Below are 57,671 nucleotides of genomic sequence, written 5' to 3' on the forward strand. Positions count from 1 at the left end.
CCATTTCTTGCCTATGAGGCCTCTGTGGACTTTTGGGATGAAGAGTGGCTGGAAGAGGTGAAACGCAAGGCGATCAAGCTGAGCTACACCATCCATCGTTTTAAAGGCACGGTACATGCGATTGAGACGGCTCTTTCAGTTATCTCGGTTGAAGCAAGTCTGGTGGAATGGTGGCAGCCAGGTGGCTCCGGTGTTCCTGGTACGTTTGAACTGACAGCCTATCCTGCCGGTAATGTTTACAGCTCCCATGACTACCTTTCAGCTCGGCTGCAGCGGCGGATCTGGGATGCGGTCAATCTTGCGAAGCCGTTGTCGCGCCACTTTACATTCCGGCTTGGGATCAGAGCTGCAACCAAGCTCACAGTTGGAATGGCTGTTTCTGATCTTAGCCGTACACGCATCGTGCCTGCCGCGCTGCGCCAGCTGAATAACAACATGAAAGTCGGCATTGGAGCTGCAATCTCGTCCGGCGAAAGAGTTCAGCTTCGGCCTCCACTGGTTCATGAACTTATCAGTTCAGGGCCTTACATGGCTGCAGTCATGATCCGGCCGGTACGTTCATCCATTCATATATATCCGAGGCAACAATGAGCGAACCTCTCTTTTACACGCGTCTGACCGATGAGGGATCTGCTGCTCTTAATGCGGCAATAACAGGTGGTCAGGGAATCACCCTGAGTGAGCTGGCTTTGGGCGATGCTGGCGGAGCCGTGTATGATCCGGACGGGTCCGAAACTGCTCTGAGAAACGAGATCTACAGGACGCCAATCACCTCCATCACGCAGGATCCGCAAAATCCGGCATGGCTTGTGATTGAAGCCATCGTGCCGCCCAATGCCGGTGGGTGGTGGGTGCGTGAAGCGGGTGTGTTTTCTGATGATGGGAAGCTGTTCGCCATTGCAAAGTATCCTGAAGCCTACAAAGCCAAGCTGGAAGATGGCTCCGCTGCCACGCTCACCATTCAGATTGTTTTGCAGATCACGAACACGGACGCCATCCAGCTCGTGGTCAATCCGCTTGATGGCTATGCCACCCAAGGCTGGGTGGTCTCGACCTATCCGTGGGCAACCAAAGCGGAAGCTGCTGATGAGACGGTTGAGCGCAAGGTGATCGACCCGAAACGGCTGCATGAAACACTGGCAGAGGTGATGCCGCCACGCGATCACACACATCAGATGGACCAGATCGTTGGGTTGATTGCGGCGTTGAACGCAAAATCTGGTGGGGACCATACTCACCGCTATGCCCAGTTGGAAGACAAGCCGACCACACTTGATGAGCTTGGTGTGCTTGATGTTTACACCAAGGCGCAGGTGGATCAGTTGATCGCTGATCTGATCAGCGCCGCTCCGGGGGCTTTGAATACGCTTGATGAGCTGGCCAACGCGTTGGGAGACAATCCCAACTTTGCAACGGATATCCTGAATGCTGTGGGCGCGAAACTCGATGCCAACAAGGTCAGTGCGTTCTCACTCACCGTGCTGGCCTTAACAAGCTCCAGCGCATGGCGAGAAAAGCTTGGTCTGGGGTCTTTGGCCACCAAATCGATTTCCTATGTGGAGGGGCTTGTCGGCTCTGCCGTGCCTCCCGGCACTGTCGCGCACTATGATGGCACGTCCGCGCCTAATGGGTGGCTCATCCGAAACGGTGCTGCGGTTTCCAGAGCAACTTACTCTGACCTTTTCAACGTCCTCGGCACGAGACACGGTAGCGGCAACGGCTCAACTACGTTCAACCTGCCGGATGATCGAGGCCGGGTAGATCGCGGGCTTGATCTTGGTAAAGGGCTGGACCCAGGGCGTGTGATCGGCAGCCAGCAAGGGGATGCGATCAGGAACATTACGGGTGAACTGTGGGGGTATCATATCGATAGCTATGTCGGACTAAACGCCTATGGCGGCGAAGGAATAGAAAATGGTGCTCTGACATTCACCAACAGAAGCACTTCCCGAATAGCTCAAAGTGCAAGCCACAACAACCAAAGTCGTGGAATCAAACTGGACGCCTCACGACAAGTCCCCACGGCGCATGAAAACCGCATGGTGAACACCGCCTATCTTCCGATCATCAAGTACTGAGGCGAATTATGAGCACGAAAGTTGTCTATCAGCTCGACGAAAGGGGCTATCTTGTTCGAGAAGCCCTGGCCCATGAAAGCCCATTGGAGGCTGGGGTATATCATCTGCCAGCGGGAACCGTGGAAACGCCGCCGCCCGCTCTTTCCTCCGGTCAGGCTGCTCGGTGGGATGGGGCTTCATGGCACATGGTGCCCGATCATCGCGGCGAAGCGTGGTTCGATGAAAGAGGCGAACCCGTTGAAATTCTGGATTATGGCGATCCGGAGGAATTGGGCTTAACACGCAGTTTTACACCGCCGCCGCCCACAACAGACCAGCTTCTGCAAGAACTGGGCACCATACGCAAGCTCGTGGAAGCGCAAGGGGTCCCAATTACGCTTGCATCAGGTGAACAGGATGAAGTGGACAGCGATGACAAGGCTCAGGCAAAGCTGCTCTCAATTCTGACACAGATCGACAAGGGGCTTCGTCCCGATCCCAGCACATTCAAGTTCAAGAGCAACGTTTCCCGGAAAATCACCAATGCCGACATGCTCAGGATCGTTCAAGCGGTTCTGGCACACGTTCAGGCCTGCTTTGAAGCGGAAGGTAGCCTGCAGGGCAAAATCCGTGCGGGAACCATAGACACAAAAGAAGCCTTAAAGCCCGCCTTTGACTTCGCGCTAAAGCAAGAGATGAAAGCGCTTTGAAAATGCCCCAGAGAACTGCTTCTTCCCAACCTGAGAGGACATCATGACAACTAACTATCATCACGGGGTTCGCGCCTTCGACAAGACAACGGCTGTTCCTGTCATCAGGGTTGGCGAGTCCGGGGAAATTGGCATTATCGGAACGGCGCCAGAGGCGGATAATGATAAATGGCCGCTCAACGTTCCCGTCGCGATTGTTGGTGACATAACGAAAGCGGAGAGCTTGGGCGGTGCGGGCACTTTGCCGATTGCGCTTAAGACAATCTGGAAACAGTACAGTCAGACATCCGGCAAAATCGTGGTGGTGCGTGTTGAGGAGATTGCCGATCCCGATCAGCAAAAAAGCGCAGTGATCGGTGATGTGACCCAGAAAACTGGCGTCCATGCATTCCGGTCCGCCAACACGTTGGTCGGCATTGAGCCTGATCTCTTGATTGCTCCAGGGTTTGCAAATGCGACTGCTGACGGGGTTGCCAATGCGGTGGTCAATGAACTGGTGAGCGTTGCAAATCGGCTGCGTTCATTCGTCTTCTTTGACGGACCGAATACCTCCGCTGCGGATGCTGTTCTCGCACGTGAGAACTATGGCTCGGATCGTGCCATGATGGTTGATAACTACATTTCCGAGTGGGATACCGCATCCGATGGAGAAGTGCAGCTTCCCGGATCAATTCTAGCTGCAGCCATGCAGTCGAAGATGGATCTGGAACGCGGTTTCTGGTGGCCTGCCTCTAACAAGCCAGCGCTTGTTAACGGGACAGCTCGTGTCGTGGACTTCCGCTCCAATGACAGTGGATGTGAAGCCAACTTCCTCAACTCACATGACATCACAACGATCATTCGGGACGATGGCTTCCGGCTGTGGGGTACCCACACGCTTGATAGCGAAAAGCTTCTTGGCGGTACCATTGTTGGTCGCCGGGTAGCCGACAAGACTTATGATGCTCTGGAACGTGGTCTGATGGCTTACATCGATGTGCCGACCAGCATTCAGGCGCTCAAGGATATCGCGGCGACCGCTGAAGAGTTCTTGAGATCCATGGTGCGTCAAGGTGCCTTGATCAGTTTTCAGTTCGAGCTTCCGCTGGAACTGAACTCCGCACGGCAAATGGCTGACGGGAAACTGGTGTATCGCCTCAAGTTTGTGGAAGCGGCCTCCATCCGGGAAATCCAGCTTTGGGGCTATCGCACGCCCGATCTTTACGAAGAGTTTCTTACCCGCGCTGCTGCTGTAAGCAGCTCTTCAGCGGTCGCGGCCTAACTGGGAGGGAAAAAACATGGAACAGGGACACAAGCTTGATGGCTTCACACTTTGGATGGGACCGGATGACTATGGCGGGATTGTCACAGGCATCACACGCCCGGAAGTCTCACGCAACATTCAGGAACGCAAGGCGGGAGGGAGACGGTTCCCAATCGGTACGGCCCATGGCTACGAAACCCTGAAGATGACAATCAAAACCAAGGGTCTGTCCATGAAGATGTTCCGGGCGTTGTTGCCCGGAACCATAGATGGGGTGAAACTTTTCGTTCGAGGCCATTTTGATGACGAGCTTGGCGGGACGCTTACTTCGGTTGAAGAGGTCGTTGGTCGTGTCAAATCTCCAAAAGTCATCGACGAAATGAAACAGGACGATGACGTGGAAGGCGAAATCGAGATCTGGCCCGTCTATTACAAATGGGAGATTGGCGGGAAAAAAGAGCTGGAGATCGATGTCCTGAACGACATCATCTATCCCGATGAAATCGATGGCTCTGAAGCGCGCCGCACCTCCCTAGGCCGCACGTAGACTGCCCTCTTTTTGACCGGCGGCCGTGGGCCGCCCGTCGCTCCTTTCTATCTCCTAAACTGAAAGAGTTTGAACATGACAAAGCAAGTTGTGACGCTGGCCAGCCCAATCACAATCAACGGCAACAAGGTGAGCGAAATCACATTGGTGCGCGAACCGGTGGGCCGTGAACTTGGTAACTTCACGCCATTTGACGTGGCCGAAGGCAACATTAAAGCCCTTGCATACGTGCTGCCCAAGATCTGTTCTCCGCACCTGCCCAGTTCGGTGATCAAGGATATGGCAACCGGAAACATCATGGCACTGACAGCGGGCTTCAACCGTTTTTTCGATGGACTGGAACCGGATGGACTGGTGAAGACGGTGGAGACGACATCGGACAAGACGACGAACTCTCCCGACCAGAGCGGCCAGAAAGCCTAGACCAGATTTTCTATGAGATCACAGCCGCCTTTCAGTGGGGGCTGCGAGATCTGGAAGATTTGTATTGGGCTGACCTATACAGGCACTGGATCAATGCCCGCGAGATTTTGAAAGAGCGAAAGGCGGCCATGGATGAGCAACAATCTTAAAGCCCAGATGACCATGACCTTGCGCGATAAGTTTTCGCGCAATGGTCGCCGCCTTCGCGACCAAATGAGAGGCATGCGAAAAGATAGTCGCGATTTGGGACAAGGCTTTAAAAGCGCAGCTCGTGAGGCTGCGGACATGGCTCGCAAGGACGTGCAGGCTGCGCGCTCAAAGCAGGAGCTCATCGAAAAATTCAAGAAAGGCCGAAATGCGGTCAAGCAATCCCGGCTTGAGTACGTATCTGCCAAGGCAAAGTTGCAGGCTTTCAGCAACGAACTCAAGGCTTCTGAGAAGCCTTCGAAGAAGCTTCAAACTGCTTTCAAAAAGGCGAAGTCTGATACAGAACGCCTTGGGAAAGCTTTCAAACAAACTACACGAACAGCCCAGAGGAATAAGCAGGCGCTAGAGGCGGCTGGTATTAAGGCTAACCGGTTGTCCATGGAAGAGAAGAAGCTGGTAACAACGGTTGACCGCGCAACAAAAGAACTGGATGAACAAACAAGAGCGCTTCGAAGACAGCAAGTCGAGTACCAGCGTTTGGAACGCCGAAAGCAAGCAATCCTCAGGTTGACTAACCGGGAGCGCCAGCGCCGGGACAGCCGCCTGATGCACGGCGCTGCAGTGGGGGCGGCCGGTGTCGGGGCTATGTTAGCGGGCAGACAAGTAGTTCGGCCCGTTGCGGGTTCCGTCATGCAGTTTGCCTCGTTTGAAGAGCAGATGGACGCGGTGGCCGCTGTGGCGCGGGTTCGCAAAGGGAGTAATGATTACCGCAGCTTGAATGAGCTGGCTCGGGAGTTGGGTGCTACAACCAGTTACAGTGCTTTGGAAGCCGGGCAAGGTATGGGCTTTCTTGCCATGGCTGGTATGGATGTCAATGCAATCAAAACGTCGATGTCTGATGTACTTGACCTGGCAAAGGCCACCAAGACCGACCTCGCTGGCACGGCAGATATCAGCTCCAATATCCTTTCTGGTTTTGGCCTGGAGCCGGAACAGATGACCCGCGTGGCTGATGTGCTGACAGCTACAACCACACGAGCAAACGTGGATTTGGTCATGCTTGGGGAAAGCATGAAGTATGCTGCGCCTGTCGCCAAACAGTTGGGTGTGTCTTTGGAAGAAACAGCTGCCATGGCTGGCTTGCTGGGGAACGTTGGTATTCAGGGCTCAATGGCTGGTACGTCGCTGCGTACCATTTACACCCGGTTGGCAGTACCCAATAAGCGGGCGGCAGATGCTCTGCGCACTCTGAAGGTTGAAACAAAAGATGCAGCGGGCAACCTGCGATCGGTACCTGATGTTCTTCTGGAAATTGCACGGGCAACTGAGCACATGGGCTCAGGACAAAGGGCAGAGATCTTCAAGAGTATTGCTGGAGCTGAGGCCGGATCGGCTTTTGCGGCTTTATTGGACAATAAGGGATACGCAGTTTTTGAAACGCTGTTGTCTGATCTTGAAAACGTGAATGGCGAAGCCAAGCGCGTTGCGACACAGATGGGCGACAACCTGATGGGTGACTGGCGTGGTTTCATGTCTTCTGTTTCAGAACTCGCTCTCATATTCGGCGGCTCTCTCAGCCCGTCAATAAGAGAAGCCGTTCAATCCATGACTGCATTCACCAGGTCCGTTGGGGTATGGCTTAAAGATCACCCTAATGTGACCAAGGCCATTGGCTTTACCATTGCGGCGTTGGCAGGATTGCTGATCGTTGGCGGAGGCCTACTGACCTTTATGGGCTCAGCGATGGCTCTGAGCGCCGGTCTTCGCTTTGGCTTGTTCATGATGGGAATGCGTGCCAGAACCAGTGCGCGGGGGATTGGACTGATGTCCCGTGCTTTGCGTCTGGTCAATCCAATCCGTTGGGCGCTGTTAATCCCCAAACTGAGCTGGAAACTGTTCGTTCCCGCTTTGAGATGGCTTTCCTTCGTGCCCAAAATTGGGTGGCAGAGCCTGGTTACAGGCTTCCGATGGCTGTCGTTCGTTCCCAAACTGTCCTGGCGGTTATTGATCCCTGCGTTGCGATGGGGCTCTCGCCTCATCCCAGGTATTGGATGGGCCGTTCTGGCAGGAGAATTGGCGTGGCATCTTCTCATAAAACCATTGGGGTGGGACAAGTATCTGCCCAGCATTGACTGGCAGCAGATTGTTGGCGCTGTGTCATGGGAAGGCTGGATCCCGCGCATCGACTGGAAGAAGGTTATTGGATCAATCTCTTGGCCGTCAGAACTGACATCCTTTGACTGGAGAAAGTTCATTTCTGAAGTCGATTGGAAGAACCTTGTGCTTCTTAGTGTGCCGGGCACAATCAACTCGGTCATCGAAGCCTTTACCGGGATCAACCTGTTTGAGGCAGGTGTGAACGCCATCAAGTCACTTTGGAACGGCATGAAGTCCATGGTTGGTCAAATGGCGGCTGATATCAAGGCGCGGATGGTAGGAATGCTGCCGGACTGGGCAACCAAATACCTTGGAATTGGTAGCGCTTCCGATGGCGCTGAAGGAAAGCTACAAGCTAGAGCGACGGGTGGCTCATATCGGTCCGGGCCTCTTCTGGTCGGAGAGCAAGGCCCAGAGCTGCGCTATGCAACTCAGGGCGGATATATCGCCCACAATGACAATTTGAAGCGCATGGTGCGGATGTCTGATCGTATTCGCCGAGCGGCTCGAATTGGAATGGTTGCCGGTGCGATGGCCGCGCCAGTTTCAGCAGTTGCTGCAGCACCTATTCTTCCCACTATGCCAGCTCAAACCGCTCCTGCTGCAACTGCCGGGCCGAAGTTTGAGATCTCAATTCAGATTGGCGATATCACGGCTACGGATGCGAACATTGGTAATGTTGTCGAAGAGGCGGTTGCAAACGCTCTGGAACGCGCCATGGCTGACGCGCAGAGGCGTTTGTCTGATTGAGGAGAACCATCATGTCCAGACCCCTGGCTGCTTTGGGGAGGTTTATATTCTCACCTGATGCTGGATCTTTTGAGGAGCTGGAACGGCGCTGGAAGTTCATCTGGGCAAAGCCAGATCCGATTGGCGGTGCTCCCAGAAAGCAATGGACTGGCCCGGGTGATCAAACATTGATGATCAAGGGCGGGATTTGGCCGGAGATCCAACCTGCGGGCGCGTGGAAGCTGGAAGCCATTGCTGCCCGTGCTGGCACGGGTCAGCCGGTTAGTCTCACTTTAGGTTCTGGCCGCGTTCTGGGGCGCTGGTGTGTGGAAGAGATCTCAAAGAAAGAAACTGAGTTTGTCCGGCCTGGACCCGGAACGGTAATGGAGTTTTCCATCCAACTCAGCCGGTATACTGGAGGAAGTTCACTATGGCCGTTCTAAAACGTGCTCAGAAGGGTGATACCGTTGAACTGATGATCATGAAGCACTATGGCCGCCAGAGCGATGAACTGCTGCGTTTGGTGATGACACATGAGCGCAACAAGCACCTTTGCGCCCCCGATGCGCCCTTCGTTCTGGACAGTTCAGTTCTGGTGTACTTCCCAGATGCACCAAATCAGGAAGCGCCTCGTTTTGTTACCCCTGCCATCAGTCTTTGGAGCTGATATGAATCTGTTTGTTTCTATTAACGGTATCGATGTTTCCGGTTTTGTTATTGGTCAGCTCTTGGGAAATGAATCAAACTCTAATCTGATCGATATCAGCGTGACAGATGAAGCTGGCAGCAAGTCCGACAAGGTTGAACTGACATTGGTGCGTGATGGAAATATTCCACCACCACCAAAAGGAGCCGAGATCCTCGTAATGCTTCCCAATGCTCAGGGCATGCTGATGCCAGTCGGGACGTTCTATTCCGACGCTCCAACGACGAGGGGAAACAAAAAGGACGGCCACCAGATGCGGATTAGTGGAACGTCCGCCAATATGGGTGGTTCTTTAAAGGAGAAGAGAACCCAAAGCTACAGCAACACAACTGTCAAAAAGGTAGTCGAGATCATTGCGGGCCGTCATTCTCTGGAACCGGTAGTAGGCGATAGCCTTGCCTCAATCGCGGTCCTACACAAGGATCAGACGAATGTGAGTGATATGCACTTCCTTACCGAGTGGGCAAAGGATCTGGGAGCCATATTCAAACCAACTCAAAGGAAGCTGCTTTTTGTTGAAAAGGGAACCACCAAATCAGCAACCGGAATTCCGCTTCCGGCTGTGATGCCACTAGCAACTCAGATAATTGACTATGAATGGGAAGGGAGCCAACGTGATGAGTACAAGATGATTAAGGCTGCCTATCACGATCAGGACGGGGCAACTCGCTTGTATGAGGTGGCTGGAGAGGGAGAGCCTTCCTACACTCTATCCAAGAGCTATCCTGGAAAGGACGAAGCCAAAAGAGCTGCAGACGCCGCATTGAAAGAAGGCGTGGCTGGTGCCGAGAAGGCGAAGATCACGATTATAGGGGACGCCAGTGCCCTGGCTGAAGGCGCAATTACCCTGCCGCCACTCCAACCTGAGTTGGCTGGTTCGTGGAGCATTCGAAAGGTGGTTCACAATGTTCGAAAGGCTGTCGGATACACTTCGAAGCTGGATCTGGAAAGGGTGCGAAGCTAGCTCTTGAAATGCGACAGTGAGAACATACCGCCTACTGAAAATTGCGCTTCACGCCCCAAAGGGGCGAAAACACCCCCCAAACCGAAGTGCTCCAAATCCAAGTGTCCCATACTCTAAATCCAAGTGTCCCGCTTCAATGCGTTAGTTCCCTTTTTGTTTACCTTCAATTTACCATGCCTTCCATTCTGAAAAATCAGGAGTTGCATAAAAAGAACAAATAAAGAACTATAGTGGAACAGAAAGGGTTCTGATGGAGTTTGACATGATGTATTTCATTCGTGATGTTGCTGCTTTCGCTTCTATGGTCGCTCTTGGTTCCAGTTTTTGGTTATGGGGGCAGGCATTGGCATCAGGCTTGTGATGGTGATTGGTGTGAATAGCTTCCCCATACAGTCGACATTCGCAGGCGGTTACCGCATTCTGCGCAGCCAACAGGGTTGGTAAACAAATAAAGAGGTGTGTGTGATGTCTGGACCGGGTTTTGTGCATTTGAGAACCCATTCGGCTTACTCACTTCTTGAGGGTGCCTTGCCATTGGCCAAGCTTCTTGATTTGGCCGCCAAGGACGACCAGCCCGCGCTTGCCATGACCGACACGGGCAATCTGTTCGGTGCGCTGGAGTTCTCAGAAAAAGCTTTTGGTGCTGGTATCCAGCCAATTGTCGGCTCCCAGGTTGCGATCAATTTCAAAGACACGGATGCCAAGGGGGATGAGGCGCTCACGGATATGGTTTTTCTGGCCGCGAGTGAGCAAGGCTACGAAAACCTCATGGACATTGTCTCCCGCGCTTTCTTGGATACGGAGCCTGGGTATCGGGCCAATATCGATCTCGAGCGGCTGAGGCTAAAGAATTCTGGCCTGATCGCTCTGACAGGTGCTCTTAATGGTCCAATCAACACCGCTCTCTTCAATGGCTTTCCAGAGCTCGCTTGTTCACGTTTGAAAACGCTCAAGGAGATTTTTGGTGATCGCCTCTACGTTGAGGTGCAACGGCATGGATTGCCGGCTGAGGATCAGGTGGAGCCGGAGCTTTTGGAGCTGGCGTATGCGGAAGATGTGCCGCTGGTAGCCACGAATGAGCCGTTTTTTCCATCTGCGGATGATTATGAAGCCCATGATGCGCTGCTGGCCATTTCTGAGGGGCGTGTCCTTATTGAAACAGACCGTCGTCAGTTGACGGAAGAGTTTAGGTTCAAGACTCGCGCCGAGATGCTGGAGGTTTTTTCGGACCTGCCGGAGGCGTTGGACAACACCGTCAAAATTGCACAGCGCTGCCACTATCGCCCTTTGAAGCGCGCGCCGATCCTGCCGCGGTTTGCAGGCGCGGATTCCGATCCGGAAGAGGCTGAAAAGGCGGAGGCAGACGAGCTTGCCCGTCAGTCAAGAGAGGGATTGCAGGCCCGCCTGGATGTGCATGGGCTTGCTCCCGGTCTTGAAGAAAAGGATTACTGGGAGCGGCTCGACTACGAGCTCGGCATCATTACTCGCATGAAGTTCCCAGGGTACTTCCTGATCGTTGCGGACTTCATCAAGTGGGCCAAGGAGCAAGACATCCCTGTTGGGCCTGGTCGTGGTTCTGGTGCGGGTTCATTGGTGGCGTGGTCCTTGACGATCACTGACCTTGATCCCATGCGGTTCTCTCTGCTTTTCGAGCGGTTCTTGAACCCGGAACGCGTTTCCATGCCTGACTTTGACATCGACTTTTGCCAGAACCGGCGAGAAGAAGTCATTCGGTATGTGCAGCGCAAATATGGCCGGGAACAGGTGGCTCAAATCATCACCTTTGGTACGCTACAAGCCAAGGCTGTGCTGCGTGACGTGGGGCGTGTGTTGCAGATGCCCTACGGCCAGGTGGACCGTCTTTCCAAGCTGGTTCCTGGGAACCCGGCAAACCCGGTCACGCTTGCACAGGCGATCGAAGAAGAGCCAAGGCTGCGTGAAGCTGCGCGGCAGGAGGAGGTCGTAGACCGCCTGTTGATCATGGCACAGAAGCTGGAAGGTCTTTATCGGCACGCGTCAACCCATGCCGCTGGCGTCGTGATCGGGGACCGACCGCTTGAACAGTTGGTTCCGCTTTACCGAGACCCGCGTTCCGATATGCCGGTTGCTCAGTTCAACATGAAGTGGGTGGAGCAGGCAGGGCTGGTCAAGTTTGACTTTCTTGGCCTTAAAACCCTGACGGTGATCGATACGGCGATCAGTTTGCTTCGGCGCAGGGGCGTTGAGGTGGATATTGCCTCAATCCCGATTGATGATCCGGCGACCTACAAGCTGCTGGCTGCTGGCGATACGGTTGGCGTGTTTCAGTTGGAAAGTCAGGGCATGCGCCGGGCGATCGCCGGGATGCGGCCTGACCGGTTTGAGGACATTGTTGCGCTTGTGGCGCTTTATCGCCCGGGTCCAATGGACAATATTCCGGTCTACAACGCAGTAAAGCACGGGGAGCAGGAACCGGATTATCTTCACCCGCTTCTGGAGCCGATCCTAAAGGAGACGAACGGCATTATCGTCTATCAGGAGCAGGTTATGCAGATCGCGCAGGTGCTCTCTGGGTACTCACTGGGTGAGGCGGACTTGTTGCGCCGCGCGATGGGTAAGAAAATTGCCGCTGAAATGGAGATCCAACGGGCCCGATTTACGGAAGGGGCCGTTGAGCGCGGGATCGACAAAAACCAGGCCGGAATGATCTACGATCTGGTGGCCAAGTTTGCAAATTACGGCTTCAACAAATCTCACGCGGCAGCTTATGCGCTGGTGGCTTATCAGACAGCATGGCTCAAGGCGAACTATCCGGTTGAGTTTCTTGCAGGCATCATGACGCTGGATCTTGGCAATACGGACAAGCTCAGCGATTTTCGCCAGGAAGCGGTTCGCATGGGCATTGAAGTGGTGCCGCCGTCGGTTAATCGCTCAGGGCCGCACTTCGATGTGGAAGACGGGAAAATTCTTTACGCGCTTGGTGCCATCAAGGGCGTCGGCGAACACGCCATCGAACACATTGTAGAGGTGCGCGGTGACAAACCTTTCAAGGATATGGCGGATTTCGCGCAGCGGGTGAGCACGCGCATCGTTAACAAACGCACACTGGAAAGCCTGATTGCAGCCGGTGCGTTTGATGAACTCAACAAGAACCGGGCACAGTTGCTTCAGGGACTGGACCGGATCGTTGCCACCTCTCACCGCGCCGAAGACAACGCCACGTCGGGTCAAAATGAGCTCTTCGGCGGCGCTGATGCGCCGGAGCCGCTGATCATGCCAGATGTGGACCCGTGGACGCCGTCAGAACGGTTGCAGCGTGAACACAGCGCTGTCGGCTTTTACATTTCCGCCCATCCGCTGGATGAGTATCAGGAGCTCTTCAAGAAACTGCGCGTGCAGCTCTGGAAGGATTTCGAACAGTCTGTGAAAGCAGGGGCGTCCGCAGGCCGCCTTGTGGGTACGATCACGTCTCGTCAGGAGCGCAAGACCCGCAAGGGCACGCAAATGGGCATCGTGCGGATTTCTGATCCCACCGGCCAATACGAAGCCATTCTGTTTTCGGAGGGGTTGAACCAGTTCCGCGATCTGTTGGAGCCGGGCAATTCGGTGGTGCTTCTGGTGCAGGCGGATATGCGCGAGGAAGAGGTCAGCGTGCGCATTACCCAAGTCGATCCGTTGGAGCGGATTGCTTCTCGCGTGCACAAAACCCTGCGCGTGTTTATGAACACGTCCCAGCCTGTGACAAGCCTTCAAAGGCAGCTGAAGCCGGGTGGGGACGGTGAAGTGAGTTGCATCATGCTGTTGGATCAGGGACAGCGGGAGGTAGAGGTCAAGCTTCCCGGCGGGTATCAGCTGTCGCCGCAATTGGCAGGTGCGCTCAAGTCCATGCCCGGCGTTTTGGATGTTCAGATGAACTAGTTGATCCATCGCAGGAACGGCCCATGCCGTGCCTTGTGGGCGGCTGAGTGGGGCTTGAACAGGGCGGGGGGAGCTCGTTCAGGCATCAAGGAGCCGAGTTGGCGTTAGAGGACAAGTTGGCGAGGGGCGTGCGCGCGGTCTTTGTTTTGACCGGTCCTGGTTTTGGCCGATCCGGCGCATGTGGCGCGGTTTCCAATGGTTGCCGGCTATACTTTGAGGCCCAAGGTTTGTTCGCTGGGCCAAAAACCGCCAAGTTTGCCATTAGGCTGTGGATCTTGGCTTGATCTTGGGCTTTAGGCTCTCTATAAGGCGCTCATCCCACACGCAGGGCTGTGGCTTGCCGTCTCGGCAAAGTCCATCCGGTGCACAACAGTTCCGACTGGCACCCTGCGGAGGAATAAACCGGAAAACAGGAGTTATAGGGCCATGGCATTGCCCGATTTTTCAATGCGCCAGCTTCTTGAAGCAGGTGTTCATTTTGGTCACCAGAAGCACCGTTGGAACCCAAAGATGGGTAACTACATCTTCGGCGTTCGCAACAACGTTCACATTCTGGACCTCGGCCAGACCGTTCCACTTCTTCACCAGGCACTCAAGGCTGTTTCTGACACAGTAGCAGCTGGTGGTCGTGTTCTTCTCGTTGGTACAAAGCGTCAGGCTCAAGAGCCAGTTGCTGAAGCCGCTCGTCGTTCCGCTCAGTATTACGTGAACGCACGCTGGCTCGGCGGTATGCTGACCAACTGGAAGACCATTTCCCAGTCCATCGCGCGTCTGCGTAAGGTTGAAGAACTGCTGGCAGGTGATGCGAACCGCATGACCAAGAAGGAACGTCTGTTCCTCGACCGTGAGCGTGAAAAGCTTGAGCGTAACCTTGGTGGTATCAAGGACATGGGCGGTATTCCGGACATGATCTTTGTAATCGACACCAACCGTGAAGCGATTGCAATTCAGGAAGCACGCCGCCTTGGTATTCCTGTTGCTGCTATCCTGGACTCCAACTGTGACCCAGACGGCATCAACTACCCAGTTCCGGGTAACGATGACGCTGGCCGTGCAATCACTCTGTACTGCGACCTGATCGCTCGTGCAGCGATTGATGGTATTGCACGTGCACAGGGTTCCATGGGCGTTGATCTCGGCGAAGCCGAAGAAGTTCTGGAAGAGCCAGCACTGGCAGAAGAAGGTTCTGAAGAAGCTGCTGCTGTTGAAGGCGGCGAAGCTGCTCAGGCCTAAGCCATTAAAGGTGCCGGCTTCGCCGGCATTCCTTTGATCTCTTTGGACGACCACCGCAAAAACTGCGGCGGTCGTCACATTGCAGACAAAACAAATCGGTTAGACCGCTAGGGAAGTCGGATTTCCGATTTTTTGGTTTTTAACTCCCGTCCAAGAGGCGATCTCATGAGCATTACCGCAGCAATGGTAAAAGAGCTCCGCGAAACAAGCGGCGCTGGTATGATGGACTGTAAAGCAGCCCTGAAAGAAACTGATGGTGACATGGAAGCCGCTATCGATTGGCTGCGCACCAAGGGCCTCTCCAAGGCTGCAAAGAAGGCTGGCCGTGTTGCTGCTGACGGTCTTGTGAGCGTTGCTGCCGCTGGTAAGAAGGCTGCTGTAGTCGAAGTCAACTCTGAAACTGACTTTGTGGCACGCAACGAAGGCTTCCAGAAGCTGGTTCGCGACATTGCTTCTGTAGCACTGGAAGTTGAAGGTGACGTTGAAGCGCTTGCTGCTGCTGGTTACCCAGGTTCCTCCAAGTCCGTTGACGAGGAAATCAAGGAAGCTGTTGCAACCATCGGCGAAAACATGACGCTCCGTCGTTTCGCTAAGCTGGAAGTTTCTGAAGGTGTTGTTTCTTCCTACGTGCACAACGCAACCGTTGAAGGCATGGGCAAGATCGGCGTTCTCGTTGCACTGGAATCTGCAGGCGACGCTGAAAAGCTGAACGCACTGGGCCGTCAGATTGCAATGCACGTTGCAGCAACCAACCCAATGTCCCTGAACGTTGAAGAGCTGGATCCTGCAGCTATTGAACGTGAGCGTGCAGTATTCGTTGAACAGGCTCGTGAATCCGGCAAGCCAGACAACATCATCGAAAAGATGGTTGAAGGCCGCCTGCGCAAGTTCTACGAAGAAGTAACGCTTGTTAAGCAGAGCTTCGTCATCAACCCAGACCTGACTGTTGAAGGTGCTGTTGAAGAAGCTGCCAAGGAAATCGGTTCTCCGATCAAGCTGGTTGGCTTTACTCGCTTCGCACTGGGTGAAGGCATCGAAAAAGAAGAAACCGACTTTGCTGCAGAAGTTGCAGCAGCAGCCGGTAACTAATAATTCTGGGGGCGTCGATTCCGATCGGCGCCCTTATTGTATCCAGACCTAGGTGAAGGGTTTCAATATGTCTGAGAAACTGCGTTGGAAACGAGTTCTTCTGAAGCTGTCCGGTGAAGCGCTGATGGGTGATCAGAACTTTGGTATTGACCCTGCCGTGGTTGAACGGGTGGCGCGGGAAATCGCCGAAGCGGTGGCGCTTGGCGCGCAGTTCGGCATTGTTGTTGGCGGTGGTAACATCTTCCGCGGTGTTGCTGTTGCAGCCAAGGGCGGCAATCGCGTAACCGGTGACCACATGGGTATGCTGGCAACCGTGATGAATTCGCTTTCGCTCGCAGATGCTCTGAACCGTCTTGGTGTTCAGGCCCGCGTGCTGTCGGCCGTACCGGTTCCTTCCATTTGCGAAACGTTTACGCAGCGCGGCGCCGAGCGTTATATGGAAGACGGCGACGTGATCGTTTTTGCTGGTGGTACTGGCAACCCGTTCTTCTCGACTGATTCTGGTGCCGCACTTCGCGCCGCCGAAATGCAGTGCAACGCGTTCCTGAAGGGTACGCAGGTAGATGGTGTTTACGATTCAGATCCCAAGTTGAACCCGGATGCGCAGCGCTACGAGACGCTCACGCCCGGCGAAGTTCTTGAAAAGGACCTGAAAGTCATGGATGCGACGGCAATTGCACTTGCCCGCGACAACTCTATTCCTGTAGTGGTGTTCTCCATCCACACTTCAGGCGCACTGGTGAATGTGCTGCGAGGGCAGGGCTTGTTTACAGTCGTAGCCGACTAACAAAGCGCAATCGCCAAGAGTCAGTGTAGCAGATGAACCTCCAGCGACCCGGACACTTGAGATCCGGGTTTTGCTGACTGAGTATTTTGAGAGAGGATAGTATGTCGGAGCTCGACTATAACGACCTACGTCGCCGAATGACTGGTGCCATCACAGCTTTGAAACATGAGTTTTCCGGGCTTCGGACCGGTCGTGCCTCCGCGAGCATGCTCGACACAATCACGGTTGAGGCGTACGGCTCTCCAATGCCAATCAACCAGGTGGCCACCGTCAGCATTCCAGAGCCGCGCATGATTTCCGTGCAGGTTTGGGATCGTTCCATGGTTGCCGCAACCGAAAAGGCAATCCGTGAGTCCAGCCTGGGTCTGAACCCTGTTGTTGACGGTCAGGTGCTGCGTCTGCCTATTCCAGAGCTCAACGAAGAGCGCCGTGTGGAACTGGCCAAGGTTGCGCACAAGTACGCCGAATCTGCCAAGGTTGCCGTTCGTCACGTTCGCCGCGATGGAATGGACATCATCAAGAAGGCTGAAAAGGCCGGCGAGATGGGCGAAGACGAGAGCCATGTGGCTCAGGAAAAGGTCCAGAAGATGACCGACGAGTTCATTGCTGAAGTTGATGATGTTCTTGCCAAGAAAGAGCAGGAAATCAAGCAGGTCTAATGGATCTCGAACGGGGTGGATATCGAATGACGGCTACGGTTGATGATGTGCCGGATGAACAGCTAGACGTGTCTGCTGATCGAGGCATGCCGCAACACGTAGCCATCATTATGGATGGAAATGGCCGGTGGGCCGCATCCCGTGGAATGCCGCGCACGGAAGGGCATCGCAACGGCGTTAAGACCGTGCGCGACATCGTGCGTCAGGCGGGTGAGCTCGGCATTGGCTATCTCACCCTTTTTGCCTTCTCATCCGAAAACTGGTCCCGTCCTCCGTCTGAGGTGAAGTTCCTCATGGGTTTGCTGCGCGCTTACGTGCGTTCAGACCTGAAGGAGCTGAAGAAGAACAATGTCCGCATTCGTGTCATTGGCTCTCGGGAAGACCTGGATCCGGGCGTGAGACGGCTTCTTGAAGATGCAGAGCACGCCACAGCAGAGTGCTCCGGGTTGGAGCTGGTGCTGGCGTTCAATTATGGCGCGCGCGATGAGTTGACACGCGCGGTGCGAAAGTTAAGTGCTCAGGTTGCTTCGGGGGGCAAACAACCTGATGCCATTACGGGTGAGGACATTGAGGCGTGTCTGGACACAGCCGGAATGCCCGACCCTGATCTCATCATCCGAACCAGTGGAGAGCAGCGGCTCTCAAACTTTCTTCTCTGGCAGGCGGCCTATGCGGAGTTCTACTTCGCGCCGATGCACTGGCCAGATTTTGACAGGAATGCGTTCGACCAGGCCCTGAGCTGTTATAAGAACCGGGAGCGCCGTTTTGGCGGCCTCGGGACAGCCGTCTCCACGTGACGGCTGAAGAGACGTTGGAAAGCACTGGGCCTTGTTTGAGAAACTGACGCAGAAAAATCCTGATTTGCTGGTGCGCTTACTGTCCGCATTGGCCCTTGGTCCGTTTGCGCTTTTTGTCTGCTGGTATGGCGGCATCTATTTCTCGATTTTCATGCTTGTTGCCACGGTTCTGGTGTTCTGGGAATGGAACCTGATCGTGAATGGTGGCAATCGAAGCCTGCCGTTCTTTTTTGGCGTGACGGCGCTGCTTCTTATCGCTGGTCTGGCAGAGTTTCACAGTGTTGGCGCGGCGCTGCTGATCGGCTGTGCCAGCGTTCCTGCGCTGTGGGCCTTTGAGGCCAAGGGGAATGGCGGCTGGCTGGCCAAGGGGTTTGCCTATTCCGCAGCTTCGCTGATTTCTTTGATTGCCATTCGCCACGGATCTGTCGGCTTTGAGTTGGTGCTCTATCTCTATTTTGTGGTTTGGGGCACGGATATTGCCGCTTACTTCTGCGGCCGCGCCATAGGTGGCCCAAAGCTCTGGAAGCGGGTTTCTCCGAACAAGACATGGAGCGGGGCAATTGGTGGTTTTCTGTTTGCGGCCCTCATGGGTGCAGCGATTGCCTACTTTACCGGGTTCATGAGTGTGATTGCAGCGGTGCTGCTTGCCGCCGTATTGTCAATTGCTTCTCAACTGGGTGACCTGTACGAGTCGGCGTTGAAGCGCCGGTTTGGTGTGAAGGATTCCAGCCAGCTCATTCCTGGGCATGGCGGCTTGATGGATCGCGTGGACGGCCTTGTGTTCGCAGCGATTGCCGCCTATGTGTTTGGCGTGCTGCTAAGCGGTCAGGTTGCAGACCCCGGTCTGGGCCTCCTTGCCCTGTAAGGCCACAATTGACAGTTCTAACAGTAGGTCAGTGATGAGCCGCCAAAAAATTGCTGTTCTTGGTGCAACAGGTTCCATTGGTCAGAGCACGCTTGATCTGATTTCGCGCAATCCTGAAAGCTATGAGGTTGGGCTGCTCGTTGCAAACAGCAATGCGCAGGCGTTGGCCGATGCAGCACTGGCGGTAAACGCGCAGCATGTTGTCATCAATGACGAGAGCAAGTTTGCCGAGCTGAAGGCGCGGCTTGATGGTTCAGGCATTGGCGTTGCGGCTGGACGGCAAGCGGTGTTGGACTGGTGCCGTGAACCTTTCGATATGCTGGTTTCTGCCATGGTTGGCGCTGCCGGTCTGGAACCCACTTACTCTGCCATAAATGCGGGCAGCAATGTGGCTCTTGCAAACAAGGAGTCTCTTGTGTGCGCGGGGCGGTTGGTGCGAGGCGCTGTACAGAAGGCGGGAACGGCGCTGCTGCCGGTGGACTCCGAGCACAATGCCATTTTTCAGGTTTTCGAACACGACAACGCGGATCAGATTGAGAAAATCATCGTTACCGCGTCAGGCGGGCCCTTTAGAACCGCATCCTTTGAAACCATGAAGAAGGCCGGTCCGGCGGAGGCATTGCGCCATCCCAATTGGGAGATGGGGTCGCGTATCACCATCGACAGCGCGACCATGATGAACAAAGCCTTCGAAGTGATTGAGAGCTTGCATCTCTTTCCGGTTGAAACCCGTCAAATAGAAGTACTGGTGCACCCTCAAAGTCTCGTCCACGGTATGGTACAATACTCGGACGGGTCATTGCTGGCACAGATGGGGCCAGCTGACATGCGGGTGCCTATTGCCCATTGTCTTGCTTATCCGAAGCGGATGCCTGTTGAGGGGCAGAGGCTGGATCTTGCAACAATCGGGCAGCTTACTTTTGAACGCCCTGATTCGGAGCGGTTCCCGTCCATGCGATTGGTATGGGATGTTATAGAACAGGGCGATGGTGCAGGCACAGCGTTTAATGGTGCGGATGAAGTGGCAGTGGCCGCGTTCTTGAAAGAAGAAATTGGCTTCCTTGATATTGTGGGTGTGGTTGAAGACACATTGGTCCGGCTGAACGGGCAGGGCTTGCTGGCGCAACCTTCCACACTTGCAGATGTTCTGCATATTGATGGCGAGGCCCGACGGGTCGCTAGAGAGTTTATTGAGGCACTTTGAGCGCAGGTTCGCATGGACGGACAGAACTTGCGCTGAATGCCGATTGGAAAGGGTGAAGAATGGAACTCTTGAGTTCAGTATTGGGAGGGTCGTTGGGATACATAATCCCTTTCCTGTTCGTGTTGACGATTGTGGTCTTCTTCCATGAACTCGGGCACTTTCTCGTTGCGCGGTGGTGCAGCGTAAAGGTTGAGGCGTTCTCAATCGGATTCGGTCCGGAGCTGTTCGGCAGAAACGACAAGAAGGGAACGCGCTGGAAACTGAGCGCTATTCCTCTTGGTGGCTATGTCCGCTTTTCCGGCGATGAGAATGAGGCAAGCGTTCCGGACCAGGATGCGCTTTCCAAGATGAGTGACGAGGACCGCAAAGGCGCGTTTCAAACGAAGCCGGTTTGGCAGCGCGCAGCCGTGGTGGCAGCGGGGCCTATTGCCAATTTCATTCTGGCGATTCTCATTTTTGCCGGTCTGTTCTTCTTTTATGGCAAGGCCGAAACACTCCCGCGGGTGGATGTGGTGCGCGAGGGAAGCGCTGCGGAAATTGCCGGTATTCAGCCCGGTGACATCGTGGTGTCGATCAATGGCAACGAGATTTCCAGCTTTACGGATCTACAAAGGGTTGTGTCGGCCAGCGCGGATTTGCCCGTGCAGATTGGACTTGATCGCAGTGGCGAACTTGTTGAAGTGACCGCTGTACCAGAACGTCAGGAAGTGACGGACCGATTTGGAAATAAACAGAAAATCGGCATTCTTGGCATTCAGCGCAACGCTACGCAGGATGATGTCACGGTTGTCCGTTATGGCCCAATAGAGGCGCTCGCCGAGGGCGTGAATGAGACCTGGTTCATTGTGGAGCGTACGGGTGGCTACATCGCAGGGTTGTTTGCAGGCCGTGAAGATCCTGATCAACTGGGCGGGCCAATTCGGGTGGCGCAGATCTCTGGGCAGGTGGCGAGCTTCGGCATTTTACCCCTAATTAACCTAACTGCAGTTTTGTCAGTGAGTATTGGTCTTTTGAACTTGCTGCCAGTGCCCATGCTCGATGGGGGGCATTTGATGTTTTATGCTGCCGAGGCGGCACGTGGAAAACCTTTGGCACCTAAGGTTCAGGAGTATGGCTTCCGGATTGGAATCACCTTGGTGCTGATGCTTATGGTTTTCGCAACATGGAACGACCTGCGTTTATTAATAAGTCCATAGCGTTAACCCTTGGCGGTTATTGGGTAAAATTACATGGAATACGCCGCGCAGCGGTTGCTTTAGGCTGAAAACCTTGTACAAAGTTCCGAGGTGTTTCAGATTCTATCCATTTCCTCAGGGAGCGGGGGGTACCGCGAGCTGGGGCAGACTATAAAGGCATAGCTTTCTATGCAGCGTTTAAAGAGCCTGTCACGAATTTCACTGCTGGCGTTGACCGTTACTGGGGCAGGGGTCGCGCTTCCAGCCGACGTTTCACCTTTTGGTGCAACTGTTGCTGAAGCCGCCGTTGTGAGCCGTATCGACGTTCAAGGTGCAACACGCATCGAGAGCGATACCGTGCGGAACTACCTGACGATCCGTCCAGGTCAGCCATTTACTGCGATCGACATTGATGAGAGTCTGACAACCCTTTTTGCTACGGGCCTGTTTGCTGACGTCTCCATTTCACAGCGGGGAAGTACCCTTGTTGTGGAAGTCGTCGAGAACCCAGTCATTGGCCGCGTTTCTTTTGAGGGGAACAAACGGATCAACAACGATGCCCTTAAGGGTGTGGTTCGCTCTACCGAGCGCTCCATGCTGACCAAGGCACGTGTTCAGTCCGATGTTCAGAACATTCTCGAAGCTTATCGTCGCTCAGGTCGCTTCCGCGCCTCTGTCGAGCCGAAGATCATTGAACGTGGTAACAACCGCGTGGATCTGGTGTTCGAGATTGACGAAGGCGACAAGACCGGTGTGTCTCGCATCAGCTTTATCGGTAACCAGGCATTCAGCGATGGACGTCTGCGCGATCAGATCCAGACCCGCGAGAGCGGTCTGCTGAGCTGGCTGCGTACAACCGATACTTATGATCCAGATCGTCTTGATGCCGACCAGGAGCTTCTGCGTCAGTTCTACTATCAGCAGGGTTATGCGGACTTCCGCATTGTTTCTGCGGTAGCTGATCTGGACCGTGAGCAGAACATCTTCTATGTCACGTTCACCGTTGATGAGGGTGACAAGTACACCTTCGGCGACGTTGAGATCGAAACCTCCCTGTCACAGGTTGATCCAGAAGCGCTTCGCAGCCATCTGCGCACGCGTCCAGGCAATACCTACAACTCTCTTGAAGTTGAAAAGACACTTGAAGATCTGACGATCGAAGTGTCCAAGGGTGGTTACGCTTTTGCTCAGGTTCGCCCACGTGGTGTCCGTGATTACGAAAACAAGACCATCTCTCTGACCTATCTCATCGAAGAAGGTCCTCGCGTTTATGTTGAGCGCATCAATGTTCGCGGCAATGACCGTACACGTGAGTACGTGATCCGCCGTGAGTTTGATATCGCTGAAGGCGATGCTTACAACCGCGTCCTACTCGACAAGGCAGAGCGTCGTCTGAACAATACACGCTACTTCAAGTCCGTTCGGATTTCCCGTCAGCAGGGCAGCGCTCCTGACAAGGTGATCATCAACGTGGATGTTGAAGAGCAGCCAACTGGTGAAGTTTCCTTCGGTGTGGGTTACTCCACTTCCGACGGCGTGATCGGCGATCTGTCCATCACGGAAAAGAACTTCCTCGGCCGTGGTCAGTTCGTACGTGCAGCCGTTGGTGGTGGTAGTGAAACTCAGAGCTACGAGTTCAAGTTCGTTGAGCCATTCTTCCTCGGTCGTCGTATCTCCGCAGGTGTTGACGTTTACCGCAAGGTTTTCGAAGAAAACGACACCCGTGCCTACGAAGAAAAGACCACTGGTGGCGGTTTCAACTTCGGTCTTCCGCTTCGCGAAGATGAGCTGACGCTGAACCTGTTCTACAAGATCTATGAGACCGATCTGACACGTGATGACAGCACCGGTATCAATGACTGTAACACGGCTGACGTTTCTCTCGCGGTGTGTGACTCCCTTGGTAACTACCTGACCTCTTTGGGTGGGTACTCTCTGGTTTGGAACAACCTCGACAACAACCTCAACCCACGTGACGGTGTTTACGCCAAGTTCCAGCAGGACTTTGCGGGTATCGGCGGTGACTCCCAGTACATCGAGACCACTGTTGAAGGTCGTGTGTTCAAGGAGCTGGTTCCGGCTTGGGGCCTCGTAGGTTTTGTTAAGGGGTCCGCGGGCCAGATTGAATCAATCGGTAACCGCCTGCGTGTTTCCGATCAGTTCCAGGGCAGCTCTGACCTGATCCGTGGTTTCGAAAGCAACGGTTACGGTCCGCGTGATGCCAATGGTGACGCGATCGGCGGTAAATACTACGTCGCTGCGACTGTTGAAGGTCAGATGCCGCTGCCATTCATTCCGGATGAGCTTGGTCTTTCCATGGCAGCCTTTGCGGATGCTGGCTCCCTTTGGGGCGTGGACAGCGAGCTGAAGGATGCAGTTGAGAACGGCGGTAGCCGGATCGACTCCGAAGACTTTGATCTTCGTGCTTCCGTCGGTGTGGGTGTCCTTTGGCAGTCTCCGTTTGGACCACTGCGTGCAGATTTTGCATGGCCAGTTGCCAAGGACGATGTGGACGAAACTCAGGTCTTCAAGCTGAGTGGCGGTACCCGCTTCTGATCTTGACGAAAGTGATTATAATTGGCCGCCGAAACACTCGGCGGCCTTTTTCGTTTGTAGGACACTATGACTGATCCAAAATTCTTCTCCGACAGCACCCCGGTCTCTCTGAAACAGATTGCTGAATGGGCTGATGCTGAACTCGTGCGTGGTGATCCTGAGGCAACTGTTTCTGGTGTTGCCCCACTGGATGAAGGTGGGGAGGGCATGTTGGTTTTTATCGATAACCCTAAGTATGCCCCTCAGTTGCAGGATGTTGTTGCCACCGCGTGTTTGACGCCGAAAAAGTATCTCGACCGGGTGCCGGAAGGCGTTGCAGCGCTTTTGTCCAAAGATCCTTATCGCAGCTTGGCGAAAGTTCTGGCCAAGATGTACCCCGAGGCGATGACCCCGCTACGGGTGTTGGGTGGCGCTGAAATTCATCCAAAGGCGGTTATCAGTGACAGTGCCGTTCTTGAAGGCGATGTGGTTGTTGAAGCCGGTGCCGTGATTGGGGATGGCGTTCATGTTGGCGCTGGCAGCGTAATTGGCCCCAATGTGGTAATTGGCGCGCAGTGTCAGGTTGGCCGCGAAACACGCATCTGTGCAAACGCGACCCTGCAACATGCGCTTATTGGTGACCGGGTGATCCTACATCCGGGTGTTGCTATTGGTCAGGATGGTTTCGGCTTTGCCATGGGGCCAGGTGGTCACTTGAAGGTGCCTCAGCTTGGACGCGTCATCATTCAAAACGATGTGGAAGTGGGTGCCAACACCACGATTGACCGCGGCGCGAACCGCGACACGGTGATCGGTGAGGGCACGAAAATCGACAATCAGGTTCAGATTGGCCACAACGTGAATGTGGGCCGGCACTGTGTGATCGTCTCTCAGGTTGGCATCTCCGGGAGTGCGACGCTGGAGGACTATGTGGCCATTGGCGGCCAGACCGGCGTTGCAGGCCACATTCGCATTGGCATGGCGGCGCAGGTTGCTGCGGTTTCTGTGGTTAATGATGACCTGCCGGGCGGTGGGCGTTATGGCGGTACGCCGGCTAAGCCAGTGCGGCAATGGTTCCGGGAAATGGCGGCCTTGAGCCGCCTTGCTGAAAAAGACGGTAAAAACTGACGGGTTTTTGGCATTTTTGGAGGTGGTTGTGGCTGTTTGGAGCTGGTGTTTCCACGTGGCCTTTGCTAACAACCCTCTCGAATAATCCCGAAAAATTGTCGATTTGAGTTCTGAGGCTTTTTGTATGAGCGACGCTGAGAATAAGACGCTGGATAGCGCAGATATCATGAAGGTGCTGGAGCTGCTGCCACACCGTTATCCGTTCCTGATGATTGACAAGATCATCGAAATTGATGGCGACAACTCCGGTATTGGCATCAAGAATGTGACAATCAACGAACCTCACTTCCAAGGTCACTTTCCAAAGCAGCCAGTCATGCCTGGTGTGCTCTTGATTGAGGCCATGGCGCAGACCGCGGGCGCAATGTGCATCAACGCACGTGAGAACACGGATGCTCCATCACTGGTCTATTTTATGACCATCGATAAGTGTAAGTTTCGCAAGCCTGTTGTTCCTGGGGACCAGGTACACTTCCATGTGAAGAAAATCCGCAACCGCGCCACAATCTGGAAGTTTGATTGTACAGCTATGGTGGATGGGCAGAAGGTCGCTGAAGCTGAAGTCAGCGCCATGCTTGTAGACTCCGAAGCTTGAGGTTTTGATGCAACAGATACATCCCACTGCGATCATTGAAGCTGGGGCTGTCCTTGGTGACAACGTAAAAATCGGCCCGTACTGCATGGTGGGACCCAATGTGACCCTTGGCGATGACGTGGAGCTGATTTCCCACGTGGTGGTTGCGGGTCACACATCTGTTGGTGCTCGCACGCGCATCTTTCCTTTCGCAAGCATTGGACACCAGCCGCAGGATCTGAAGTACGCCGGAGAGGAAACACGCCTCGAAATCGGAACGGACAATCAGATCCGCGAACACGCGACCATGAATCCCGGTACTGCTGGCGGTGGTGGCTTGACCAAGATCGGTGACCACTGTTTGTTCATGGCGAGCACGCATGTGGGGCATGATTGCATGGTGGGTAACAGTGTTATCCTTGCCAACAACGCGACACTCGCAGGGCACGTTGAAGTAGAAGATTTCGTGATTTTTGGCGGGCTCTCTGCGGTGCGGCAGTGGTGCCGCATTGGGTCCCACGCCATTGTGGGCGGTCTGACTGGTGTTGAATTCGACGTTATTCCTTTCGGCTCCGTGATTGGTGACCGTGCTCGTCTTCACGGGCTGAACCTGATTGGTCTGAAGCGCCGCAATTTCAGCCGGGATGAAATCCATGCGCTGCGTCATGCCTACAAGGAAGTCTTTGAAGGTAGTGAAGGCACGCTTCGAGAGCGGGCACAAAAGGCCCGTGATGCCTATGCGGACCGCGAAGGTGTCCAGCAAATGACCGAGTTCCTGTTGGTGGAAGGCGAACGCCGTTTCTGCACGCCGAGAAAGGGTGCTGAGGGGTAACTTGGTGCCATGACAGCACAAAGGCCTATTGCTGTTGTTGCAGGTGGCGGGCGTCTGCCTGAGCAGGTTATTCGCTCTGCAAAAAACAGCGGACGGGAAGTGGTTACAATTGCCATCAAAGGGGAGGCGGATGCCTCCCTTTCTGCGTTCCAACCGGTGGAGCTGGGGTGGGGGCAGATTGGCAAGCTGTTCGACACGATCAAACGCGCTGGTGCGGAAGAAGTGATTTTGATTGGATCAGTCACACGCCGGCCGGACTTTACTTCTATCATTGGTGATCTTGGAACCATGCGGCGGTTGCCGCGCATCCTTGCCGCTCTTGTGGGCGGTGATGACAGCCTTCTGGTGAAGGTGATGGGTATCTTTGAAGGGGAGGGTCTGAAAGTGGTTGGAGCCCATGAGTTGGCGCCTGAGCTGCTGGCAAAGCCCGGCCTCATGGCTGGCCCGACGCCGGACGACGGCGACCTTTCTTCCATATCTCTTTGTCTGGAAGCGGTAAACGCACTTGGCGGGTTGGATATCGGCCAGGGGGCCGTTGCCGTTGGCAGCCGGGTCGTGGCCCTTGAGGGGGCTGAGGGAACAGATGCCATGCTTTTCCGATGCGCAGAGCTTCGGGAAAATGGACGCGTGCGGGCCAAAGGCGCTGCGGGTGTACTGGTCAAGTGCTCCAAGCCGCAGCAGGATTTACGGGTCGACCTTCCAACCGTGGGACCACAGACAATTCGCGGCGCGCACAAGGCGCAGCTCAAGGGCGTGGCGGTGGAGGCCGAGCATGTGCTGATTGCCGACCTTGAGGAAACGCTGGCGCTTTGCAAGGAACTTGGCATCTTTCTTTTCGGTATTGACCGGGGCCGGGAGGCATCCAGATGAAGCAGGAAAAACCGCTCTCGCTTTATGTCGTGGTTGGTGAAGAGTCGGGCGATCAATTGGGCGCTGAGCTGGTGAAGGCACTTCGCGGGCTGTCAAGCGTTCCCGTCGTGCTACACGGTGTGGGCGGCGAACGGCTTGAGCGCGAAGGTTTGACCTCACTGTTTCCGCTTCACGAGATTGCCGTGATGGGTCTGTCGGCCGTTCTGGCTCGGCTTCCCAGCATCGTACGCCGGGTCTACCAGACGGTGGATGATGTGGTTGCCAAGAACCCGGACATTCTCCTGATCATCGACAGTCCGGACTTCACGCACAACGTTGCAAAGCGGGTGCGGAAAAAGGCGCCCCACATTCCGGTGGTGGACTATGTTTCTCCGTCTGTGTGGGCGTGGCGGCCTGGCCGGGCGAAGAAGATGGCAGCCTATGTGGACCACCTTCTTGCGCTGTTGCCATTTGAGCCTGATGCTCACAAACGCCTTGGTGGACCAGAGACCACCTATGTGGGGCATCCGTTGATTGAGCGCCTGGAGGATTTAAGGCCTTCTGAGGGCGAGCGAGCGCCACTGAGCGAGGACGCGCGTACCGTGCTGGTTCTGCCCGGAAGCCGCGGCAGCGAGGTCTCACGCCTGCTGGAGCCGTTTGGAGAGGCCGTTGAGCGGGTGGCGCTGGCCCATCCGGCAACCAAGTTCATTTTGCCTGCTGTGGCCCACCAACTTGACCGCATTACAGCAGGTGTTGAGGGGTGGAGCGTAAAGCCAGAAATCGTTGTGGGCGAGGCGGAAAAGTTTGCGGCCTTTCGAAAAGCTCATGTGGCTTTGGCAGCGAGCGGTACGGTCTCCCTTGAGCTGGCGATCTCCGGCGTTCCCATGGTGGTTGCCTACAAGCTGGATTGGTTCTTCCGCCGTTTGAAGGACATTCATCGGTTTGTTCCCATAGCCTCGGTAGACAGCATGGTGCTGCCGAATCTCGTGCTGGGGAGCAAAGTCGTTCCAGAATATCTCGATGACGAAGCCAACGGCGAGGCTTTGGCCCAGAAGGTGATTTCTCTGCTCGATGAGGGGGTTGCGAGAAACCTTCAAGTGGAGGCGTTCAGTCAGCTCGACCGCGTCATGCGTCTTCCGGGGGGAGAAAGTCAGGCAGGCATTGCGGCGGATATTGTCTTGAAAATCGCTGAGAAGCGACACGCGCGTTAAGGTGTCAGGTGCTTTACTCGGTATCGCCGCGCGGGGTCTTTATGGGCCCCGCGTTTTTGTTTGGCCCCGCGTTCTTGTTGAGCAAGACGAGGGCACTCCCCAATAAAAAAGAGGGCCGGAGCCCTCTTTTGATGCTGTTCGTGTACCAAGCGTTTAGCGGCGCTGGTCGATTGGCATGTAGTCGCGGGAGCTTGCGCCAGTGTAGAGCTGACGTGGGCGACCGATGCGCTGGGATGGATCCTCCACCATTTCCTTCCACTGAGCGATCCAGCCGACAGTACGGGCAAGAGCGAACAGCACAGTGAACATGGTGGTTGGGAAGCCAAGAGCACGAAGTGTGATGCCGGAGTAGAAATCGATGTTCGGGTAGAGCTTCTTCTCGATGAAGTACTCGTCGGACAGAGCGATCTTTTCCAGTTCCATTGCGACCTGCAGAAGCGGATCGTCCTGGTGCCCCAGTTCTGCCAGCACTTCATGTGTGGTCTTTTGCATGATGCGCGCGCGCGGATCGTAGTTCTTGTAGACGCGGTGACCAAAGCCCATCAGACGGAACGGATCGTCCTTGTCTTTTGCGCGGGCGATGAACTCTGGAATGCGGTCTACGGAACCGATCTCGGAAAGCATGTTGAGCGCAGCTTCGTTTGCGCCGCCGTGGGCAGGGCCCCAAAGACAGGCGATACCTGCCGCGATACAGGCAAATGGGTTTGCGCCGGAAGAGCCGGCGAGGCGAACCGTCGAAGTGGACGCGTTCTGCTCGTGGTCAGCATGCAGAATGAAGATGCGGTCCATCGCACGGGCCAGAACCGGGTTCACCTTGTAGTCTTCACAAGGCACGGCAAAGCACATGTGCAGGAAGTTGGAGGCGTAGTCCAGATCGTTGCGTGGATAAACGAATGGCTGACCAATGTGGTACTTGAACGCCATTGCGGCGATGGTCGGCATCTTCGCAACCATGCGCAGGGATGCAACCATGCGCTGATGCGGATCGGTGATGTCGGTTGAGTCATGGTAGAACGCAGACATGGCGCCCACGATACCTGTCATCACAGCCATTGGGTGCGCATCGCGGCGGAAACCGGAGTAGAAGCGCCCCATCTGTTCATGCACCATGGTGTGGTAGGTCACACGGTGAACAAAGTCGTCTTTCTGCGCACGGGTTGGCAGCTCTCCGTAAAGCAGCAGATAGCAGCTCTCCAAAAAGTCGCCATGCTCGGCCAGCTGTTCAATAGGATAGCCACGGTATAGCAGCGTGCCCTGATCGCCGTCGATGTATGTGATTTTGGATTCACAAGATGCGGTTGAGGTGAAACCGGGGTCGTAGGTGAAGCAGCCAGTCTCTTTATATAGCGCGCCAATGTCGATGACGTCTGGGCCAACTGAACCTTCGCGGACGTTAAGGTCCCAGGAATCGCTTCCGATAGTCAGCTTTGCAGTTTTGTCGCTCATATAGGCAACCCCCTTTGTTAAGGTCCCCCGTCTTCTTATGCCCTGAACTTGTATACACAGGGATACATTTCAGCATCTGATGCCAACGCCGGAGGAGTGTTGTCGTGGAGTTGCTATCGCATTTAGGGTTTTCCCGCAAGCACTGGTAGCTATGGCTTTTGTACTAATAGGGAAACTACCGCAGCGACTCTGGGAAAAGTGCGTCAGTAGTTCCCCCATTTTTCCGTCAATTAGTGTGCGACATCACGAATTCGTGCGACAGATTCTGTCTTTCCGAGCACTTCCAGAACATCAAAAATTCCGGGAGAGGTGCCACGACCAGTCAGTGCTGCGCGCAATGGCTGAGCGACCTTGCCAAGTTTCAGCTCTTCGGCCTCTGCAAATTCGCGAACCACAGCATCGGTTGTTTCTGCGGTGAAGGTTTCCAGTTCATCAAGCTTCGGTGCCAGACGGCCGAGCAGCGCGCGGGCATCGTCGGACAGGAGCTTTTCTGCCTTCTCATCCAGATCCAACGGACGCTGAACCCAGAGGTAACGCGCGGACTGGTGCAACTCCACCAAGGTTTTGGCGCGTTCCTTCAGTCCAGGAAGGGCTGCGAGGAACTTGCCCTCGTTGCCGCTCTGGGAGAGCCAGTTCAAAACTTCCAGCCCATCCTCGATTGCGGCCAGATAGACCTTGAAGGCTTCAAGAAGCTCTGCGTCTTCTGTAGAGCGCATGTAGTGCCCATTCAGATTTTCCAGCTTCTGGAAGTCAAAGCGGGACGGGGACTTACCGATGGCATCAAAATCAAACCACTCGATCATCTGATCGGTGGAGAAGATTTCTTCATCCCCATGACTCCAGCCAAGGCGGGCCAGATAGTTGCGCATGGCTGCAGGAAGGTAGCCCATGGCGCGGTAGGCCTCAGCGCCCAGTGCGCCGTGGCGCTTGGACAGCTTTGCACCATCTGGGCCATGGATCAGCGGGATATGCGCCATCACCGGCACGTCCCAGCCCATTGCGCTGTAAATCAATGCTTGCCGGGCGGCGTTGGTGAGATGGTCATCGCCGCGCACGATGTGGGTGACGCCCATGTCATGATCGTCAACTACCACAGCCAGCATATAAGTCGGTGTGCCGTCGGAGCGGAGCAGAACCAGATCATCCAGATCCTTGTTTGGGAAGGAAATGGTTCCCTGGACCTTGTCGTTGATGATGGTTTCGCCATCCAGAGGGGCCTTGAGACGAACAGCAGGAGCCACTCCTTCAGGAGCTTCGGAAGGGTCACGGTCACGCCAGCGGCCGTCATACCGCGGCGGGCGGCCTTCTGCGCGCGCTTTTTCGCGCATCTCCGTCAGCTCTTCTTGCGTGGCATAGCAGTAATAAGCCTTGCCTTCTGCTACCATCTGTTCGGCAACTTCCCGGTGGCGGTCTGCTCGTGCGAACTGGGAGATCGGATCTCCTTCCCAGTCGATGCCCATCCAGCTGAGACCGTCGAGCAGGGCGTTGACGGCTTCATCCGTCGAGCGTGCGCGGTCGGTGTCTTCGATGCGCAGCAGCATCTTGCCACCGTGGCCCTTCGCATAGAGCCAGTTAAACAAAGCGGTGCGGGCGCCGCCAATGTGGAGGTATCCCGTTGGAGAGGGCGCAAAACGCGTGACGATGCTCTCAGTCATTTTGTGATTTTTCAGTCTCTCGAGTTTAGCCAAGCAAATGCGGCGGGAGCCGCAGTGTTGCGCGCTGTGTACCATACCGTGTCCGAGCACCCAAGGGCTGTATTCCAGTTAGACGCGGATTGACGGTGAACACTGACAGGGAAGTGTACGACGCCTCAGATGTTGCTGAGCAGTTCGGGAGGCGTAGTGCCTCTGCCGGCCGCTTTGCCGTGGCTTTCAGGCTAAACACTGAACTGGAAGGGCTTGGACAAAAAAAGAGACCAGACTCGGCGAAGGGGCGGAACTGGCGGGGCTATTTTGCGCCGCGTTACTGGGGGGCTGCGGCGTTTGCCAAGGCGCTTCATGAAGACTTGCAGCGCGGTGTTGCACCGTTGTGGGCCGCTACTTTTTTCGCGGCTGGGATCTGGTTCTACTTTTCAATTCCTTTTGATCCCCAGCTCTGGGCGCTTATCCTGTGCTGTTTGGGGGCAGGAGCGGCATTCGTTAATGAACGCCTTGCCCGGCGGACGGGGCTTGTCTCTGGAATGGTATTGATCTTTTTTGCAGGTGTTACTGCCTCGCAGCTTCACGTGGCGTACCTCGTTGGGCCTCAGCTTGACCGACAAATCACAGCAAAGGTTTCGGCGCGCGTTGGCGAGGTCGAGAAAGTCGAGGATGGGCGAACCCGGCTGACCCTCCAGTTCCTGGAGGTATCAAACCTGTCCCCTGATGAAATGCCTAGGTGGGGGCGGATATCTGTGCGTGGCGCGGTGCCTGACCTTGCCCATGGGGATGTGGTTGAATTGCGGGCGCGGCTGATGCCGCTCTCTGGTGCGGTGTATCCCGGCGGCTACGATTACGCGTGGAATGCATTCTTCAAGGGGCTGCAGACCTCTGGGTATGCGCTGTCGAAAGTCACGGTTGTTTCTACCACAGCGCCTTCATCTGGTTTCAATGGTGTGCCTGTGTTGCGGCAGGGTGTTTCAGGTCGCATCCTCCACCACTTAGGGCCAAGTGCTGAGGGTGGGCTTGCTGTTGCCCTTTTGGTTGGCGAAAGAGGTTTCTTGCCAGAAGAAGATCGCGAGGCGCTGCGAATGGCGGGCCTTGCGCACTTGCTTGCCATTTCCGGGCTGCACATGAGCTTGGTGAGCGCACTTGTATATTTTGCCATTCGGCATGGATTCGCGTTTCTTCCCCGCGTTGCCTTGTCCGGCCAGATATCACGCATTGCGGCGTTTGGCGCATTGGGGTTTGCCAGTTTTTATCTTGTACTCTCCGGAGCTTCTGTGGCCACTCAGCGGGCCTACATCATGGTTCTCATCGTGATTGTGGCCAGCTTGCTAGGGCGGAGAGGGCTGAGCCTAAGAACGCTGGGATTTGCTGCGCTGATTGTCCTGATGATTGCACCTGGAAACCTGTTGCAGCCGGGCTTTCAGATGTCTTTTGCCGCAGTTGCCGCGCTGATTGCCGTCTATGGTGCTTGGCGAGAGGTTGGACGCGGACGCGGGCGCAAAAGGCGCCAATCCCGAATGGGTGCCTTGGTACGCGGGCCTGTTCTGTGGCTTCTGGCCTGCGGGGCGACCTCACTGATTGCCGAGTTCGCCATCGGGCCAATTGCGGCATTCCATTTCCAGAAAATCGCGCCCTATGGGCTTGTAGCCAACTTGCTGGCCATGCCGGTCTTCAGCTTCGTTGCCATGCCTCTTGGCATCTTGGGTTTGATGTTTATGCCACTTGGTGCGGAAGCGCCGTTTTTCTGGGGAATGGGCATGAGCCTCAACCTCATCTTGCAGGTGGCCCACTGGGTCCACGAACTTTCCGGCGACATGGGCGTCATCGGCTTGGTGAGCTGGCTGGGCACGCTTTTGATGGTGGGGTCCGTGCTTGTGTTTGCTCTGCTGCCGGGAAGGTTCAAGCTGCTTTTTCTGCTGCCGCTCAGCTTGTCAGCGGTCGCTTTTGCTGCCTATGAGCCACCACATCTCTTGATCTCGGACAATGGCCGAACCATTGCATTCTTCAATGTAAATGGAGAACCTAGGGTATCTGCAACTCGGGAAGGATTTGTTGCGTCTTCCTTCCTGCAGGCCTTCGGGGTCGAAAAACGGAGCTTTTCAGATCACCGGGCGCTACGGGATGACCGTACCTGTGATGCAGTTGGGTGCGTTTATATTGCCGGGCTTGAAAAGCCACCTGATCAAGGCGCAGGCAAGGGCCAGTTCATACGTATTGCAGTGACCAAGGAGCTTTCTGGGCTATCCAGAGACTGTGCCCTTGCAGATGTGGTGGTGACGCAATTGCAGGCTCCTGAGGATTGCCGCGCCCCGCTGGTTCTGGATGTAGCTCAGCTGACTGAGCGAGGAAGCCATGCGATATGGCTGAAACCCACTCCAGATGGCTTGAAAATTGCGCGGGTTGTTGCGGCCTATGGAACGCACCGACGGGCCTTCCAGCCCGCCGTTGAAAACTGGGCGCGCGGCTTAGTAGCTGCGGAATAGGGAGACAAGCTTGCCCTGAATGCGCACACGGTCAGGGCCGAAAATGCGGGTCTCATAGGCAGGGTTTGCAGCTTCCAGTGCAATCGTGCCGCCCTTTTTACGCAGACGCTTCAACGTGGCTTCTTCATCGTCAACCAGCGCGACAACGATATCGCCGGTTTCTGCCGTATCACCGCGTTTGATGAGTACGGTGTCACCGTCCAGAATCCCGGCCTCAATCATGGAATCACCGCGCACCTCAAGGGCATAGTGATCACCCCGGCCGAGCATGTCTGCGGGCATGGTAATGGTGTGACTGTGGGTCTGGATCGCTTCAATTGGTACACCAGCGGCAATGCGGCCCATTACCGGCACATCTACCATGGCGCCCGCTGTTGCAGCAGAAGGGGAAGAAACGGCAGGAACTGGTGTGGCGGCTTGTGGAGCCTTCTCTTCAGTGTTCTTGCCAAGAGACCCTTCAATCACCTCGGGGGCAAAGCCCTTGGAGCGGGGCTGCGCGCCTAAGGCGTAGCCGCTGGTCTCAGGCAGTTTGATCACTTCAAGCGCTCGCGCCCTGTTGGGCAGCCGGCGAATGAACCCACGCTCCTCCAGTGCGGTGATGAGGCGATGGATGCCCGATTTTGAGCGAAGCTCCAGCGCGTCCTTCATCTCGTCAAAAGAGGGGGGAACGCCTGCTTCCTGCAATCGCGTATGGATGAACATGAGCAGTTCATGTTGCTTTTTCGTCAGCATTGGCAGCTTCCCCGTCGTGGTGCCCAGATAAGTGTGAATTCGGTACAAAACGCGAACACTACACTACCTGTTCCTATTGTGTTCTGCAACCGTTAAAGACGGGTTATTACCCCCAAAAACAATAGGTTTTGGGCCTGATTTAGGCGAAAAGAACCATGATTCCTCAAAACAGCAAGTAAGGTACCTGCTCACCAATCTCCGCAGCAGGTGCATGGGGTGGACGCACGATGAGTGCGTCGGATGCGCTAAGAAGAGAGAGCATGGACGAATCCTGCCGCTCATTGGCCACCAGCTTCTTGTTGCCGTGATTGTCGACCTCGATCCTTGCGCGCAGATAGTCCTGTCGCATGTCATTGGGCTTGAGAGGTGCGCCGAGGGGCAGTGTCTGTTCTGCCTTATGAGCTGGGGCGGTTTGAGCCAGTAGCGCCTCAATGAGCGGCTTTAGGAACAGGAGGCCGCACACAAGGCTGGAAACTGGGTTTCCCGGAAGGCCGAGCACCCTCATTGGGCCAATGCTGCCGGCCATCAGTGGCTTGCCCGGACGCATGGCAATGCGCCAGAACTGAAGATCCATACCCGCTGACCCAAGAGTGCTCTGAATGAGGTCATGGTCGCCAACGGACGCGCCGCCAAGGGTGACCAGCACATCTGCCTTTTCCTTGATGGCGCGAGCGACCCGGCTGCCTATGTCGGCGCTGTCATCCGGGGCAATGCCAAGCATGAGCGGCTGCCCGCCGCATCGTCGCACCAGTTCTGCTATGCCCACTTGGTTTGAGGCAATGATCTGGTTTGGGCCTGGTGTCTCGCCAGGTTCGACCAGTTCATCGCCGTTTGCAAGAATGGCAACCAGTGGGCGGCGGCGGACGGGAAGGGCGGCGTGGTTCATGGCTCCGGCCAAGGACAAGGCGCGGAAATCCAGCTTGGTTCCGGCGGTGAGGAGCGCGTCGCCCTGCTTGAAATCAAGGCCTGCTGGGCGAATGAACTGGCCTTCTCTTGTTGGTTCATGGGCAAACAGCTGATCGCCTTCACGGCGCGCGTTTTCCTGAATGAGAATGGCGGTGGCACCGTCAGGCACCGGCGCACCGGTGAAGATGCGCAATGCTTGGCCCGGCTGCATGGTGCCTTGGTAGGAGGAACCAGCGGCGACTTCGCCAATCACAGTCAGGGGCTTGTCGGGGCTCATTGTGTCGCTGCTGACAACCGCATACCCATCCATAGCGGAAGCGGAAAATGGCGGCTGGGTGCGGGTTGCATGCACGTCTTCGGCCAGAATGCGTTCCCCTGCGCTTGCAAGGGCAACGCTTTCAACCGCGACGGGGTCGATACCTTGCAAAAGGCGGGCGAGGGCTTCTTCGACAGGGATAAGGCTCATGATGCGCTTTTCTCCTCTGCTGCCAGGTAATCGTCCGACTTGCCGCCCGTTTTTTCGATGAGGCGAATATCTGTGATTTCCATGGCCTTATCGACGGCCTTGGCCATGTCATAGATGGTGAGGCAGGTGATTGATGCAGCGGTGAGAGCTTCCATCTCCACGCCGGTCTGGCCGGTCACCTTGGTTAGAACTTCAACATCCAGCCCGGGCAGGTCGCGGTTTTCAGAAATGTCGACGGTGATCTTGGTCAGTCCCAAGGGGTGGCAGAGGGGAATAAGCTCGTGTGTGCGCTTGGCAGCCATGATGCCTGCAATGCGAGCTGTGGCCAACACATCGCCCTTTTTTGCGTTGCCGGAAAGGATCATCTCCAGCGTCTCAAGCTTCATGCGCACAGACCCCCGTGCCCGCGCGGTGCGAGAGGTCTCGGCCTTTCCGGAGACGTCCACCATGTGTGCTTCGCCAGAAGCATTCAGATGAGTAAGAGTGGTGGATTTCTCAGGCATGAATACCCCTCAAGCCATTGGTGAATCAGGAGGGGTATTCCAACGTAATTGTGCTTAGGTGCGCAAGAGAGAACGCGTTGCTGCAGTCACATTTTCTTGACGCATCAGGCTCTCCCCGATCAGGAAGGTCGTAATGCCGCTGCGTTTCATGCGCGAAAGGTCTTCCGGGGTGAACAGGCCAGATTCGCCGACAAGCAGGCGATCCTCCGGAACCATGGAGGACAAACGTTCGGTTGTCTCAAGCGCAGTCTCGAAGGTCTTGAGGTTGCGGTTATTGACGCCAACGAGACGGGAATTGAGCTCAAGGGCCCGTTCCATTTCCTCTTCGTTGTGTACCTCGATGAGCGCATCCATGCCGAGGTCGAAGGCAGTCTCTTCCAGATCTTTGGCAAGACGATCATCAATAGCGGCCATGATGATCAGGATACAGTCTGCACCCCATGCCCGTGCCTCGTGCACCTGATAAGTGTCATAGAGGAAGTCCTTGCGAAGGACCGGCAGGCTGACCACATTTCGGGCGGCAATCAGGTATTCAGGTTTGCCCTGAAAAGAGGGCGTATCCGTTAGGACCGAAAGGCAGGCTGCGCCGCCTTCTTCATAGGCTTGGGCCAGAAGAGGGGGATCAAAGTCTGCGCGGATCAGGCCTTTGGATGGGCTTGCCTTCTTGATCTCGGCAATGAGGCCATATTTGCCCTCGGCTTTCTTTGCTTCAAGCGCCTTCAAAAAGTCGCGGGGCGCGGTCTGGTCCGCTGCCATGGCCTTGAGGTCCTCAAGCGAGGTTTTTGCCTTGGCCGCTGCGATTTCTTCGCGCTTGTAGGCTTCGATCTTTTTTAAAATATCGGCCATGAATTGCGTCCTTTAGGGTTGGATCAGCTGTTTGAAATCGCAACGAGCTTTTCAAGGTGGCGTTTGGCGCTGCCTGTGTCGATGGACTGTGCTGCCAACTCCACGCCTTCCTTCAAGGTGGCGGCTTTGTCGGCGACCATCAGTGAAGCTGCTGCATTAAACACTACGATATCCCGGTAGGCGTTTTTCGTGCCGTCCAGAACATCCAGAAGCGCGGCCGCGTTTTCCTTCGGCTCACCGCCCTTAAGGTCCGCGGCGTTTGCAAAAGGAAGGCCAGCGTCCTCTGGGGTTATGGTGAACTCGGTAATGGCACCGTCTTTAAGTTCGGCTACAAAGGTCTCGCCGGTGGTGGTGATCTCATCAAGACCATCCGAGCCGTGAACGATCCATGCTTTCTCTGTGCCGAGGACACGCAGGGTTTCGGCAACGGGACGCACCCAGTTCCTGGCAAAAACACCGGTCATCTGACGCTTGACAGAAGCGGGGTTGGCCAGCGGCCCAAGCAGGTTGAAAATCGTGCGCGTTCCAAGCTCCATGCGGGCAGGGCCTACATGCTTCATGGCGGCGTGGTGGTTCGGGGCAAACATGAAGCCGATGCCAGCGCCATTGATGCACTCAGCAATCTTGCCGGGCGCGATGTCCAGATTGATTCCAAGCTCGGCCAGTGCTTCCGAGGAACCGGATTTGGAAGAGAGCGAGCGGTTGCCGTGTTTTGCAACGGGCACACCGCACCCTGCAACAACAAGCGCCGTGCATGTTGAGATGTTATAGGTGCCTGAACCGTCTCCGCCGGTGCCAACAATATCTATCGCGTTTGCTGGTATGCCTTCAACAGGGATCATCTTGGCGCGCATCGTTTCAACAGCGCCGGACAGCTCATCGATCTGCTCACCGCGCACCCGCAGCGCCATCAGAAAGCCGCCGATTTGTGCGGGTGTTGCCTTGCCGGACATGATGATTTCGAAAGCCTCGCGGGCTTGCTCGCGGTTCAATGCGGTGCCATTGGCCACAATGGCGATCAGTTCTTTCAAATTACGCATGCCCGTGATCCCAATGAGAACAAAAATAACGGCCGGATAGTTGAACATCCGGCCGCTTCAAATTCAACTCGACTTAGCGAGAAACGCCCGTGACTTGGTTGAACAAGGCCTGGTTGACCTGAACGCCTGCCTCCTGTTCCACCCGATCCACAAAACCGCCAATCAAGGAGTTCTGCAAGTCTGCGGAAAGCTGGCTGGCCAGATTACGGACCGGTGCAGAATCTTCGAACATTGCCGGAGTGGTGATGTCCGTGACTTCCAGGACCAGACGGGAGCCATCCTGAGCCGCAACTTCGGCCTTTGTGCCAACAGGGCCGGAGAAGACAGCGTTGAGTGCTTCTGCGCCCATCACCTCAGTCATTTGCTCACGTAGAAGACCACTTGCAGATTTCACTGTGAGGGAGCGTTCTGTGGCGACGTCGTCGAGGGACTTGCCGGAGTTTACTTCCGCCAAGACTTCCTCCGATGTTTGTTTCAGAAGTTCCGCCTGACGGTAGGCCGTCCAGTCCTTGATCACGCGATCACGGACCTCAGAGAGCTCGCGGTCTCGTTCCGGGGTTACTGCGGTTACTTCAAACCAGAGGTAGCCATCACGTCCAATGTTGAGAGCATCGTTCTCAACGCCAATGTCGCTGTTGAAGGCTGCAGCGATAAGCTCGTTGCGTGCAGGAAGATCAGCCTGCTGTTCGTCCAGACCGCGGCCTGACTGATCAAAGGCCGGTGCATCTACAAGCTCAAGGCTGAAACGCTCGGCGATTTCTTCAAAGGTGCTGCCGCCAGCACGCGCATCTTCCACCTCATTGTAGATGTCGAAGATTTCGTCAGCAGCAATGTCCTGCGCCAGATCCGTGCGGATTTCATCGGCCACTTCTTCAAGGGGCTGAACGTCGGCTGCGTTGATTTCTACGGCCTTCAGCAAAACGGTGGTGAAACGGCCTTCGATGACGGGGCTGACTTCGCCCTCTGCCAGTGCAAAGGCGGCTTCGCCGATGGTATCATCAAGGAAGCCCGCGCGGCCAAGTAACCCAAGGTCAACATCTGAAACGTCGACGTTGCGCTCGGCCATGATGTCCTCAAAGGACTTGCCTCCAGCGATTTCTGCCGCAGCAGCTTCTGCCTCTTCAACGGAAGGGAAGGAGAGCTGATAGATGCGGCGCTGTTCTTGAACCTGATAGCGGTCCTTTACACGCTCATATTCTTCGCGGACCTGTTCTTCCGTCAAAGCTTCTGGTTGGGCGATCTTTTCAGCGGTGACTTCGATGAAGCGAACCTGACGGTATTCAGGTGCGCGGTATGAGCTGATGCGATCGGAGAAGAAAGCGTTCAATTCTTCTTCGGTTGGTTCGCCGATATCGCCAAGGATTTCATTGGTCAGCTGAAGGTAAGCAACCTTACGTTCTTCTGTGCTGTAGTGGTTGAACGCTTTGACCAGCGCCTCAGGAGCGACCATGCCGCCTACCAGAGCGTCGATGAGCTGCAGGCGTTCAGCCTGCGCTTGCTGGCGCACAACGAACTCGTCCTCGGAGATGCCCGCGTTCCGCAGCACCATCGCAAGACGGCTGCGATCAAACCCGCCGTTGATGCCGCTGAAGGCCGGGTTTTCCTGAATGGTCTTGATCACCGCTTCGTCAGAGACGCCCAGGCTCAGGCCGGTCGCTACATCATTAAGCGCGGCTTCGCCAATCAACTGGCCAAGAACCTGAGTCGGAATGCCAAATGCCGCACCCTGTTCAGGTGTGATCGGCTGGCCAAGCTGGCGGGACAGGTTGTCGAGTTGGCGGCGGTATGCATCCTCAAACTCCATAGAGGAGATTTCAGTGTCGCCAACTTTTGCAACCGATGTGTTTCCAAAACCGGTGAATACGTCGGCAATCCCCCAGATAGCAAAGCTTATGACAAGCAAGCCGATGAGTACTTTTGCAAACCAAGTCCCAACGCTTTTTCGCAGCGCGTCCAGCATATTTTTAAATCCGTTTTCATCTGTCGAAGCAGAGGTGATGTGAGTTCACCCGCTACTGAATGCAAGGCGGGCGGATCATAAAGAGCCTGTATTGTGTGGGCAAGGTTGTGTGGCCCAAAATCTAGAGTTCTTCTGGGATTTAGCTGCGAATTCACAAGGAGTTGCCCCATTCGCTGCTTGCGCGCCTAAGGCGAGGGTGTTGATAAACACCAAAACGGGCCCAGTTCAGCAAAGTGCTGGCGGTTTTTGAGGTGGTGAAATGCAGATGCAATTCGATGCCATGTGTTTAAGGGTGGAAACCAAGATGAATTTAGGCTAGAAGGCCGCAAAACGAATTTCAAACCTACGGAAACCAATGGATACCGTTATTATTGTAATCCACCTGATGGTCGTGGTTGCTCTTGTGGCCATGATCCTCTTGCAGCGGTCTGAAGGTGGCGCTCTCGGCATCGGGGGCGGCGGTGGCGGCGGTGGCTTCATGTCAAGCCGCGGTACTGCAAACGTACTGACCCGCGGAACTGCCATTCTGGCAGTGATCTTCTTCGCAACCTCTCTTGGCCTGTCTTTGATTGCACGTTGGGATGACCGTCCTGCGTCTATCCTTGATGAAGTGCCTTCTGCTCCTGTCGAGCAGAGTGAAGGTACTTCAGGCAACGGCATTCTCGATCAGCTTGATGGCGCTCCAACCGAGCAGCCATCTGGTCCTCAAGTGCCAACAGCACAGTAATCTACCTGCCACGCAGCAGGTGAGAGCTATAAGTTACTGAGTACGGCGCTGCGATCAGATCGCAGCGTCCGTCTTTATGCGTTTAATAACAACAGAGTGTTTGCAGACGCTCTTCAAGCAAATGGTAGTGATCCATGGCGCGGTATATCTTCATCACAGGTGGTGTGGTTTCCTCTCTCGGTAAGGGTTTGGCTTCCGCAGCACTGGGCGCAGCCTTGCAGGCGCGCGGCTACAAAGTTCGTCTTAGAAAACTGGATCCCTATCTGAACGTCGACCCCGGTACCATGAGCCCTTACCAGCACGGTGAGTGTTATGTGACTGACGATGGGGCGGAAACGGATCTCGACCTCGGTCACTACGAGCGGTTTACAGGACGTCCAGCCAACAAGCAGGACAACATCACCACCGGTCGCATCTATCAGGAAATCATTGCCAAGGAGCGGCGCGGCGATTATCTCGGCGGAACGGTTCAGGTGATCCCGCATGTGACCGATGCCATCAAGAATTTCGTTCTGGAAGGCAATGAGGGCTACGACTTCGTCCTTTGTGAAATCGGCGGCACTGTGGGCGACATAGAAGGTCTGCCGTTCTTTGAAGCGATCCGCCAGCTTGGCAATGAATTGCCCCGCGGCCAGGCGGTTTACATTCACCTGACGCTGCTGCCTTACATCGCCAGCGCCGGCGAAATGAAGACCAAGCCGACCCAGCACTCCGTGAAGGAGCTGCGCTCCATTGGTATCCAGCCTGACATCCTGCTGATCCGCTGCGACCGCCAGATCCCGGAAAACGAGCGCCGGAAACTTTCCCTGTTCTGTAATGTGCGTGAGGAAGCCGTCATTCCGGCCTACGACGCCAAGAGCATCTATGAAGTGCCGCTGGCCTACCATAAGGAAGGTCTGGACGAGCAGGTTCTTCAGGCATTCGGCATTACGGGTGCACCAGCGCCAGACTTCACCCGGTGGGAAAAGATCGCCAATGGTCTGCAAAGCCCTGAAGGCGAGGTGACCATTGCAGTTGTCGGCAAGTACACTGTTCTGAAGGACGCTTACAAGTCTCTCATCGAAGCACTTGTTCATGGTGGTTTGGCGAACAACGTGAAGGTCAATCTTGAGTGGGTTGAGTCTGAAGTTTTTGAAGAACGTGATCCGGGGCAGGTTCTGGAGAATGTGAACGGCATCTTGGTGCCTGGCGGCTTTGGAGAGCGCGGCGCAGAAGGCAAGATCGCTGCTGCAGAGTATGCGCGCAAGAACAAGATTCCTTACTTTGGCATTTGTTTCGGTATGCAAATGGCTGTTATCGAAGCGGCCCGTAACCTTGCCGGTATCACCAAGGCAAACTCCACCGAGTTTGGTCCGGCAGATGAACCTGTTGTCGGCCTGATGACCGAATGGACACGCGGCAACACACAGGTAACCCGCAGCGAAGATGGTGACCTTGGCGGGACCATGCGGCTGGGTGCTTATCCGGCCCGTCTGGAAGAGGGTTCTCGTATCGCTGAGATCTACGGTTCCAACGAAATCTCCGAGCGCCACCGCCACCGTTATGAGGTGAACATCGACTACCGTGAGAAGCTTGAAGGGGCGGGTCTCAAGTTTGCAGGCACATCTCCGGATGGTGTTCTGCCTGAGACAGTCGAGATCCCTGAGCATCCTTGGTACATCGGCGTACAGTATCACCCAGAGCTGAAGTCTCGTCCGTTTGAGCCGCACCCGCTGTTTGCCTCGTTCATTGCAGCGGCGCGCGACAACTCGCGTCTGGTTTAACCAATCAGGTGCGGGAGGGCACATGAAGGCGATTGATCACATCGTGATTACGGGAGCGTCCATTGAGACGCTCTCTGCGTCTTGGGAAACGCTTGGCTTTACGCCGACCCCCGTTGCTCAACACCCATGGGGCACCATAAACCGCCTGATCCAGCTGGATGGGGCGTTCTTGGAGCTGCTGAGTGTTGCGCAAGGGGCGAGCATTCCTAAAGCCCATGAAGGGGCGTTTTCCTTCGGTGCCTTCAATCAAGCCTTTTTGAACAAGCGGCAAGGGCCGTCCATGCTGGTTCTGGACAGCAGCTCGCCGGAGAAAGACCGCGCTGCCTTCGAGCAAGGTGGACTGCCGGTGTTTGAACCGTTTTCGTTTGCGCGGATCGCCAAGGCGCCCGACGGAACAGAGCGAAAGGTGGGATTCGACCTGACGTTCACGCAGAACCCGCTTTGCGCTGAGATGGGCTATTTCACTTGCTTCAATCGCTATCCGGAAAACTTCTGGCGGCCCGAATACCAGCAGCATGCCAACACTGCGAAGAAACTTTCCAGTGTGGTTTTGGTGGCGGCCGATCCGGGAGATCATCACGGCTTCCTGAAGGCGTTCACCGGTGTGGGGACGGCAAACCTAAGCAGTCTTGGGGTTTCAATCGAGCTTTCAGGGGCCACCTTGAAGGTGCTCTCTCCCAGTGCGTTTGAGAGCATCCATGGGTATGCCTGTCCCGTTGAGGGACGTGACATGCGTCTTGCTCACCTAGAGATTTCAGTGACTTCTCTTGATGCCTTCAAGCGTGCTGCCAAGACCGATGGGGGCTATGAGCGTGGGGGGGCGTTTGTGCTGCCGGCCGATCAGTTGCTCGGTACTGGCCTCTCCATTGTCGGTCCACGATCAGCATAAGTTCTCAAAAAGATCGCGCGGATGCTCTTTGATGTAAGGGCATCCTAAACTCTCCGTGGTTTTGATTTGGGAGAGAGTTTTCGTGCGCGCGCTTGCCTTTGCTCTGACACTGATGGCGGTTTGCGTAATGGCAGGGAACGCTCATGCGTGGCCGGCACGGTCAACCAGTCCATTGAACCTTCGTGTGGCGCCGGGGATCCACAACCACATCATCCTCACCATTCCATTCGGTGGTTATCTCAGAGTGGTTGGATGCAGTTCATGGTGTCAGGTGGAGTACGCCGGAAGGCACGGCTGGGTAAACTCAAACTACATTGCGCCCTTGGAGGGCGGGCCGCCACCCGTTGTTACTGCGCCGCCAATCACACGCCCGCCTTATTGGGGGCTGCCTGTTTTCAAGCGCCGTCAACCAATTCCGCAGCCAGTGCCGCCAGCGGGTATTCCACGCGCTTCAAACTAGTTAGCTGATTCTAGCTCCGGTAGGCGTAAGGGAACCACTTCTCCAATGGAGAAGTTGGGGGTGTTGAAGCAGCTTTTGGGGTTGCCAGACGCTTTTGAAGGGATTCGATGTCGACGGTGAGAGCCGGAGCAACGAGCAGGGTTTGATCTTTGCTCGCAGGCTTGTTTTCAGCGCTGATTTCCAGCTGCCAATCGAAACTCATGTGTAACTCCAACTCATTACGCAATACTAGGGGAGTTCGCCAACTCGGCTGCCTTCCTGTTTAGCGCGAATTTATGAAATAAGACTTAGCCTGCACTAAAGGGATTTGCAGATTTTTACAATATCAGTATCCATGTGTCTCAATACTCAATCTACAAGTAATGGATGATTATCAAGGTGATGTAATTACCTCAATTCTGTTTTAATTCTTCCGCATTCGCCCAATTGTTTTGCGTAAAGGGCTTGATGCAGTATGTGTTTAAATCAGCGTGTTCTTTCATGTCTGTTGTTTTTTCTTGGCGTCTTGCCGGGAAATGCAATGTCTTTGAAAGAAGCAGTTTCTCTGACTGTTTTCAGTAATCCAGAAATAGGCGAGGCCATATTCAATCGTAATGCGATTGGTTTTGAGCTGAAGCAGGCCAAAGGTCAGTGGCTGCCGCGGCTTGATCTTGAAGCGCGTGGCGGCGTGGAATGGTTTGATGAGCCATCTACGCGGCGGGAGACGGAGTTCTGGTATGGCCCTTATGAAATTGGCATTCGGGGTCAGCAGAAGATCTTTGATGGCTATGCCACCACCTATGAGATAGAGCGCCAGCGGGCGCGCCTTGATGCCACGTCCTTTCGAGTTTGGGAGCGGTCCGAATTCATCGCACTTTCTGCCGTTCGCGCCTATTTGGAAGTGGCCCGCTTGCAGGAAGTTCAAGGGGCCGCGCGGCGCAACAGTTCCTATCATGTGAAAGTGGCGACGGATATGCGCGAGGGGCTTTCTCGGGGCGCGGTGTCTGTTGCCGACGTTCAGCAAGCCAACGAGCGCGTTCTGGCGGCCAACCTTGCCTTGGAAGAAGCTGTTGAGGCGCAGGAGCTGGCCAAGACGATTTTCCTTGAGTTGGTGGGCCGGGAGATCAACCAGGCCCAGCGCGTTCCCTCGCAGTCAGGCCGTATTCCTTCTGCTTATGCAGCCGTTCTTGCTGAGGCGCGGGCAAATAATCCTTTGATTGCCCTGCGCAATGCAGACATCGATGCAGCAAATGCCCAAGTGAAGATCGCCGAGGCTGAATACTATCCTCAGGTGGATCTGGAGGTTTCTTCTCGCATTGGTGAAAACCTTGAAGGGGAGATAGGCACCAAGCGTGATGCGCGGGCAGCGGTTGTGATGCGTTGGAACATCTTTAACGGCAACATAACGAAGAACAGGCGCGCCGAAGAAATCGAGCGGGCCGGTGAAGCGCGCATGCGATCGCAGCAGGCCTACCGAGAAGTGGCCCGGGAGACGCGGGAATCATGGGTGCGCCGGGTGGAACTGGGAAAACAGATCGCGCTGCTCTCCAGGCAGCTGGATACCTCCCAACAATTGCTCACCTCCTATGAGGAGCAGTTCACCGTTGGTCAGCGGTCCTTGCTTGATGTTCTGGACACTCAGAACACAGTCTTCCTGTCGGAAGTCGCAGTGATTTCTGCTCGCTATGCCCAGCTGTTCACTGAGTACAGGATTCTGGCTGCCATGGGAAAACTTCTCGACACGCTTGGCGTGAGCAGTCCGGCGCAGGCGACGGCAGGCATTAGGACTGTGCGCGACGATCTTGAAACCGGAGAGTCGTTGCCGGGCAGTGCCCTGCCGGGCCTTTCTGCCCAGTGGCGGCGTGGCTCGCCTTATACGGCGCGGCCATAAGCGTGCATACGAATTTTATGGAGAGTGCCATGAAGCGAAAAATGATGCTGGTATCGGGATTTGTGCTGTCATGGGCGGCAATGACTTCCGGGCTGCAGGCGGCTGATCTTGCAGGTGAGCAGCCAGGCCATTCGCTTTATCGCCCTTGCTCTGACTTCAAGCAGCAGCTGCCAGCTGGTGGCCAGGAGCAAATTTCCATGACCATTCGCCAGTTTTTTGATGAGGCCAACCCAGTAGTTCTGGCTGGACAGCGGGGTCAAGGTGGCGAGCAGACATTCCTTTGGGCGCAAGAGACCCGCGATTGGTGCGGTGTGGCCATTGGCTACGAGAAAGAGGGTTATCTGGATGTGGAGGCCATCAACCGTTGCCTGTGCTTCCGCACCTTTTGGTCTGCCAACAGGCCTCTGTCGCGGCAGAACCAATTGGTGCTGAAGTAGCTAATGCTTTCTCGCTTAAACCAGCCCGGTCCGATCTAACCGGTAATCAAGTCGATAACCGCATCCTTTGGTCCTTCTGCCACCACCTTGCCGTCCCCGAGGATGATGAGACGGTCCACCAAGGCCAGCGGCATGGTGCGGTGGGTGGTCAGGATCAAGGTTTGATCGGGGTGCAGGGCCTGACGCAGGTTGTGAACGAACGCGCGCTCTGAGCGGCTGTCCATATTTCCTGTTGGTTCATCAAGGAACAGGACGGGGGGAGGCGCTAGGAAAGCCCGTGCCATGACAATGGATTGGCGCTGGCCGCTTGAAAGGTTGCGGCCATGGTCTTCTATGAGCATGTCCAGGCCGAGCGGGCTGGACTGGACGATGTCAAGGGCGCCGGTAACTTGGAGTGCCTTTTGTACGTCCTCATCGCTGTATCCAGCCCGGCCTAGGGTGACGTTACTCCGGATCGTGCCCTGAAGCAGGCACGCATCCTGACCTATGACACGGATGGCAGTTCGAATGGCTTCTCCGTTAAGGTCCCGCGCGTTTTGATTGCTGATGGTGTAGGTGCCGTGCTGAGGCTGATAGACAGCGCCCAGAAGGCGGCCAAGCGAAGTCTTGCCGGAGCCGATCTTCCCAAGGATCGCAACCTTTTCTCCCTGTTTGATCTCCAGATCCAGGTTGGTGAATACCGGCGAAGTTTCAGTCGAATAGGAAAACGTGATCTGTTCGAGCTTCAGATCCAGCGGAGCAGTCAGATCCGTCCCCTGTGCTGGACTTTGGTTGGATGACACCTCAAGATCGAGAAGCGGGGACAGTGTCTTGTAGGCCGCGTGGGCAAGGTGAAGGCTAGGATACGCGTCTGCCATGCGCTGGAGAGCCAGTGCGCAGAATGCAGAAAGCATGAAAGTTGCAAAGTACGCGCCCAAAGACAACGTGCCTGCCATGATGAAAGAGGCCCCCCACAGGAGCTGCAGAGCCAGCGCGCTGTAGGTAATCAGCTCAATGGTGCCGCGATTCCAAAGAACGAGCCACGTGAAGGTCCGTCTTGGCCGGATGCTTTTTGCTCCTGCTTCCTGCCAGAGCTCGCGAAGCAAGCCTTCGCTTTGATTGAGCTTGATGGTCTCCAGTGCATACAGCGTTTCTTCAAAAAGGCTGGTTTCGGTGCCCGAGGTTTGCAAATAGCGCTTGGCGGAACGCCCAAAAGGCATGGCGAGCACTGCAAAGGTGAGCAGCGACAAAAGGGCCGCTGCCCCCATGACCAGCGCTGCGGTTGGATGCAGGAGTGCTAACACGGACAGAAAAACGGGAAGGGATAAGGCATCTGCTAGTGGCAGCATCAGGCTTGCGCCACTGGCTTCACGTATGCGCGCTATGGTGCTGAGCGGTAGGGGCAACGGTCCGACGAAGGGCTGGCGGCCTGACAGCGGGAGAGTGAGAATGCGCTCGAACAACAGATCGGACAGCGAACTTTCAAACCTGCGCCCCAGCCAGTTGACATAGGTCGCGCGCAGCGTCTTGAACCCGATGAGACTGAGGGCAGCGACCACGCCTCCAATCGCGAGGGTTTGCAGGCTGAGGGGATCGGACGCTGGCAGGTAGCGGTCTACTGCGAGCATGCAGAGAAGGGGGAACAGGGCGCTGAGGCAAGCTTGGGCCAGCGTAAAGCCGCTGACAAGGGCAGCGTCCATCGCTTTGGGCCGAGCGAGGTTGACTTTGGGCCGCGATGGCGTCGCGGCTGGTCTGGGAAATGAAAAGGTTTTTGTTGGCTGATCGACGGGCTTCGGTTTTACTTGAAAGGCTTCGATGATTTTCAGCTCGGCAAGCTTTTCCATGGCCGGTTCGTCGGTGGCCGCGTTGCCTGCAGTGGAAAGCCCGGATTGCCATTTCAACGGCAGAAACAGTCCGCGCCCCTCGGGCAGGAGGACAAGCAACGGAAAAGCCTCTTCCGCCAGATCCGGCAGAGGCCCGTCAATGGGGGAAGCCTGCAATCCCAATGGTTCAACCAGATCAAGAACTGCGCAGATGACCTGCTGAATGGGTGTATCATCGCCCACGGCCGGAAAGGCCTGAAGCGGCTCCATCGCCTCGCCGGACAAGTCAAAATGCGCGAGCATTTGGTATAGCGCGTCACGGAGCGGTGCGGTGGTCCGCACGGCACTGCATTCATCCAAGAGCTTGTGCTCGTTTTCAGTTTGTTGCTCTTGCACACCAAGCATGCAGTTCTCCGCAGTCAGTTACCATGGGCCTCGGCAGTTATTTTTCTGATGTACCCTCAGGTTAATTTAGTTTGATTCCGATGGTGTGACGCCTCTGGATCGCGCGGGTCAATTTTTGCATGGGGTGTTGATGGGGACCGCTAAACGCTTAAGACGCATGAGATTACAAGCTGTCCAGCAGGATGCAAAGGACAAGGTGTTTCGCCGGATTTTTGCTAGTCTGTTGCTTGCTTTGACGTTTGCGTCCTGTTTTGGCCTCGCTCTGTGGGCAAACGGTGCAGATCTGCCCGAGACGTTTCACGGTCAGGCGCGAGTGATTCACAAAAACGCGCCTGCGATCGTGTTTGAGCCCGATGGATTGCGCCTTTCGAGTCTCCTGGTGGAGCATGGCCAGCTTGTTGAAAAGGGAGAGTTACTGGGAAAACTTGTGAGTGTTTTTCCGGTGCCTCTGCCCAAAGATCCGGTCCCCGGAAAGCTGAGCCTTTTGGACGAAGAAGCAAATGATCTGAAAAAGCAGCAGGCCTATATCGCCGCGCTTCAGTCCGGCCAGAGCCCGAACAGCGCTGAACTGCGTGAGATGTCTCAAGCGCCGTTTGTTAAAGAGGGTCTTTCTGACCTCGTGTTCAAGCTGCGCAAGATAGATGAAACTCGGGCTCATCATCTGGCCGAGCAGCGCGCCGCACGCAACTTGCTGAAACGACTTTCAGACCAACTTGCGGAGAAGCGGGCGGAATGGAACGAGAAAATGCCGCTCGTGCAGCGGCAACTCCTTCCTAAAACGCTGATTGCACCACTAACGCGCTCTATCGCGACATTACAGAGCCAAATTCAGTTGGCGCGCGGCGCTTTTAATCGGCACAGCCAATCCATCACGACCAGTTCCGAAGAGCGCGCACAGGTATTGGCCAAGTACGAGCGCGGTTTAGCCAACTCCTTGAGTGCCGTTGAAGCGCGGATTTCCGATCTGGAGCGGGCGGTGGAAACGGTTAAGCCTGCATTTGTTGCTCCCGCATTCCCGGCACCGATTGGTGGTCGTATACAAGTTCTGCGCAGCCCGGAAGACGGGCATATCCCCAGCACTCCTGTCATTGCGATTTTGCCTGAACAGGAAGAACTTGTGGTGGAGCTTGAGATTGCAGCCACAACGCTGGCCAAGCACGCGCTGCAAGACGGAGAAACGGTGCGGCTGGACTTGAGCGCGGGCAGCTTCACCAAAGATGGTGGATTTGTGGAGGGTACACTTGTTCTGCCGGACGAGACCCTTGGACACGCGTCATCGGAGGTGTTTCGGTCCCGCCGGGTTTTTGTAAAACTCGATAACGAGCCGGAAGCGGATCAGCTGGTGGCGCAATCAGATGCCATGTGGCAACCGGTAAAGGTGCATTTGGGCCGGGGTACGATCCTTCAAGAAATCACCCCGGCCTTCATGATGGCATCGGTGAACTAGCTGCTGGCTTTGGCGGTTTCGTAGGCCAAGATTGCTCCGGCGAGATCTTCCAGCGCCGCACCGACCGACTTGAAAAGGGTGATTTCGCTGTCGTCACGGCGACCTTGGTGGTGACCGCGACAAAGATCATAAAGATCTGCAAGAATAGAGTCGGGCGTCAGGATGCCCTCACGAAGCGGAATGGCAAAGTCGCCACCTTCCGTCATTGCACCTTCTCTGGTGTCGGCAAAAAGGCTGCTCTTCAAAATTGCGGCATCATCAGATTCTCGCATTGAGGGCTTGAACGCGCCGACAAGATCGAGATGGCAACCATTGGGCAAACAGTCCCCGGAGACCACGGGTGTTTCTGAAAGGGTGGCAACGGAAACAATATCCGCGGTTGCACAGGTCTCCGGTAAGTCCTCAGAAACTTCACATTGTATACCGAGGCGGTCGGCAGCAGCTGCAGCGATTTTGTCGGCCTTGTCCTTTGAGCGGCCCCAGACAGTCACTTTTTCAAGCGCTCGAACTGCGGCGTGAGCTTCAATCAGATTCAGCGACAGCCGGCCAGTACCAACCATTACCAAATGACGGGCGTTTTTTCTTGCCAGATAGTCAGCGGCCAGAGCGGAAGCGGCAGCCGTGCGGCGCGCTGTAAGCTCTCCGCCATCAATCAGTGCCAGAGTTTCGCCGGTGGTGCCATTGGAGAGCACATAACTCGCTGATATGGCGGGCATGTTTCGGGTGCTGTTTCCGGGGAAAACACTGGCGAGCTTCACTCCAAAGTACTTTCCGGGCTGCCATGCGGGCATGAGAAGCAGTGTTGCATCCGGTTCGCCCGGGACTTCCATGTTGTGGTGATGGCGCAAAGGCATCTCGCAGCCAGAAGCAAACATGGCCCGGAGTGCGTCAATGAGTGCAGGGAAGGCGAGGTGGTTTTTTGTATCTTCGGGCCCGAGCAAGAGCATGTGGGGGGGACTGTTATTCTGCACAGGTGAAAAGTTGGGTTAATTCTCACGAACCCATTGAAAACGTTAAATAATGCTAATTTCGGGATAAAAAACCATTTTGCACAACACTGCGTGGCTTATGGTCAATAAGGGCGCGAAGTTGTGCATAGAGCGCGCAAAAATGCGCAGGCCCAACTAGCTGAAGCGGTGCCCACACCAGACGACTTTGCCGATGATGTGGAAATCTTCCAGATCAGAGCGCTTAAGCAACTCATCTTTGTACTCTGGATTTTGGCTAATAAGCTCAAGATCACCCTGAATGGTTGGTCGCAATCGCTTCACTCTTGCCATCCCGCCATAAACAAATGCGTAAACTCCATCCGCTAGCTCGTTGCGCTTGCGGTCAATCATCACCAAGTCGCCATCTGCGATGAGCGGATCCATGCTATCGCCTTGAGCGGTTAGAATGATTAGCCCATCCTGCGAAGCCCTTCCCAACTTGCCGCCCAAAAACTCGCGGGTAAACGGTATTTCTTCCACCGTCTCTAGATGGTCTCCGTTCAGTGCACCGGTACCTGCAGCCAAGCGGACGTCAACCCTTGGGATTGTAATAACGTTTAGAGGGAGTGTGCTCTGATCATCACTTGGCCGCATTGGCCCAATGCCCGTGGTAAGCCAACCTATGTTGACGTTAGCGCCTTTGCATATTGCTAAGAGCGTTTCAAGCGTCGGACTGGACCCCTTGCGTATACTGCGCAACGTTCCCTCACTAATACCGACTTTTTGCGCGAATAATCGCGCACTCAAGTCGCCTCTTATAAGATCCAGTCGCTCAATAAAGCCGTCAGAGTTCATTAAAACCATCTCCGACCGTCGTGCCAGAGTTACACACAATACGCCTCAACTCGCTATTCAATAATAATATCAAATAGATAGCTTATTGTTACGCAACTTGCGCGATGATCATAACTCTGACGCGCGATATAACGCTTGATAATGCGTATTTTATCGCGCATCATGTCTTCATTCGTTACCAACGAGCGCAAATCACCAAGGTGAACTGCGCGGTGAAAAAAAAGCGGCTGCTGCAACAGTCCGCTTTTCGAAGGAGATCCAATGGCCAAGCGTAAGCCCCAAACTTGGGACAAACACTCGATCAAAGCAGAGCTTCACCGACAAGGCTGGACCCTAACTGAGATTGCGACCAGAGAAAGCATGCACCGTACCACGCTGACCAAGGCTCTGGATACCGGCACAGGTCGCGGTGCGGAAATTATCTCCAAATATCTCAGTATTTCCATTCAGGAGTTGTGGCCCAATCGCAAGAAGCGCTCCCCTCATGTGATATACGATAGCGCTAAACATGGGCCTAGCGCTAGTCAGAAAAACCGTGTTCCGTCTGATAGTGGACAGCGTACGGCAGAGGCTGCAGCATGAAATGGTCTGGCCTCACTCTACCTACTGCCTCGCGGTTTTATCGCCGCTTTGATTATGGCAGCTGCAATGACAATCACCTGAAAGACTTCGCCAGTATCCTCGCCCTTACCACAGTATGCATTGCACTTGCTGTTTGGGTCTGGGCGCTGTGTGTGATCGTTATGGCATATCGAACGGGAGTAGCCTCATGAGGACCCGTCGCTGCCAACATACAGGAGATCTGCTGAACTGGCAGCCTCCCAAAGTGGAGGCGCGCTTTGATCCCGACAGGGTACGGGCAGCATCTCTACCAGCAAAAGTCGCACGCGCACTTTCAGAGGCGCTTAGGGCCGACCGTCGCTCGCGAGAAGAAATTGCAGCCCTCTTATCGGATCGGCTTGGCGAAACCATTCGCCGGGACAGTTTGGATGCCTGGGCCAGTGAAGCGCGCGAAAGCAGCAATATATCGGCTTACCGCCTAATGGCGTTGGTGGCTGTTTTGAACTCCAAAGAATTGCTCAACGAGCTCCTTAGCGGAACGGACATGATCGTGGTGGATCGGAAGTACCGCCCGCTAATCGAACGTGAACTCATGGAAGAAGCCCAACTCAGGCTTAAGAAGATGATCCAACAAGCTGACCGTGAATGGAGGGGAAAGAAATGACTGGAACTGTTCCAGCCCTCACAGAAAACGGCGGCCAGCGTACGTGGTTCACGGCAGGCGAGTTGGCTGAGTTAAAGCTAGCGACCTTACCAGAAACAGAGAGCGCTTTAATTCGTTTTGTAAAACGCCAAGACTGGCAATCAACTTCACTTGCCCGCAAACGAAAAGGCCGCGGTGGCGGATGGGAATATCACATAGACCTTCTGCCTGAACCCGCACGGAAGGCGTTAGATGCCCGTTTCAATATCGAGCGCCTTAACGCTGGATTGCCCTCAGTGCAAAAGAATTCGCCCGTCTCCGAGCAAGCCACACTTGCAAAAGCCGACGGAAGTCAGCGCAAGTCTGCGGAAGCACGAAAGCAGATCCTTCAAATGGTCGAGCAACTCGTGGTCCGTGGCATGTCTTATGACAAGGCGGTTCTGGGTCTCGTAGCCAAAGTAAAGGTGCTGCTGGATCAGGATGTGCTTACTGAAGAAGAGCAGCATCTGTTGCAGTTGGTTCGCACCGCCAAAGACAAGGGCAAAGGCATTTCTCGCCGTGCAATCTACAACTGGCGTAAAGCGTTCAGGGAAAATGGCTTTGCGGGCCTCATTCCTGGCAAACGCCAACAGGATCAGTTGAACTCGTCGCGATATGCATGGGCTCCGGGCTTTTTGAAATTTTATGCTGACCCGCGCAAACCGACTGTTGCGCTGGCACTAGATCTCTATCGCGCAAGCCTACCGGACCCTTCCAAGGCACCAAGCTATGACCAGGTGAAACGCTACCTGTCAAAGCTCAAGAAGGCTGACCCGATCTCCGCCTTTAAAGGGCGCGAAGGGATCTTGGCGCTCAAGGCGCGCAAGGTCTATGTCAGCAGATCCACTGAAGGCCTTGAGCCTACCGATATCTACACTGCCGACGGAAAAACCTTCGATGCGTTTGTAGCTCATCCTTTTTCAGGCAATCCGATCCGACCTGAGATAACCACCATTCTGGATGTGGCGACGCGCAAGTGCGTTGGTTACTCAATTGGCTTGAAGGAGAAGGCCTATGATGTGGCTGAGGCACTGCGCAACGCCAGTACGGCTGCCGGTGTGGCGGCGATCTTCTACGTCGACAACGGCAAAGGCTATAAAAACCTGCTTCTTGATGACGCTGCTGTGGGTATGCTTGCGCGCCTCGGCACTCACAAGGAGCACAGCCGCGCCTACAACTCCCAGGCTCGCGGGATCATAGAGCGCTTCAATGGCTCAGTTTACACCCGCCTTGCCAAGACCCTGCCAAGTTATGCAGGGCGCGATCTGGACCGGGAGGCCTCTATGCGCCTTGACCGGCAGATTAAGAAGGATCTGAAGGAAAAGGGCGCATCTGAGCTGCTCATCGGCTGGAAGGAATTCCTGACCCTATTTGATGGGGCGCTTCAGTATTACAATGATCGTCCTCATTCCGGACTACCGGAAACACGAGACCCCATTACCAGATCTAAACGGCACTTTTCGCCGAACGAGTATTGGGCGCATTTCGAGGCAAACGGTTTCCAGGCGGTGCGGCTCAGCGGTGAAGACAGTGATGATCTGTCCCGCCCGGCAATGCGCCGCAAGGTCTCCCGCGGGCTCGTTACCGTTGAGAAGAACCGCTACTTCGCGCTAGAGCTGGAGCGTTATGATCGCCAAGAGGTCATGGTTTGCTATGACATCTTGGATGCTGGCCAAGTCTGGGTTCGGGAGCTGGATTTCGTAGACGGAATTGAGACGCCGGGCGCGTTGATCTGCACAGCCAAGTTCGAAGGCAACAGCGAGGCCTACTTTCCAAAGCCCGTCATTGAAAGCGCCCGCGAGAAAAAGGCGGATGCAGCAAGGAAGCGGCTCCAGGACAAGTTACGGCGCGTGGAACAGGACCAGCGTCCGGGCTTCCTGCTGGAGCATTCCGGTGAGCAGCCCATGGAAGTCTATTCCTCAGCACCCGGCTTTGAGGAGCCAAATGACGATGAACTGGTTGGCGTTGTTATGCAGCCGGTTCAGGCCGAGACCAACGTGGTTTCCATTTCAGAACCGGAACCTGTTCCAGCTCCCAAACCAATATCTCGATCAGGCAGGCCAGTATTTAAGTCCAAGGAAGAGCTTGCCATCTGGGTCCTCGATAACCCTGAGAAGATGACCGAACAGGACAAAAAAATCCTGTCGGGATGTCTCACCAACAGGACTTATCTGGATCTTTTTGAAGCGCTTGGCATCGACATAGAGGGCCTTCGAAACCTCCTCCGTGCCGCTGCCTAGCACACCTTTCAAGCACTATAGGAAATATCAGATGCGGAATGAATTTGTAAAGACCTCTAACGTGAACCGCTTTTTGAATGCGCTAACAGCGCTCAATGAACGCGGTGCCCAAGAGGCTTGTCTGGTGGTCGTGGACGGACTGCCGGGCCTTGGTAAGACCACAACCTTGCGCAAGTGGGTGGCCCAGACCGGCTCTATTTACCTGCGTGCCAAGAAGGAATGGACCCCTTCATGGTTCATGAACGAGCTGCTGGAGACCTTGCGTGTCCATCCGCCTCACGCCTTCCAGAAAAAGTACCGTAAAGCTCTGGAAGAACTGGCGAGCCGTCAGCAATCAGCCGGAATTGAGAACCGTACATTCGGTCTCGTGATCGACGAGGCTGACCACATTTCAAACAAGTCCGCCATTTTGGAAACCATCCGTGACATATCTGACATGATTGAGTTGCCGGTCATCCTCGTAGGTATGGGCAAAGTCAACGACAACCTGACCCGGTTTCCTCAGGTGGCTTCCCGTGTTTCTCAGAAAGTGCGCTTTGAAAAATGCTCTGAAGAGGATGTGCGAGCCTTGCTCGACGGACGCTGCGAAGTGCCGGTGGCCGATGACCTTCTGAAGTTCGTGCATAAGGTTTCAAGCGGGTTTAACCGGGAAATCCTTGAGGCCATTGCAAATATCGAGCGTCACGGACTGTTGAACCCTCCAGGCGAAGGGGGGCTGACCATGGCCGATATGGCGGGCGTTACCATTATCAACGATCGAACATCCAACCGCCCAATCAATGTGCCGGAGGTGCTGGCATGATGCTTCCTGGCGAGATCCCTACAACCATACTCTACAGTTTGGGAGATGGTGCGTGCAGGACCATGGATGAACTGGATGAGGAACTCGACCTCTCGCGCCGCCAGATATCCAAAGGAGCGACCAAACTGATCTTTCGCGGGTTGGCAGAACGCGTCGAGGCAGGCTGCTACCGGTTGACCGACGCTGGAAAGCAGGCTGTTCAAAACGGCGTCCAACTCACCAGCGGCCCTATCAAGCCGGATCGAGGCAAACGCCGTAAGCCTCAGCGCAATACACTGAGACAGCGCGCCTGGAACATAATGCGGATGGGAGATGCTTTTACTATTCCTGACCTGATGATGGTCGTTCAGACCGGAGGCGAGAAGACGGCCGAAAACAACTTGCACCGCTATATCCGGGCGCTGACGAAGCACGGTTATCTTCTCGAAATGCCACGCCGCATGGCTGGCACCAAGCTGACATCTAATGGGTACAAACGCTGGAAGTTGCTTAATGACACAGGGCCGATTGCGCCTGTTTTGCGATCCCGAAGCAACGTCATGTTCGATCACAATCTCGGTGAGGTGGTGCCATGCAGATGAGAGTTGCTCGTATGCTTGAGGACCAGGTGCGCGAGCTTGGAAGCAAGCAGGCGGTTGCCTCCAAGATGGGTGTTTCCCGTACAGCAGTAAGCCTTTATCTGACCGGCAGGTTGGAGGCAAACGGCGGGCGGATCGATCGGTTTGAAGCCAGAGCCATTGAATGCTTCTGCGACAGGGTGCTTTGCCCCCACCTCCACCAAGACATTGCGCAGGAGGATTGCGCGGCATTTCGAGAACGCCCATGCCCCACATCTGATCCAGAGGCCCTTCGACACTGGACAGCATGTAGGCGCTGCCCAATGAACCCGGCCAACGCCAGTCAAGAGGCCACATGCTCAGTGAAATGCTGAAAGAACTGCGAGCGCTGTTCATTCTTCACCGGCCTGCAGAGCCCATGGAACCAGAGACCTATGAGTTCATTGCCAGCTCTCTTCAGATCAGCAGCGAAATAGCCGAGCAGTTGGAGCGCCTCGCAAGAAGCAAAGCCCAGGAGCTTGAGCCACAGCACCTCGACGATCCCAAGATCATGCCATTCCCGGTCTTTAGCCGGGACCCGAAATCAGACCTGAAAGGAACAGAAAATGACACTTGAGACCAACGCTCCGGCCATTCCGGAAGGCTACTGGAAGAACCCCAAAGGTGCCTATGTGCCGCTGGAGACAATCAAGCTCGAGC

The 57,671-nt window shown here is 55.3% G+C and carries 53 protein-coding genes (2 of these 53 running past the window's edge); 41 read left to right on the top strand and 12 right to left on the bottom strand.

Annotated elements, in window-relative coordinates; translation table 11 throughout:
* The 25 genes from PUV47_RS01435 to lpxB form a co-directional block, all read left to right on the top strand.
* Positions 1-591 carry the 3' portion of a phage tail protein I gene (locus PUV47_RS01435; protein ID WP_274216668.1) on the top strand. 150 nt of this gene lie to the left of the window's left edge, so 591 of the gene's 741 nt are visible here — the last part of the coding sequence; the start codon falls outside the window, past its left edge; it ends in the stop codon at positions 589-591.
* Positions 588-2,078, top strand: coding sequence for a phage tail protein (locus tag PUV47_RS01440; protein ID WP_274216669.1), 1,491 nt, complete (start codon positions 588-590; stop codon positions 2,076-2,078). The genes PUV47_RS01435 and PUV47_RS01440 overlap by 4 nt, the downstream gene beginning before the upstream one ends.
* Positions 2,079-2,086: 8 nt before the next feature.
* Positions 2,087-2,767: a DUF4376 domain-containing protein gene (locus PUV47_RS01445; RefSeq protein ID WP_274216670.1), complete on the top strand. Its 681-nt coding sequence runs from the start codon at positions 2,087-2,089 to the stop codon at positions 2,765-2,767.
* 43 nt (positions 2,768-2,810) lie between these two features.
* Entirely contained in the window at positions 2,811-4,028 is a 1,218-nt protein-coding gene (locus tag PUV47_RS01450) for a phage tail sheath subtilisin-like domain-containing protein (protein ID WP_274216671.1), read from the top strand.
* A 16-nt stretch (positions 4,029-4,044) separates the two neighbouring features.
* On the top strand, positions 4,045-4,557 hold the full coding sequence (locus PUV47_RS01455) for a phage major tail tube protein (protein WP_274216672.1): 513 nt from the start codon (positions 4,045-4,047) through the stop codon (positions 4,555-4,557).
* Positions 4,558-4,632: 75 nt separating this feature from the next.
* Positions 4,633-4,980, top strand: coding sequence for a phage tail assembly protein (locus tag PUV47_RS01460; protein WP_274216673.1), 348 nt, complete (start codon positions 4,633-4,635; stop codon positions 4,978-4,980).
* Between the two features lie 132 nt (positions 4,981-5,112).
* Complete coding sequence (locus tag PUV47_RS01465; RefSeq protein WP_274216674.1) at positions 5,113-8,034, top strand: phage tail tape measure protein; 2,922 nt, start codon at positions 5,113-5,115, stop codon at positions 8,032-8,034.
* Between the two features lie 11 nt (positions 8,035-8,045).
* Entirely contained in the window at positions 8,046-8,456 is a 411-nt protein-coding gene (locus PUV47_RS01470; RefSeq protein ID WP_274216675.1) for a phage tail protein, read from the top strand.
* Complete coding sequence (locus tag PUV47_RS01475; RefSeq protein ID WP_274216676.1) at positions 8,444-8,680, top strand: hypothetical protein; 237 nt, start codon at positions 8,444-8,446, stop codon at positions 8,678-8,680. Before PUV47_RS01470 ends, PUV47_RS01475 begins: the two co-directional genes overlap by 13 nt.
* Position 8,681: 1 nt before the next feature.
* Positions 8,682-9,683, top strand: a complete 1,002-nt coding sequence (locus PUV47_RS01480) for a contractile injection system protein, VgrG/Pvc8 family (RefSeq protein WP_274216677.1) — start codon at positions 8,682-8,684, stop codon at positions 9,681-9,683.
* Between the two features lie 465 nt (positions 9,684-10,148).
* Positions 10,149-13,580, top strand: a complete 3,432-nt coding sequence (gene dnaE, locus PUV47_RS01485; protein ID WP_274216678.1) for a DNA polymerase III subunit alpha — start codon at positions 10,149-10,151, stop codon at positions 13,578-13,580.
* Between the two features lie 426 nt (positions 13,581-14,006).
* A complete protein-coding gene (gene rpsB, locus PUV47_RS01490) occupies positions 14,007-14,813 on the top strand; it encodes a 30S ribosomal protein S2 (RefSeq protein WP_274216679.1) in 807 nt (268 codons plus the stop codon).
* Between the two features lie 165 nt (positions 14,814-14,978).
* Positions 14,979-15,902: a translation elongation factor Ts gene (gene tsf, locus PUV47_RS01495; protein WP_274216680.1), complete on the top strand. Its 924-nt coding sequence runs from the start codon at positions 14,979-14,981 to the stop codon at positions 15,900-15,902.
* 67 nt (positions 15,903-15,969) lie between these two features.
* On the top strand, positions 15,970-16,689 hold the full coding sequence (pyrH, locus tag PUV47_RS01500) for a UMP kinase (protein ID WP_274216681.1): 720 nt from the start codon (positions 15,970-15,972) through the stop codon (positions 16,687-16,689).
* Between the two features lie 101 nt (positions 16,690-16,790).
* Positions 16,791-17,348 (top strand): ribosome recycling factor, encoded by a 558-nt coding sequence (frr, locus tag PUV47_RS01505; RefSeq protein ID WP_274216682.1) that lies wholly within the window; start codon positions 16,791-16,793, stop codon positions 17,346-17,348.
* A 26-nt stretch (positions 17,349-17,374) separates the two neighbouring features.
* Entirely contained in the window at positions 17,375-18,145 is a 771-nt protein-coding gene (locus PUV47_RS01510; RefSeq protein WP_274217405.1) for an isoprenyl transferase, read from the top strand.
* A gap of 31 nt (positions 18,146-18,176) precedes the next feature.
* Positions 18,177-19,010, top strand: a complete 834-nt coding sequence (locus PUV47_RS01515) for a phosphatidate cytidylyltransferase (protein ID WP_274216683.1) — start codon at positions 18,177-18,179, stop codon at positions 19,008-19,010.
* Positions 19,011-19,044: 34 nt separating this feature from the next.
* Complete coding sequence (gene dxr / locus PUV47_RS01520; RefSeq protein ID WP_274216684.1) at positions 19,045-20,214, top strand: 1-deoxy-D-xylulose-5-phosphate reductoisomerase; 1,170 nt, start codon at positions 19,045-19,047, stop codon at positions 20,212-20,214.
* Between the two features lie 59 nt (positions 20,215-20,273).
* Positions 20,274-21,410, top strand: a complete 1,137-nt coding sequence (gene rseP / locus PUV47_RS01525; RefSeq protein ID WP_274216685.1) for an RIP metalloprotease RseP — start codon at positions 20,274-20,276, stop codon at positions 21,408-21,410.
* 168 nt (positions 21,411-21,578) lie between these two features.
* The gene (gene bamA / locus PUV47_RS01530; RefSeq protein WP_274216686.1) at positions 21,579-23,945 is read left to right on the top strand and encodes an outer membrane protein assembly factor BamA; all 2,367 of its coding nucleotides are present in this window, start codon (positions 21,579-21,581) and stop codon (positions 23,943-23,945) included.
* Positions 23,946-24,011: 66 nt separating this feature from the next.
* Positions 24,012-25,052, top strand: coding sequence for a UDP-3-O-(3-hydroxymyristoyl)glucosamine N-acyltransferase (gene lpxD / locus PUV47_RS01535; protein WP_274216687.1), 1,041 nt, complete (start codon positions 24,012-24,014; stop codon positions 25,050-25,052).
* A gap of 124 nt (positions 25,053-25,176) precedes the next feature.
* A complete protein-coding gene (fabZ, locus tag PUV47_RS01540; RefSeq protein ID WP_274216688.1) occupies positions 25,177-25,647 on the top strand; it encodes a 3-hydroxyacyl-ACP dehydratase FabZ in 471 nt (156 codons plus the stop codon).
* 7 nt (positions 25,648-25,654) lie between these two features.
* Positions 25,655-26,458: an acyl-ACP--UDP-N-acetylglucosamine O-acyltransferase gene (gene lpxA / locus PUV47_RS01545; protein ID WP_274216689.1), complete on the top strand. Its 804-nt coding sequence runs from the start codon at positions 25,655-25,657 to the stop codon at positions 26,456-26,458.
* 9 nt (positions 26,459-26,467) lie between these two features.
* The gene (locus tag PUV47_RS01550) at positions 26,468-27,328 is read left to right on the top strand and encodes an LpxI family protein (protein ID WP_274216690.1); all 861 of its coding nucleotides are present in this window, start codon (positions 26,468-26,470) and stop codon (positions 27,326-27,328) included.
* A complete protein-coding gene (gene lpxB, locus PUV47_RS01555) occupies positions 27,325-28,518 on the top strand; it encodes a lipid-A-disaccharide synthase (protein ID WP_274216691.1) in 1,194 nt (397 codons plus the stop codon). The genes PUV47_RS01550 and lpxB overlap by 4 nt, the downstream gene beginning before the upstream one ends.
* 153 nt (positions 28,519-28,671) lie before the next feature.
* Here the strand turns inward: lpxB and gltA are convergent, their stop codons facing one another.
* Both gltA and gltX read right to left on the bottom strand, forming a co-directional pair.
* Positions 28,672-29,964: a citrate synthase gene (gene gltA / locus PUV47_RS01560; RefSeq protein WP_274216692.1), complete on the bottom strand. Its 1,293-nt coding sequence runs from the start codon at positions 29,962-29,964 to the stop codon at positions 28,672-28,674.
* 230 nt (positions 29,965-30,194) lie between these two features.
* Entirely contained in the window at positions 30,195-31,619 is a 1,425-nt protein-coding gene (gltX, locus tag PUV47_RS01565) for a glutamate--tRNA ligase (protein WP_274216693.1), read from the bottom strand.
* 125 nt (positions 31,620-31,744) lie between these two features.
* Between gltX and PUV47_RS01570 the strand changes: the two genes are divergently transcribed.
* Positions 31,745-34,093 (top strand): ComEC/Rec2 family competence protein, encoded by a 2,349-nt coding sequence (locus PUV47_RS01570; RefSeq protein ID WP_274216694.1) that lies wholly within the window; start codon positions 31,745-31,747, stop codon positions 34,091-34,093.
* On the opposite strand, the gene lexA is transcribed toward PUV47_RS01570, so the two are convergent.
* The 6 genes from lexA to PUV47_RS01600 all read right to left on the bottom strand — a co-directional run bounded on the left by lexA (position 34,076) and on the right by PUV47_RS01600 (position 40,546).
* Positions 34,076-34,825 carry a transcriptional repressor LexA gene (gene lexA / locus PUV47_RS01575; protein ID WP_274216695.1) on the bottom strand — a complete coding sequence of 250 codons (750 nt, stop codon included), beginning with the start codon at positions 34,823-34,825 and terminating at the stop codon, positions 34,076-34,078. The two genes, PUV47_RS01570 and lexA, sit on opposite strands and share 18 nt — an antisense overlap.
* 163 nt (positions 34,826-34,988) lie before the next feature.
* A complete protein-coding gene (gene glp, locus PUV47_RS01580) occupies positions 34,989-36,197 on the bottom strand; it encodes a gephyrin-like molybdotransferase Glp (protein WP_274216696.1) in 1,209 nt (402 codons plus the stop codon).
* A complete protein-coding gene (gene moaC, locus PUV47_RS01585) occupies positions 36,194-36,700 on the bottom strand; it encodes a cyclic pyranopterin monophosphate synthase MoaC (RefSeq protein ID WP_274216697.1) in 507 nt (168 codons plus the stop codon). Before moaC ends, glp begins: the two co-directional genes overlap by 4 nt.
* A gap of 54 nt (positions 36,701-36,754) precedes the next feature.
* The gene (gene trpC, locus PUV47_RS01590; protein WP_274216698.1) at positions 36,755-37,546 is read right to left on the bottom strand and encodes an indole-3-glycerol phosphate synthase TrpC; all 792 of its coding nucleotides are present in this window, start codon (positions 37,544-37,546) and stop codon (positions 36,755-36,757) included.
* Between the two features lie 23 nt (positions 37,547-37,569).
* Positions 37,570-38,586 (bottom strand): anthranilate phosphoribosyltransferase, encoded by a 1,017-nt coding sequence (gene trpD, locus PUV47_RS01595; RefSeq protein WP_274216699.1) that lies wholly within the window; start codon positions 38,584-38,586, stop codon positions 37,570-37,572.
* A gap of 73 nt (positions 38,587-38,659) precedes the next feature.
* Complete coding sequence (locus PUV47_RS01600; RefSeq protein ID WP_274216700.1) at positions 38,660-40,546, bottom strand: peptidylprolyl isomerase; 1,887 nt, start codon at positions 40,544-40,546, stop codon at positions 38,660-38,662.
* A 355-nt stretch (positions 40,547-40,901) separates the two neighbouring features.
* On the opposite strand from PUV47_RS01600, the gene secG reads away from it, so the two are divergent.
* The 4 genes from secG (at position 40,902) to PUV47_RS01620 (ending at position 44,385) form a co-directional block, all read left to right on the top strand.
* Positions 40,902-41,273, top strand: coding sequence for a preprotein translocase subunit SecG (secG, locus tag PUV47_RS01605; protein WP_274216701.1), 372 nt, complete (start codon positions 40,902-40,904; stop codon positions 41,271-41,273).
* Between the two features lie 134 nt (positions 41,274-41,407).
* Positions 41,408-43,036: a CTP synthase gene (locus tag PUV47_RS01610; protein WP_274216702.1), complete on the top strand. Its 1,629-nt coding sequence runs from the start codon at positions 41,408-41,410 to the stop codon at positions 43,034-43,036.
* A gap of 22 nt (positions 43,037-43,058) precedes the next feature.
* Positions 43,059-43,925, top strand: a complete 867-nt coding sequence (locus tag PUV47_RS01615) for a VOC family protein (protein WP_274216703.1) — start codon at positions 43,059-43,061, stop codon at positions 43,923-43,925.
* An 82-nt stretch (positions 43,926-44,007) separates the two neighbouring features.
* On the top strand, positions 44,008-44,385 hold the full coding sequence (locus PUV47_RS01620; RefSeq protein WP_274216704.1) for an SH3 domain-containing protein: 378 nt from the start codon (positions 44,008-44,010) through the stop codon (positions 44,383-44,385).
* A 10-nt stretch (positions 44,386-44,395) separates the two neighbouring features.
* On the opposite strand, the gene PUV47_RS01625 is transcribed toward PUV47_RS01620, so the two are convergent.
* Positions 44,396-44,587, bottom strand: a complete 192-nt coding sequence (locus PUV47_RS01625) for a hypothetical protein (RefSeq protein ID WP_274216705.1) — start codon at positions 44,585-44,587, stop codon at positions 44,396-44,398.
* Positions 44,588-44,905: 318 nt separating this feature from the next.
* Here PUV47_RS01625 and PUV47_RS01630 point away from each other — a divergent pair, with 318 nt between their 5' ends.
* Complete coding sequence (locus PUV47_RS01630) at positions 44,906-46,255, top strand: TolC family outer membrane protein (RefSeq protein ID WP_274216706.1); 1,350 nt, start codon at positions 44,906-44,908, stop codon at positions 46,253-46,255.
* Positions 46,256-46,284: 29 nt separating this feature from the next.
* Positions 46,285-46,692, top strand: a complete 408-nt coding sequence (locus PUV47_RS01635; RefSeq protein WP_274216707.1) for a hypothetical protein — start codon at positions 46,285-46,287, stop codon at positions 46,690-46,692.
* 35 nt (positions 46,693-46,727) lie between these two features.
* Here the strand turns inward: PUV47_RS01635 and PUV47_RS01640 are convergent, their stop codons facing one another.
* On the bottom strand, positions 46,728-48,899 hold the full coding sequence (locus PUV47_RS01640; protein ID WP_274216708.1) for a peptidase domain-containing ABC transporter: 2,172 nt from the start codon (positions 48,897-48,899) through the stop codon (positions 46,728-46,730).
* Between the two features lie 157 nt (positions 48,900-49,056).
* Between PUV47_RS01640 and PUV47_RS01645 the strand changes: the two genes are divergently transcribed.
* Positions 49,057-50,346, top strand: a complete 1,290-nt coding sequence (locus tag PUV47_RS01645) for a hypothetical protein (RefSeq protein ID WP_274216709.1) — start codon at positions 49,057-49,059, stop codon at positions 50,344-50,346.
* Here PUV47_RS01645 and PUV47_RS01650 read toward each other — a convergent pair.
* Positions 50,343-51,293 (bottom strand): ornithine cyclodeaminase family protein, encoded by a 951-nt coding sequence (locus tag PUV47_RS01650; RefSeq protein ID WP_274216710.1) that lies wholly within the window; start codon positions 51,291-51,293, stop codon positions 50,343-50,345. The genes PUV47_RS01645 and PUV47_RS01650 overlap by 4 nt on opposite strands.
* Before the next feature lie 177 nt (positions 51,294-51,470).
* Positions 51,471-52,130: a S24 family peptidase gene (locus PUV47_RS01655; protein ID WP_180980908.1), complete on the bottom strand. Its 660-nt coding sequence runs from the start codon at positions 52,128-52,130 to the stop codon at positions 51,471-51,473.
* A gap of 261 nt (positions 52,131-52,391) precedes the next feature.
* On the opposite strand from PUV47_RS01655, the gene PUV47_RS01660 reads away from it, so the two are divergent.
* From PUV47_RS01660 to PUV47_RS01695, 8 genes are all read left to right on the top strand, one after another.
* Positions 52,392-52,712, top strand: a complete 321-nt coding sequence (locus tag PUV47_RS01660) for a helix-turn-helix domain-containing protein (RefSeq protein WP_102866761.1) — start codon at positions 52,392-52,394, stop codon at positions 52,710-52,712.
* Between the two features lie 187 nt (positions 52,713-52,899).
* A complete protein-coding gene (locus PUV47_RS01665) occupies positions 52,900-53,355 on the top strand; it encodes a DNA transposition protein (protein WP_102866760.1) in 456 nt (151 codons plus the stop codon).
* Positions 53,352-55,613 carry a Mu transposase C-terminal domain-containing protein gene (locus PUV47_RS01670; protein WP_274216711.1) on the top strand — a complete coding sequence of 754 codons (2,262 nt, stop codon included), beginning with the start codon at positions 53,352-53,354 and terminating at the stop codon, positions 55,611-55,613. Before PUV47_RS01665 ends, PUV47_RS01670 begins: the two co-directional genes overlap by 4 nt.
* 31 nt (positions 55,614-55,644) lie before the next feature.
* Positions 55,645-56,415 carry an AAA family ATPase gene (locus tag PUV47_RS01675; RefSeq protein ID WP_274216712.1) on the top strand — a complete coding sequence of 257 codons (771 nt, stop codon included), beginning with the start codon at positions 55,645-55,647 and terminating at the stop codon, positions 56,413-56,415.
* Positions 56,412-56,996: a hypothetical protein gene (locus tag PUV47_RS01680; protein ID WP_274216713.1), complete on the top strand. Its 585-nt coding sequence runs from the start codon at positions 56,412-56,414 to the stop codon at positions 56,994-56,996. Before PUV47_RS01675 ends, PUV47_RS01680 begins: the two co-directional genes overlap by 4 nt.
* The gene (locus tag PUV47_RS01685) at positions 56,987-57,346 is read left to right on the top strand and encodes a hypothetical protein (RefSeq protein ID WP_274216714.1); all 360 of its coding nucleotides are present in this window, start codon (positions 56,987-56,989) and stop codon (positions 57,344-57,346) included. The genes PUV47_RS01680 and PUV47_RS01685 overlap by 10 nt, the downstream gene beginning before the upstream one ends.
* A complete protein-coding gene (locus PUV47_RS01690; RefSeq protein WP_274216715.1) occupies positions 57,328-57,588 on the top strand; it encodes a hypothetical protein in 261 nt (86 codons plus the stop codon). The genes PUV47_RS01685 and PUV47_RS01690 overlap by 19 nt, the downstream gene beginning before the upstream one ends.
* On the top strand, positions 57,578-57,671 hold the beginning of the coding sequence (locus tag PUV47_RS01695) for a DUF3164 family protein (RefSeq protein WP_274216716.1). Its footprint extends 536 nt past the window's final position; only the first 94 of its 630 coding nucleotides appear in the window; it begins with the start codon at positions 57,578-57,580; its stop codon lies beyond the right edge, outside the window. The genes PUV47_RS01690 and PUV47_RS01695 overlap by 11 nt, the downstream gene beginning before the upstream one ends.

Origin of the sequence: Pseudovibrio exalbescens, assembly GCF_028737195.1 — a bacterium.
Classification (GTDB): domain Bacteria; phylum Pseudomonadota; class Alphaproteobacteria; order Rhizobiales; family Stappiaceae; genus Pseudovibrio; species Pseudovibrio zosterae.

Bases quoted from the DNA above. Each gene is read 5' to 3' on its own strand.
- PUV47_RS01440 (WP_274216669.1), top strand. From the start codon at position 588: ATGAGCGAACCTCTCTTTTACACGCGTCTGACCGATGAGGGATCTGCT.
- PUV47_RS01445 (WP_274216670.1), top strand. From the start codon at position 2,087: ATGAGCACGAAAGTTGTCTATCAGCTCGACGAAAGGGGCTATCTTGTT.
- PUV47_RS01450 (WP_274216671.1), top strand. From the start codon at position 2,811: ATGACAACTAACTATCATCACGGGGTTCGCGCCTTCGACAAGACAACG.
- PUV47_RS01455 (WP_274216672.1), top strand. From the start codon at position 4,045: ATGGAACAGGGACACAAGCTTGATGGCTTCACACTTTGGATGGGACCG.
- PUV47_RS01460 (WP_274216673.1), top strand. From the start codon at position 4,633: ATGACAAAGCAAGTTGTGACGCTGGCCAGCCCAATCACAATCAACGGC.
- PUV47_RS01465 (WP_274216674.1), top strand. From the start codon at position 5,113: ATGAGCAACAATCTTAAAGCCCAGATGACCATGACCTTGCGCGATAAG.
- PUV47_RS01470 (WP_274216675.1), top strand. From the start codon at position 8,046: ATGTCCAGACCCCTGGCTGCTTTGGGGAGGTTTATATTCTCACCTGAT.
- PUV47_RS01475 (WP_274216676.1), top strand. From the start codon at position 8,444: ATGGCCGTTCTAAAACGTGCTCAGAAGGGTGATACCGTTGAACTGATG.
- PUV47_RS01480 (WP_274216677.1), top strand. From the start codon at position 8,682: ATGAATCTGTTTGTTTCTATTAACGGTATCGATGTTTCCGGTTTTGTT.
- dnaE (WP_274216678.1), top strand. From the start codon at position 10,149: ATGTCTGGACCGGGTTTTGTGCATTTGAGAACCCATTCGGCTTACTCA.
- rpsB (WP_274216679.1), top strand. From the start codon at position 14,007: ATGGCATTGCCCGATTTTTCAATGCGCCAGCTTCTTGAAGCAGGTGTT.
- tsf (WP_274216680.1), top strand. From the start codon at position 14,979: ATGAGCATTACCGCAGCAATGGTAAAAGAGCTCCGCGAAACAAGCGGC.
- pyrH (WP_274216681.1), top strand. From the start codon at position 15,970: ATGTCTGAGAAACTGCGTTGGAAACGAGTTCTTCTGAAGCTGTCCGGT.
- frr (WP_274216682.1), top strand. From the start codon at position 16,791: ATGTCGGAGCTCGACTATAACGACCTACGTCGCCGAATGACTGGTGCC.
- PUV47_RS01510 (WP_274217405.1), top strand. From the start codon at position 17,375: ATGACGGCTACGGTTGATGATGTGCCGGATGAACAGCTAGACGTGTCT.
- dxr (WP_274216684.1), top strand. From the start codon at position 19,045: ATGAGCCGCCAAAAAATTGCTGTTCTTGGTGCAACAGGTTCCATTGGT.
- rseP (WP_274216685.1), top strand. From the start codon at position 20,274: ATGGAACTCTTGAGTTCAGTATTGGGAGGGTCGTTGGGATACATAATC.
- bamA (WP_274216686.1), top strand. From the start codon at position 21,579: ATGCAGCGTTTAAAGAGCCTGTCACGAATTTCACTGCTGGCGTTGACC.
- lpxD (WP_274216687.1), top strand. From the start codon at position 24,012: ATGACTGATCCAAAATTCTTCTCCGACAGCACCCCGGTCTCTCTGAAA.
- fabZ (WP_274216688.1), top strand. From the start codon at position 25,177: ATGAGCGACGCTGAGAATAAGACGCTGGATAGCGCAGATATCATGAAG.
- lpxA (WP_274216689.1), top strand. From the start codon at position 25,655: ATGCAACAGATACATCCCACTGCGATCATTGAAGCTGGGGCTGTCCTT.
- PUV47_RS01550 (WP_274216690.1), top strand. From the start codon at position 26,468: ATGACAGCACAAAGGCCTATTGCTGTTGTTGCAGGTGGCGGGCGTCTG.
- lpxB (WP_274216691.1), top strand. From the start codon at position 27,325: ATGAAGCAGGAAAAACCGCTCTCGCTTTATGTCGTGGTTGGTGAAGAG.
- gltA (WP_274216692.1), bottom strand. From the start codon at position 29,964: ATGAGCGACAAAACTGCAAAGCTGACTATCGGAAGCGATTCCTGGGAC.
- gltX (WP_274216693.1), bottom strand. From the start codon at position 31,619: ATGACTGAGAGCATCGTCACGCGTTTTGCGCCCTCTCCAACGGGATAC.
- lexA (WP_274216695.1), bottom strand. From the start codon at position 34,825: ATGCTGACGAAAAAGCAACATGAACTGCTCATGTTCATCCATACGCGA.
- glp (WP_274216696.1), bottom strand. From the start codon at position 36,197: ATGAGCCTTATCCCTGTCGAAGAAGCCCTCGCCCGCCTTTTGCAAGGT.
- moaC (WP_274216697.1), bottom strand. From the start codon at position 36,700: ATGCCTGAGAAATCCACCACTCTTACTCATCTGAATGCTTCTGGCGAA.
- trpC (WP_274216698.1), bottom strand. From the start codon at position 37,546: ATGGCCGATATTTTAAAAAAGATCGAAGCCTACAAGCGCGAAGAAATC.
- trpD (WP_274216699.1), bottom strand. From the start codon at position 38,586: ATGCGTAATTTGAAAGAACTGATCGCCATTGTGGCCAATGGCACCGCA.
- PUV47_RS01600 (WP_274216700.1), bottom strand. From the start codon at position 40,546: ATGCTGGACGCGCTGCGAAAAAGCGTTGGGACTTGGTTTGCAAAAGTA.
- secG (WP_274216701.1), top strand. From the start codon at position 40,902: ATGGATACCGTTATTATTGTAATCCACCTGATGGTCGTGGTTGCTCTT.
- PUV47_RS01610 (WP_274216702.1), top strand. From the start codon at position 41,408: ATGGCGCGGTATATCTTCATCACAGGTGGTGTGGTTTCCTCTCTCGGT.
- PUV47_RS01615 (WP_274216703.1), top strand. From the start codon at position 43,059: ATGAAGGCGATTGATCACATCGTGATTACGGGAGCGTCCATTGAGACG.
- PUV47_RS01625 (WP_274216705.1), bottom strand. From the start codon at position 44,587: ATGAGTTTCGATTGGCAGCTGGAAATCAGCGCTGAAAACAAGCCTGCG.
- PUV47_RS01630 (WP_274216706.1), top strand. From the start codon at position 44,906: ATGTCTTTGAAAGAAGCAGTTTCTCTGACTGTTTTCAGTAATCCAGAA.
- PUV47_RS01635 (WP_274216707.1), top strand. From the start codon at position 46,285: ATGAAGCGAAAAATGATGCTGGTATCGGGATTTGTGCTGTCATGGGCG.
- PUV47_RS01640 (WP_274216708.1), bottom strand. From the start codon at position 48,899: ATGCTTGGTGTGCAAGAGCAACAAACTGAAAACGAGCACAAGCTCTTG.
- PUV47_RS01645 (WP_274216709.1), top strand. From the start codon at position 49,057: ATGAGATTACAAGCTGTCCAGCAGGATGCAAAGGACAAGGTGTTTCGC.
- PUV47_RS01650 (WP_274216710.1), bottom strand. From the start codon at position 51,293: ATGCTCTTGCTCGGGCCCGAAGATACAAAAAACCACCTCGCCTTCCCT.
- PUV47_RS01655 (WP_180980908.1), bottom strand. From the start codon at position 52,130: ATGAACTCTGACGGCTTTATTGAGCGACTGGATCTTATAAGAGGCGAC.
- PUV47_RS01660 (WP_102866761.1), top strand. From the start codon at position 52,392: ATGGCCAAGCGTAAGCCCCAAACTTGGGACAAACACTCGATCAAAGCA.
- PUV47_RS01665 (WP_102866760.1), top strand. From the start codon at position 52,900: ATGAGGACCCGTCGCTGCCAACATACAGGAGATCTGCTGAACTGGCAG.
- PUV47_RS01670 (WP_274216711.1), top strand. From the start codon at position 53,352: ATGACTGGAACTGTTCCAGCCCTCACAGAAAACGGCGGCCAGCGTACG.
- PUV47_RS01675 (WP_274216712.1), top strand. From the start codon at position 55,645: ATGCGGAATGAATTTGTAAAGACCTCTAACGTGAACCGCTTTTTGAAT.
- PUV47_RS01680 (WP_274216713.1), top strand. From the start codon at position 56,412: ATGATGCTTCCTGGCGAGATCCCTACAACCATACTCTACAGTTTGGGA.
- PUV47_RS01685 (WP_274216714.1), top strand. From the start codon at position 56,987: ATGCAGATGAGAGTTGCTCGTATGCTTGAGGACCAGGTGCGCGAGCTT.
- PUV47_RS01690 (WP_274216715.1), top strand. From the start codon at position 57,328: ATGCTCAGTGAAATGCTGAAAGAACTGCGAGCGCTGTTCATTCTTCAC.